At 47.7% G+C, this 57,671-nt stretch carries 48 protein-coding genes; 15 read left to right on the top strand and 33 right to left on the bottom strand.

Annotation, left to right across the window (positions count from 1 at the left end; translation table 11 throughout):
- Positions 1-410: 410 nt before the first annotated feature.
- The gene (locus E3U44_RS15195; protein WP_134358961.1) at positions 411-722 is read left to right on the top strand and encodes a BON domain-containing protein; all 312 of its coding nucleotides are present in this window, start codon (positions 411-413) and stop codon (positions 720-722) included.
- A gap of 184 nt (positions 723-906) precedes the next feature.
- On the opposite strand, the gene mdoH is transcribed toward E3U44_RS15195, so the two are convergent.
- From mdoH to E3U44_RS15135, 11 genes are all read right to left on the bottom strand, one after another.
- The gene (gene mdoH / locus E3U44_RS15190) at positions 907-2,931 is read right to left on the bottom strand and encodes a glucans biosynthesis glucosyltransferase MdoH (RefSeq protein ID WP_134358960.1); all 2,025 of its coding nucleotides are present in this window, start codon (positions 2,929-2,931) and stop codon (positions 907-909) included.
- Positions 2,928-4,433 (bottom strand): OpgD/OpgG family glucan biosynthesis protein, encoded by a 1,506-nt coding sequence (locus E3U44_RS15185; RefSeq protein ID WP_240761551.1) that lies wholly within the window; start codon positions 4,431-4,433, stop codon positions 2,928-2,930. Before E3U44_RS15185 ends, mdoH begins: the two co-directional genes overlap by 4 nt.
- 646 nt (positions 4,434-5,079) lie before the next feature.
- Complete coding sequence (locus E3U44_RS15180; protein WP_134358958.1) at positions 5,080-5,511, bottom strand: SPW repeat protein; 432 nt, start codon at positions 5,509-5,511, stop codon at positions 5,080-5,082.
- Positions 5,512-5,594: 83 nt separating this feature from the next.
- The gene (locus tag E3U44_RS15175; protein ID WP_134358957.1) at positions 5,595-6,824 is read right to left on the bottom strand and encodes a 2,3-bisphosphoglycerate-independent phosphoglycerate mutase; all 1,230 of its coding nucleotides are present in this window, start codon (positions 6,822-6,824) and stop codon (positions 5,595-5,597) included.
- 51 nt (positions 6,825-6,875) lie between these two features.
- Positions 6,876-7,814, bottom strand: coding sequence for a 1-phosphofructokinase family hexose kinase (locus E3U44_RS15170; protein WP_134358956.1), 939 nt, complete (start codon positions 7,812-7,814; stop codon positions 6,876-6,878).
- Positions 7,814-8,401, bottom strand: a complete 588-nt coding sequence (locus E3U44_RS15165; protein WP_134358955.1) for a superoxide dismutase — start codon at positions 8,399-8,401, stop codon at positions 7,814-7,816. Before E3U44_RS15165 ends, E3U44_RS15170 begins: the two co-directional genes overlap by 1 nt.
- A gap of 242 nt (positions 8,402-8,643) precedes the next feature.
- Positions 8,644-11,319, bottom strand: coding sequence for a bifunctional acetate--CoA ligase family protein/GNAT family N-acetyltransferase (locus tag E3U44_RS15160; protein ID WP_134358954.1), 2,676 nt, complete (start codon positions 11,317-11,319; stop codon positions 8,644-8,646).
- A gap of 58 nt (positions 11,320-11,377) precedes the next feature.
- Positions 11,378-11,818 (bottom strand): hypothetical protein, encoded by a 441-nt coding sequence (locus tag E3U44_RS15155; protein ID WP_134358953.1) that lies wholly within the window; start codon positions 11,816-11,818, stop codon positions 11,378-11,380.
- A gap of 277 nt (positions 11,819-12,095) precedes the next feature.
- Positions 12,096-13,424: an EF-hand domain-containing protein gene (locus E3U44_RS19385; RefSeq protein ID WP_166805093.1), complete on the bottom strand. Its 1,329-nt coding sequence runs from the start codon at positions 13,422-13,424 to the stop codon at positions 12,096-12,098.
- Between the two features lie 135 nt (positions 13,425-13,559).
- The gene (locus E3U44_RS15140; protein ID WP_134358952.1) at positions 13,560-16,505 is read right to left on the bottom strand and encodes a transketolase; all 2,946 of its coding nucleotides are present in this window, start codon (positions 16,503-16,505) and stop codon (positions 13,560-13,562) included.
- The gene (locus E3U44_RS15135; protein WP_134358951.1) at positions 16,502-17,203 is read right to left on the bottom strand and encodes a phosphatase PAP2 family protein; all 702 of its coding nucleotides are present in this window, start codon (positions 17,201-17,203) and stop codon (positions 16,502-16,504) included. Before E3U44_RS15135 ends, E3U44_RS15140 begins: the two co-directional genes overlap by 4 nt.
- A gap of 188 nt (positions 17,204-17,391) precedes the next feature.
- On the opposite strand from E3U44_RS15135, the gene E3U44_RS15130 reads away from it, so the two are divergent.
- Positions 17,392-18,051, top strand: coding sequence for a nicotinamidase (locus E3U44_RS15130; RefSeq protein ID WP_134359869.1), 660 nt, complete (start codon positions 17,392-17,394; stop codon positions 18,049-18,051).
- Between the two features lie 47 nt (positions 18,052-18,098).
- Here the strand turns inward: E3U44_RS15130 and E3U44_RS15125 are convergent, their stop codons facing one another.
- A complete protein-coding gene (locus E3U44_RS15125; protein WP_134358950.1) occupies positions 18,099-19,196 on the bottom strand; it encodes a S1C family serine protease in 1,098 nt (365 codons plus the stop codon).
- A gap of 423 nt (positions 19,197-19,619) precedes the next feature.
- Here E3U44_RS15125 and ftsH point away from each other — a divergent pair, with 423 nt between their 5' ends.
- Positions 19,620-21,545, top strand: a complete 1,926-nt coding sequence (ftsH, locus tag E3U44_RS15120) for an ATP-dependent zinc metalloprotease FtsH (RefSeq protein ID WP_134358949.1) — start codon at positions 19,620-19,622, stop codon at positions 21,543-21,545.
- Positions 21,546-21,604: 59 nt separating this feature from the next.
- On the opposite strand, the gene E3U44_RS15115 is transcribed toward ftsH, so the two are convergent.
- Positions 21,605-22,594 carry a sigma-54 interaction domain-containing protein gene (locus E3U44_RS15115; protein WP_134358948.1) on the bottom strand — a complete coding sequence of 330 codons (990 nt, stop codon included), beginning with the start codon at positions 22,592-22,594 and terminating at the stop codon, positions 21,605-21,607.
- A 587-nt stretch (positions 22,595-23,181) separates the two neighbouring features.
- Positions 23,182-23,325, bottom strand: a complete 144-nt coding sequence (locus E3U44_RS15110; RefSeq protein ID WP_134358947.1) for a DUF3309 family protein — start codon at positions 23,323-23,325, stop codon at positions 23,182-23,184.
- 131 nt (positions 23,326-23,456) lie between these two features.
- On the opposite strand from E3U44_RS15110, the gene E3U44_RS15105 reads away from it, so the two are divergent.
- Entirely contained in the window at positions 23,457-23,660 is a 204-nt protein-coding gene (locus tag E3U44_RS15105) for a CsbD family protein (RefSeq protein WP_134358946.1), read from the top strand.
- Positions 23,661-23,791: 131 nt separating this feature from the next.
- Here the strand turns inward: E3U44_RS15105 and E3U44_RS15100 are convergent, their stop codons facing one another.
- Together E3U44_RS15100 and E3U44_RS15095 are read right to left on the bottom strand one after the other, a co-directional pair.
- A complete protein-coding gene (locus E3U44_RS15100) occupies positions 23,792-24,190 on the bottom strand; it encodes an EF-hand domain-containing protein (protein ID WP_134358945.1) in 399 nt (132 codons plus the stop codon).
- Positions 24,191-24,255: 65 nt separating this feature from the next.
- Complete coding sequence (locus tag E3U44_RS15095) at positions 24,256-24,774, bottom strand: PRC-barrel domain-containing protein (RefSeq protein WP_134358944.1); 519 nt, start codon at positions 24,772-24,774, stop codon at positions 24,256-24,258.
- 409 nt (positions 24,775-25,183) lie between these two features.
- Here E3U44_RS15095 and E3U44_RS15090 point away from each other — a divergent pair, with 409 nt between their 5' ends.
- The 3 genes from E3U44_RS15090 (at position 25,184) to E3U44_RS20420 (ending at position 27,909) form a co-directional block, all read left to right on the top strand.
- Complete coding sequence (locus E3U44_RS15090) at positions 25,184-26,095, top strand: diacylglycerol/lipid kinase family protein (RefSeq protein ID WP_134358943.1); 912 nt, start codon at positions 25,184-25,186, stop codon at positions 26,093-26,095.
- Positions 26,096-26,296: 201 nt separating this feature from the next.
- Complete coding sequence (locus E3U44_RS15085) at positions 26,297-26,764, top strand: DUF2383 domain-containing protein (protein WP_240761548.1); 468 nt, start codon at positions 26,297-26,299, stop codon at positions 26,762-26,764.
- Between the two features lie 452 nt (positions 26,765-27,216).
- Positions 27,217-27,909: a response regulator transcription factor gene (locus tag E3U44_RS20420; protein ID WP_134358942.1), complete on the top strand. Its 693-nt coding sequence runs from the start codon at positions 27,217-27,219 to the stop codon at positions 27,907-27,909.
- A gap of 153 nt (positions 27,910-28,062) precedes the next feature.
- Here E3U44_RS20420 and E3U44_RS15075 read toward each other — a convergent pair whose 3' ends face one another.
- On the bottom strand, positions 28,063-28,233 hold the full coding sequence (locus E3U44_RS15075; RefSeq protein ID WP_134358941.1) for a DUF1328 domain-containing protein: 171 nt from the start codon (positions 28,231-28,233) through the stop codon (positions 28,063-28,065).
- 654 nt (positions 28,234-28,887) lie between these two features.
- Between E3U44_RS15075 and E3U44_RS15070 the strand changes: the two genes are divergently transcribed.
- Both E3U44_RS15070 and E3U44_RS15065 read left to right on the top strand, forming a co-directional pair.
- Positions 28,888-29,406: a retropepsin-like aspartic protease gene (locus tag E3U44_RS15070; protein WP_134358940.1), complete on the top strand. Its 519-nt coding sequence runs from the start codon at positions 28,888-28,890 to the stop codon at positions 29,404-29,406.
- 419 nt (positions 29,407-29,825) lie between these two features.
- Complete coding sequence (locus E3U44_RS15065; protein WP_134358939.1) at positions 29,826-30,137, top strand: BON domain-containing protein; 312 nt, start codon at positions 29,826-29,828, stop codon at positions 30,135-30,137.
- Between the two features lie 30 nt (positions 30,138-30,167).
- On the opposite strand, the gene E3U44_RS15060 is transcribed toward E3U44_RS15065, so the two are convergent.
- The 9 genes from E3U44_RS15060 to E3U44_RS15020 form a co-directional block, all read right to left on the bottom strand.
- Entirely contained in the window at positions 30,168-31,328 is a 1,161-nt protein-coding gene (locus E3U44_RS15060; RefSeq protein WP_134358938.1) for an ABC transporter ATP-binding protein, read from the bottom strand.
- Positions 31,329-31,367: 39 nt separating this feature from the next.
- A complete protein-coding gene (locus tag E3U44_RS15055) occupies positions 31,368-32,213 on the bottom strand; it encodes a carbohydrate ABC transporter permease (protein ID WP_134358937.1) in 846 nt (281 codons plus the stop codon).
- Positions 32,213-33,091 (bottom strand): carbohydrate ABC transporter permease, encoded by an 879-nt coding sequence (locus E3U44_RS15050; protein WP_134358936.1) that lies wholly within the window; start codon positions 33,089-33,091, stop codon positions 32,213-32,215. Before E3U44_RS15050 ends, E3U44_RS15055 begins: the two co-directional genes overlap by 1 nt.
- A complete protein-coding gene (locus E3U44_RS15045; protein WP_240761547.1) occupies positions 33,088-34,365 on the bottom strand; it encodes an ABC transporter substrate-binding protein in 1,278 nt (425 codons plus the stop codon). The genes E3U44_RS15050 and E3U44_RS15045 overlap by 4 nt, the downstream gene beginning before the upstream one ends.
- Entirely contained in the window at positions 34,313-37,702 is a 3,390-nt protein-coding gene (locus E3U44_RS15040) for an LAGLIDADG family homing endonuclease (protein ID WP_134358935.1), read from the bottom strand. Before E3U44_RS15040 ends, E3U44_RS15045 begins: the two co-directional genes overlap by 53 nt.
- A gap of 233 nt (positions 37,703-37,935) precedes the next feature.
- The gene (locus E3U44_RS15035) at positions 37,936-38,211 is read right to left on the bottom strand and encodes a hypothetical protein (protein ID WP_240761542.1); all 276 of its coding nucleotides are present in this window, start codon (positions 38,209-38,211) and stop codon (positions 37,936-37,938) included.
- A gap of 9 nt (positions 38,212-38,220) precedes the next feature.
- On the bottom strand, positions 38,221-39,210 hold the full coding sequence (locus tag E3U44_RS15030; RefSeq protein ID WP_240761835.1) for an IS4 family transposase: 990 nt from the start codon (positions 39,208-39,210) through the stop codon (positions 38,221-38,223).
- A 143-nt stretch (positions 39,211-39,353) separates the two neighbouring features.
- A complete protein-coding gene (locus E3U44_RS15025) occupies positions 39,354-40,064 on the bottom strand; it encodes a diiron oxygenase (protein WP_240761541.1) in 711 nt (236 codons plus the stop codon).
- Between the two features lie 429 nt (positions 40,065-40,493).
- Complete coding sequence (locus E3U44_RS15020) at positions 40,494-41,408, bottom strand: formate dehydrogenase subunit gamma (RefSeq protein WP_240761539.1); 915 nt, start codon at positions 41,406-41,408, stop codon at positions 40,494-40,496.
- A gap of 354 nt (positions 41,409-41,762) precedes the next feature.
- Between E3U44_RS15020 and E3U44_RS15015 the strand changes: the two genes are divergently transcribed.
- Positions 41,763-42,647: an IS982 family transposase gene (locus E3U44_RS15015; RefSeq protein ID WP_134359866.1), complete on the top strand. Its 885-nt coding sequence runs from the start codon at positions 41,763-41,765 to the stop codon at positions 42,645-42,647.
- A 110-nt stretch (positions 42,648-42,757) separates the two neighbouring features.
- On the opposite strand, the gene E3U44_RS15010 is transcribed toward E3U44_RS15015, so the two are convergent.
- From E3U44_RS15010 to E3U44_RS14995, 4 genes are all read right to left on the bottom strand, one after another.
- Positions 42,758-43,087 (bottom strand): hypothetical protein, encoded by a 330-nt coding sequence (locus tag E3U44_RS15010; protein ID WP_134358932.1) that lies wholly within the window; start codon positions 43,085-43,087, stop codon positions 42,758-42,760.
- A gap of 265 nt (positions 43,088-43,352) precedes the next feature.
- Positions 43,353-44,180 carry a mechanosensitive ion channel family protein gene (locus E3U44_RS15005; protein WP_134358931.1) on the bottom strand — a complete coding sequence of 276 codons (828 nt, stop codon included), beginning with the start codon at positions 44,178-44,180 and terminating at the stop codon, positions 43,353-43,355.
- A gap of 9 nt (positions 44,181-44,189) precedes the next feature.
- Positions 44,190-45,458, bottom strand: coding sequence for a hypothetical protein (locus E3U44_RS15000; protein WP_134358930.1), 1,269 nt, complete (start codon positions 45,456-45,458; stop codon positions 44,190-44,192).
- 44 nt (positions 45,459-45,502) lie between these two features.
- On the bottom strand, positions 45,503-47,656 hold the full coding sequence (locus E3U44_RS14995) for a VTT domain-containing protein (RefSeq protein WP_240761534.1): 2,154 nt from the start codon (positions 47,654-47,656) through the stop codon (positions 45,503-45,505).
- Positions 47,657-47,995: 339 nt separating this feature from the next.
- Between E3U44_RS14995 and E3U44_RS20125 the strand changes: the two genes are divergently transcribed.
- Positions 47,996-49,345, top strand: coding sequence for a hypothetical protein (locus E3U44_RS20125; protein WP_166805091.1), 1,350 nt, complete (start codon positions 47,996-47,998; stop codon positions 49,343-49,345).
- Between the two features lie 139 nt (positions 49,346-49,484).
- Here E3U44_RS20125 and E3U44_RS14985 read toward each other — a convergent pair whose 3' ends face one another.
- Positions 49,485-50,825, bottom strand: coding sequence for a sigma-54 dependent transcriptional regulator (locus E3U44_RS14985; RefSeq protein WP_134358928.1), 1,341 nt, complete (start codon positions 50,823-50,825; stop codon positions 49,485-49,487).
- 501 nt (positions 50,826-51,326) lie between these two features.
- Here E3U44_RS14985 and E3U44_RS14980 point away from each other — a divergent pair.
- Together E3U44_RS14980 and E3U44_RS14975 are read left to right on the top strand one after the other, a co-directional pair.
- Positions 51,327-53,759 (top strand): Lon protease family protein, encoded by a 2,433-nt coding sequence (locus E3U44_RS14980; RefSeq protein WP_134358927.1) that lies wholly within the window; start codon positions 51,327-51,329, stop codon positions 53,757-53,759.
- The gene (locus E3U44_RS14975; protein ID WP_134358926.1) at positions 53,749-54,525 is read left to right on the top strand and encodes a hypothetical protein; all 777 of its coding nucleotides are present in this window, start codon (positions 53,749-53,751) and stop codon (positions 54,523-54,525) included. Before E3U44_RS14980 ends, E3U44_RS14975 begins: the two co-directional genes overlap by 11 nt.
- Here E3U44_RS14975 and E3U44_RS14970 read toward each other — a convergent pair.
- Positions 54,522-55,184, bottom strand: a complete 663-nt coding sequence (locus tag E3U44_RS14970; protein WP_134358925.1) for a DUF2959 domain-containing protein — start codon at positions 55,182-55,184, stop codon at positions 54,522-54,524. The genes E3U44_RS14975 and E3U44_RS14970 overlap by 4 nt on opposite strands.
- Before the next feature lie 112 nt (positions 55,185-55,296).
- Here E3U44_RS14970 and E3U44_RS14965 point away from each other — a divergent pair, with 112 nt between their 5' ends.
- On the top strand, positions 55,297-56,412 hold the full coding sequence (locus E3U44_RS14965; protein ID WP_134358924.1) for an RNA ligase: 1,116 nt from the start codon (positions 55,297-55,299) through the stop codon (positions 56,410-56,412).
- 21 nt (positions 56,413-56,433) lie between these two features.
- Here E3U44_RS14965 and E3U44_RS14960 read toward each other — a convergent pair whose 3' ends face one another.
- On the bottom strand, positions 56,434-57,030 hold the full coding sequence (locus E3U44_RS14960) for an RNA ligase partner protein (RefSeq protein WP_134358923.1): 597 nt from the start codon (positions 57,028-57,030) through the stop codon (positions 56,434-56,436).
- Between the two features lie 95 nt (positions 57,031-57,125).
- On the opposite strand from E3U44_RS14960, the gene E3U44_RS14955 reads away from it, so the two are divergent.
- Positions 57,126-57,635, top strand: a complete 510-nt coding sequence (locus E3U44_RS14955) for an NUDIX domain-containing protein (protein WP_134358922.1) — start codon at positions 57,126-57,128, stop codon at positions 57,633-57,635.
- Positions 57,636-57,671: the final 36 nt, after the last annotated feature.

Below are 57,671 nucleotides of genomic sequence, written 5' to 3'. Positions count from 1 at the left end.
ACGCTGTCAATTCCTTCCTGGAAGCTCGACGTCGGCTTGCCACGCCAGGCTTTCCTGTGCCTAGAGGGCAAGTCCAGCCTGTCCATTCCTGAGACGGGCGTTCACCCGTCTGCGAGGCTCCATGGCCCCACGCTCTCGGCTCACCCCTGCCGCCGGCGGTTTAGTCACGCTGACCCCCCGTCCATCTAAATGGAAACCGCTATACTTTAAAGTAGTTATTATTTTAGTATATATAAAATTACTTAAGTGGATATTTATTAAAATCTTGCCTATTTGCTCTACTTTGAATAGCTTTGGTAAGAGCACTTATAACTGAGAGGTGGAGACCCTTTGTATAACCATCTATTATTATTATAGTGAGCAAGATTAAAGCTTGAACACTGAATTGTTTTGATATTAAGGAGAGTAAAATGGAAAACTCAATGAGATATAAGGGGTTCTTATTATGTGTTTTCTTAACTGTAGGGATGCTAGGGTGCGCGCCTAGTCCTGAAAAAAGCGCGGGTACTCATGTGGATGATGCATGGATTACTACGAAAGTGAAAAGTAAGTTGCTGGCTGACCCTGAAGTCAGCGGGCTAGATATTGAAGTAGAAACTCATGAAGGAGTAGTGCAGCTTAGCGGGTTTGTGGATACGTGGGAGCAAGCCCGTGAGGCGGAAGATCTTGCACAAAGCGTTAAGGGAGTGAGGGAGGTTAATAATAAGCTGTCTGTAAGATAGGACAAAAGAAAAAAAGAGAATTCCTTTAACGAAGCTTAAGTTCAACCCGTAAAATTTCTTCAGCTTCAGATGTAGAATAGATGCAGCTTGTGGATATCAAGCTGCATCTTCGATTGGTCGTCTCCAGCAATCTGAGCTGCTGCATCTAAGAGGACGTTAATTGGGTAATCTTAGTTGAGGCCTCTTAAGATTGGGTGGGTAGGCGATGCAGGGTTGCTGGGTCGGAGAGTAGGTAGCGTTTTTCGGTTGTTGATAGGCTATCAAATCCTTGCTCAAGCAGTTTGCAGCTTAATGACTTGAGATAATAGCGATCCCCCTTACTCAGGGGACGTTGAGGTAATAAGGCCAGATGGAGAGCACAAACACCCGGATCGACTAGGACCCGCTTCGCTCCTTGGTCACTAGCGCTAGATTGTAGAGATAGAGGTGCAAGGTTTTCGCGCAGCAATGTAAGCACCTGGGGGGGCTGGGTTTCTTCAGGAATCAGGAACAATCCTTTCTCTCGGGCGCGCTGCCCAAGGTAAGTGCTACTTGAATACATGGAAAGAGGGATTGATAACACTAGCCCTACTAGTACAGGCGTGAGCCACCAGAAAAAAGTAGGAAGATAAAAGTAGCTTACTAGACCTGCCGTAAGGCCAATCAAGGTATGCCCCCGGTGGGCAACAAAGGTTTCTTTTAGACTCAATCTATGATCATTTCGCCGTTGCACGGGCCAACCAATGTGCTGACGTAACAAAATTGCAGTGACGAACTTACTCTGGTAGAGCATTAGCACTGGAGCAATGAGCATTGAGAATAAAGTTTCAAGTACTACGCTAATGCTGACCCTCCATATCCCCCCGTAGCGTGCTAATTCTTGGTTCTTCAGGAGCAAGAGGACAAGTCCCAGAAGCTTGGGCAGGAAAAGCATGGAAAGGGTGACTATCAGCACCGTCGTCATCTCAAAAGTGTAAGATTCTGGCCAGACAGGAAACAACTGGTTACCAAAAAAGTAAACGGTTTCCGTGTGGCTTTGGACATAGGCTTCGGTACCAGTAATGACGAGGAATAGAAGCCAGAGAGGCGATGCTAGGTAAGACATGATTCCCATCGTCAGGTGGAGGCGACTCATAAAGTAGAAGCCTCGAGAAAATAGGAAGCGAAGATGTTGTAGATTGCCCTGGCACCAGCGTCGGTCTCGCTTGGCGTAGTCAATTAGGGTCGAGGGTAGTTCCTCATAGCTTTCTCCAAGATCGGGCGCTAGCCAGACTTCCCAACCTGCTTTGTGGAGTAGAGCCGCTTCGACAAAGTCATGACTTAATATTTCGCCACCAAAAGGTTCGCGGCCAGGAAGCTTAGGTAGGCCGCAATGCTGCACAAACGGCTGGATGCGGATAATGGCGTTGTGTCCCCAATAATTGCTATGGCCTAATTGCCAGAAAGCAATTCCTGCATTAAATAAGGGACCATAGAGGTTAGCTCCAAATTGTAGGATACGGGCAAATAGAGACTCCCGATTAATGGGACGCGGAGGTACCTGAATTAAGGCTACTTGGGGATTGGCCTCCATCAATTTAACCATCTGCACCAGTGTGTGGCCGCCCATAAGACTGTCTGCGTCGAGTACAATCATATAACGGTAGCGTTCTCCCCAACGCTTGCAGAAGTCCGCAACATTACCACTCTTGCGACCGCTATTTTTTTCCCTATTCCGGTAAAAGATGCGCCCATGGGCATTTAGATCCTGGCACATCCGATACCAATGTAACTCCTCTTCAACCCAGATGTCGGGATCCTGGGTATCGCTAAGGATGAAGATTTCAAACGCCTCGGCTTGGCCTGTTTTGAGTAAAGACTGATAGATTGCCCGCAGCCCGGCAAATACCCTCTCCGGTTCTTCGTTATAAACCGGCATAATCAGCGCTGTCTTACCTAGAGGGGCCTTATTACTGTACTTTTTTCTTGATGCTTGGGTAGAAATGGATGGGTGATCGCGTTTACCGAGCAAATTCCAAAATCCTAGGATTGCAGTCCAGAAAGAGGCGCTGATCCATAGGATCAAAAGCATATATAATAAAAGAAGTAAACTTTCCAAGGGCGTAATGCCGTTTTTCTGGAAAACCCCTGTGAGCAGGAAGAGGGCGCTAAAGGTAGTGAGAAGGACTAGGGTATAGTATCCTTGTTGTCTAAGAATGCGTTTATACTTAGGAATGGCCTGTAAATTCATGGTTTACCCCACTGATAAATCCAGGTTTCACTCAGGGTTTCTGTCCCGGTTTTAAGATAGGCTCGCAAGTTCACTGGTTCTTCCTCCGCCTCAGGTTCTAGCTCGAAACTCAAACGCCAGCTATGGGTAAATGGGTTCTTGTGTACCACAGGATTGATAATACGGCCGCGCGAGGCGCTAATCTCAGCTTCTACAGGGGCGTGCTTGCTAAGAAAATGGAGAGTCTCACTGGCAAAATCCACCACGAATTTACGCCGCTTACCATCCAATACATCTGTTCCGCCACCGCCAATCCGGGAAGCCAGAACCTTACCTCCGCTAGGTTCAGGCGAGTTGTTTAGCAGAAAATGCAGGCGGTATTTAAACACCCAGTCTTGATCTTTGCCGAGCTGGTGTTTGGGAACCCAAAAAGCAATGATGTTATCATATTTTTCTGCATCACTTGGGATTTCGATAAGATAAATAGCGCCTGCTCCCCACTTCCCGAGTCTTTCCACCCAGGCACTTGGCCGTAAATGATACTTAGATTCCAGATCTTGATAGTGCTCAAAGTGGCGATCACGCTGCATTAGGCCAAAGCCTATGGGGTTAGTATCTTCAAAAACATTGATCTGTAACTGGCGTGGGTTACTCAGTGGCCGCCATACCCATTCTCCGTTGCCTCTGCCAATGAGCAAGCCATCAGAGTCATGGACTTCAGGGCGAAAATCGTCAATAAAATAGTCGGTGTTTTCTCCATGGAAAAACATGCTTGTAAGGGGGGCCATTCCCAGACGCTCAACTCCATGGCGGAAAAACAAATGGGCGGTAACTTCTAGCATTGTTTTCACGCCTGGTTGAATAATAAAATGATAAGCACCTGTCATGGCTGGACTATCAAGGAGAGCATATACAGCAAGTTTGGTATTTTCCTTGCTAGGCTTTTCAATCCAAAATTCTTTAAATAGCGGAAATTCTTCCGCTCTCGTTAAGCCAGTATCTACGGCTAATCCCCGGGCAGAGAGACCATAGACCTGTCCTAAGCCAATGGCGCGAAAGTAACTAGCGCCTAAAAAAGCAGCGATTTCGTCTAATTCCTTCCCTTTGCGAAGGGGGTAAAATATCCGGAAGCCGGCAAACCCAAGATCGCTGGGTAGTGTCTCAGAGAATTGATTTTTTCCAAAATCAAATAAGTTATTTGCGTAAGCCACTGTATAGGAAAGGCCTTTATCAATAATGTGGATCTTAACGGGATCCTTGAACATGAATCCACGATGAAAAAACTGCAATTGAAACGGCAGTTCTTCCTCCTGCCAGAGAGTGTGTTTCGGCTTATAGCGAATGTCACGGTATTGGTCATAATCGAGATTAATTAGAGACTCTGGTAACATTTCGGTATTTTTGACATAGGGTTGTGCTGCCAGTTGGCGAGCTATTTTCTCCACTACTGAAAAGTCAAAGGGTGGAGAGGATGATATCTCCGCATTTTGAGGGGGTATGAGCTTAGGTTCTGCTAGTGCCATTCCTGCTGTTAGGAGAAAAAATATTATTAATAAGGAGTTTATTTTTTGCCGCATAACTGAGTAAGTACCTATGAATAAAATATGAGGTGTTTTAGGAGCGAGCCGGAGGTGTTCCACAAACCCGTTTTTCCTCCCTGAAAAAAGGGTTTGTGGGGACTTCCCTGTCCCCTGGGGCTCCACGCCACCGGCTCGCTCCAGGAATACTGCAAAACTTTTACTGAGATACTTATTTATCCTTTAAGATAAAGTCATTATTTAGAGTAATGACAGAATAGGCAAAGCGAGCCGAATTTGCCATCTAATCAGTGTCTCATGGCATCTTAGGAGGGCGACAGGAATGAAATAGTTTGAAAACTGCCTGAGCCAATAATCCCAGGCACGTTTAAATCAGGAAATAAACTGTTCGCGAGTTTTCTGAAGCTCGACCCGTCTTTAAGGTGGCCCTTCCTAATTCAAAAACACGATCTTTTTAATCAGCAATAGCGGATCGACGGGGAGAGGCGGCTTATAGCCATGAGCGGTAGTGTTCTAAGCAGGAAGAACGTTAGTTGATGGGGAAGGGGCTGGATAAAAATGGTCCCCGGTAGAACTGAAAACTCAAACGTATAAATGAGCAAGAATTTCAGCCAAACCGGGGACTTAACATTTACCGTGTTCGGCGTAACTCCTCTGCAGTTCTTGTGCCAGTCATAGCCCTACGTGCCCTGTGAGTGGCGTAGACACTTATCGCAGCTAAGATGGCAATGATGCTGCCGAGAAAGATATCGTTCCACATGGCTGCTGTCGCATTGATTCCGGTGTAGTCCAACACGAACGGCGCGATGATCAGCCATAATCCGAGGACGATATTTGTCCATCCTACCGGTTCATACTGTAAGGGGGCATTTGTTCGGACGATGGCCAGAATAAACACGGCGATGCCCAGGATAATGTCGTTCCACAAAGCGTTTGCCATATCAGTGTAGCCTAGAGCAAACGGCGCAATGATAAGCCAAACGCCGGCAATAATATTGATGCCACTGGACCAGTGGACCTCCTCTCGGGCTTCCTCATAATTTGCGTAGGTTGTTTTAGCCATTGCCTTACCTCCACTTTAAGACTCTTTGAATTAAAGTCTAGATCTTCCGATCGAGACTTTCAAAGACATTCGTTCGGCATCAGCTAAGCACCAAATTTTTTAAGGCGCCCCGCGTGGGCTAGTGCTAATCCTAGCAAATGGATACCAGGCCGTAACCCTAGGGAACCCCGTAGACAGTGGTATTCATCAAATTGGGGCAATTTGTCACTGCGTGCGTACTGGGAGTGGATCAGTACCGGTACCGGATGCCAGCTATGCTGTGCCATCACAGCAGGGGTCGAGTGGTCTGAAGTGACCACGAATACTTCCGGATCAAGTGCTAAGATTTTTTGGAGTAAGCGATCCACTGCTTCCATGACCGCCACTTTGCCTTGAAAATCACCATCTTCTCCGCGGCTATCTGTGCCTTTAACGTGCAGGAAGTAGAAGTTGTGTTCATCTCCATAATGTTCTCCTAATGCTTCAAAAGCAGCCTCCATACTGGTGGGAGGAGCGATTAAATCCATTCCAAGCAAACGGCTGACACCACGGTACATGGGATAGCTTGCCAGGCAGAGTCCTTGCAACTGGAAACGTTCCTGGAGCGAGGGCAGGGGTTCATAACGCTCAAAGCCCCGTAGCAAAATAGCATTAGCAGGTTTTTCGTTATTTAATACTTCTTTAACTTGTTCAACAAAGGTGTTGACCAGGGTTGCGGTTTGTTGAGAATCTGCTGTTTCTGCTTCGGCTGGATGAGGGAAGACCCCTGTACGCTGGGGATCGGTATCCTGCACCTTTGCGTTTAACCCTGGACCCCGTAGAACAAATACCGCCCGGTGTTCACTAACGGTTTCAAAAAAATATTCACCCTCAAAATCTAGTCGAACTGTTTGTCGGATTGTTTCGCACAAACGTTGATTGGTTTCTGTGGCAATCCGGCCAGCGCGTCGGTCAGTGATCCGGCCTTCAGTGTCAACGGTTGCAAAATTTACCCGGGCAGCCACATCCCCTTCCTGTAAGGGGAAATCTATCCCGAGCGCAGAGAGCACGCCGCGACCGAGAGTATAGCGTAGGGGGTGATAGCCAAAAAGGGCAAGATGGCCTGGTCCACTGCCGGGGGTAATGCCTGGCCCGACAAGTTCTAAGAGGCCGCAGCTTGAGGATTGAGCTAGCTGATCTAGATTTGGTGTGTGGGCCTCTTGGTAGGCGGTTTTCCCTGTCTCAGGGTGGGGTAATCCACCTCCGCCATCGAGGATGAGGTAAACGATCCGCCCGCCGGATTGGACGAGCTTCTCCCAAACTAGAGAAATGTCCGTAGGGATTTCCGATTCCATGCCATGACCTTGAGTAGGAATTAAAAATTCTCAGAAAAAAGTTTTCTAACTTCAGTTTTTCTCGCGACACATTTGCTGATAGAGGCGTTCGATATCCTCAGTGCGGTAGAGTTCGGTGCCAGGAGTCAAAAGCGCTGCCGCTGCGGCGGCAACGCCATAGTACAAAGTATCTTTGAGGGATCGACCGCGGGCCAAATTGAAGGTAATCACAGCGACAAAGCTATCTCCTGCGCCGACTGGGCTGATGCCCTTAACTTCTGGAGGCTGAGCGCGCTGCTGTTCTTCCCGAGTGGTCAGCAAAGCCCCTTTTTCGCCTAGAGTTAAAATAACCACCTCGGCCTTCCCTTGCTCAACAAACTCTCGGGTCAGTGCGGCTTGTTCTTCCGGAGTGTCTACGGAATATCCAGTTAAGTTTTGAAACTCATGTTGATTAGGTTTGACCAGATAAACGCCTTCCTCTAGTGCAGCCTGTAAGGGGGCTCCTGAGGTATCCAGGATCAGGCGCATCTCTTGCTTTTTGGCAATTCGTGCTAGCCGAGCATACCAATTATCTGGAACTCCTGGCGGCAGGCTGCCACTGGCAACCAGGTAGGTTGGTGGGGGTTTCCATTGCTTGATTTTATCTAAACATTGCTGCCACTCTTGCTGGCTAAGTTCAGGGCCGGGTGAGACAAGGTGAAAAAGATGACCACTTGATTTTTCTAGGACAGAAAAATTCTCCCGAGTAGGGCGTTCAATAGGAATAGGATGATGTTTAATACCCGCTTGTTCGATCAGTTTCTTTAGCGTTTGCCCGGTTGGGCCACCGAGGGTATAAAGCGCAGAGACCTGGCCACCGAGTGCATGAATCCCACGGGCCACGTTAATGCCACCTCCACCAGGCTCTCGGCAAAGCGCCGTTGTCCGCAATTTACGCCCAGGGATCATTTCTTCAACCTCGGTTGAAAGATCGAGGGAGGGATTCATGGTGATGGTGATGACGGTTTCCATTACTCGCCTTGAAAGTTTTTGGCGATAAAATCCCAATTCACCCGATTCCAGAAAGCATTCAAGTACTTGGCTTTTTCATTCCGATAATCAATATAATAGGCATGCTCCCACATGTCACAAGTCATCAACACAATGCGGCCATATTGAAGTGGGTTACCGGCGTTACTCGATTGTTCCATGGAGATCACACCCTCCGTATCCTTTACCAGCCAAGTCCAGCCAGAGCCAAACAGTTGAGTAGCCTCTGCTGTAAACTTTTCTTTGAAGTTATCAAAAGAACCAAAAGTTTTATTGATGGCATCGGCGAGGGGGCCGGTGGGAGTACCACCTCCGGTGGGACTTAAACAATGCCAATAAAAAGTGTGGTTCCAGACTTGAGCAGCATTGTTAAAAATGGGGCCCGTACTAGCGGTTGCAATGATCTGCTCCAGGGTTTGATCTTCGAACTGTGTCCCTGGTATTAAACTATTTAAAGTATCCACATATTTTTTGTGGTGCTTGCCATAATGATATTCCAAAGTTTCAGCGGAAATATCCGGTTCAAGAGCATTCATCTCATAGGGAAGCGGGGGTAATTCATGTTTCATGGGGAATTTCTCCATTAAAAGGCATGTGGTTTTTACCTATAGTAAATTAATCTAGCCTATTACAAAACGGTTGCTTAACTAACTTTCTAGTATAGACAGAACGCTTTCGCTAGTCTGGATTTCTCATATACAAAATTTTATCCTGGAAGCTATCTTCTTTTATGTTTTTGCTTCAGGGGCTGAAACTTGTTAATTAAAGTTGTCCAGAAAGTACTCGCGTGGTAAGGAAAAAGCCTTCATTGCTATGATTGTAAATTTAGCCGCACTTGGACGATCTCCTCTTCGATGGGCTGGATTTCAAAACCTAGGTCTTTTGCTAGGGCCAACATCCGCTGATTGGTGCGGCGTGCATTGCCGATCAGCTCCTTAGTACCACAGGATTGGTAGTACTGGATCATCTTATCTAGCAAAAGATGGCCTAGCCCTTTGCCTTTAAGTGCCGAGTGCACAATGATTGCAAATTCTGCTTGGATGTTAAGGGGATCGGTGATTGCTCGGGCGACCCCTAGAATTTTTGGCCAATCATCTACATTTTTGGGGATAGCTAGAAAAGCCATTTCTCGGTCATAGTCGATCTGGGTATAGCGGGCCAGTTCAGAATGGGGCCATTCTTTGATCATGTCAAAAAAACGAAAGCGGATGTCTTGGGGGTCCAGCTGCTGGAGAAATTCCCGGTACTGGGGTTCATCTTCAGGGCGAATGGGACGTAGTAGTACCTTTTCTCTTTGAAAATCGCTCCATTCTTCAAGCTCTCTAGGATAAGGACGAATAGCAAGCCGTTCGGGTCCCGAGCTCTTAGCGGGTGCTATTCCCATACGCGCATCCAAGGCCAAGACTCCCTTATCATCAGCGAGGAGCGGATTGATATCGAGTTCAGTGATTTCTGGAATATCAGCTATTAGCTCTGCGATCTGGATGAGAACCCGTGCAATGGCCTCCTGATCGACAGCGGGGCGATCTCGATAACCTGCAAGTAGTTTGGCAACGCGGGTCCGGGAGATCAGTTCTTGTGCCAGGTGCATATTGAGGGGAGGCAATGCGACAGCTCGGTCTTGAATGATCTCAACGGCAGTGCCTCCTTGGCCAAATAAAATAATTGGACCAAAAATGGGGTCTGTGGTCGCACCAATCAAAAGTTCATGGGCGCCAGGACGGTGGGCCATTTCTTGTACTGTGAAACCCTCCAACTGGGCCTCAGGGCGCAATTCTTGAAGGCGGCGAAGTATCCTTTCAGCTTCCGCCTGGACAGCTTCAGGAGTTTCTAAATCTAAGACAACGCCTCCGACGTCTGATTTATGGGAAATATCTGGCGAGAGAATTTTTAGCGCTACTGGAAAACCCAGTTCTTGGGCCATCCGTTGAGCTTCTTCAGGGGTTTTTGCCACTCGGGTGGCGACGACTGGAATGCCGTAGGTCGCCAAAATCTCTTTAGCCTGGGGTTCGCTTAATAGACGGTGAGAGGAAGCGAGGACCTTTTTTATAACCTGCTGTGCTGCCTTCCGGTCGGGAGTGAATTCCTGAGAGATTGAAGGGGGCGTTTCCATTAATTGCACTTGATTGCGATGGTATTCCACCATATTCAGAAAAGCATGAACTGCTTCTTCAGGCGTTCCATAAGTAGGAATATTTGCCCTCGCAAAAATATCCCGGGCTTTTTCAACCGCCTCGCCACCTAGCCAGCAGGTGAGTACATTGCGCTTAGCTTCTTTCACGACAGTCACGATGGCTTCTGCAATATGGTCACTGGGGACGATAGCGGTAGGGGCATGAATAAGCAAAAGCGCATCAGATTGGGGATCGTTGAGCAAAATCTTTAAGGCCTTCACATAGCGTTCGGCTGGGGCATCCCCGATAATATCAACCGGGTTGCCATGGGACCAGGTGGGAGGGAGCACCTGGTCCAATTGCTGGATGGTTTTCTTGGAGAGGGTGGCGAGTTGGCCATCAGCCAAAATTACCGCATCGGTAGCCATGACGCCGGGACCGCCCCCATTGGTCAGGATGGTTAGCCGATTGCCTTGCATGGGTAAGGCCCGGGCTAAGGTTTCTACCGCACCAAACAGATTTTCAATGGTGACGACACGCAGCATGCCTGCGCGACGAATGGCAGCACTATAGACATCATCGGAACCGGCCAGGGCACCGGTATGGGAAGCTGCGGCCTGGGCCCCCTCTGGAGCGCGGCCAGATTTGACCACCAGTACCGGTTTGTTGCGTGCCGCTGCCCGGGCCGCAGACATAAATTTTCGGGCCTCTTTAATGGATTCGATATAGAGGAGAATCGCGCGCGTATTGGGCTCACCTCCCAGGTAGTCCAGTACATCCCCGAAATCAATATCCGCACTATCTCCCATGGAAATAAAATAGGAAAAGCCAATATCTTTCGATTTGGCCCAATCAAGGACCACTGTGGTGAGGGCCCCTGATTGGGAAACAAAGGCGATTTCGCCTTTCCTAGCCTGAGTATGGGCAAAACTGCCATTGAACCCCAGTAAAGGAATCATGAGACCTACGCAGTTAGGGCCTAGAATACGCAAAAGGTGAGGCCGGGCAGCTTCCAACATTTTTTGCTGGAGGTTTTGTCCCTGCTTATCTTTGGTCTGGGGCAGACCCGCAGTAAGTACAATGGCCGCCTTAGTTCCACGCTCGCCCAATTCGGTGATGAGACCTGGTACGGTGGTAGGTGGGGTACCGATGATAGCTAGATCTGGGGTCTCTGGTAAACTGGCGATATTCGGGTAGGCCAAGACTCCAGCCACGGCTCTGTATTTGGGATTGACAGGCATAATCGGGCCACCAAACCCCCCTTCTAAGAGATTGCGCATCACGGTACCGCCCACACTATGGGGTTTAGTGGATGCACCAATTACCGCTACTGACTGGGGTTGAAACAAGTGCTCAAGATTGCGAATACTCATGGCTTTTAGTAAGTCAGCAAATGCCAAAAAATAAGGAAATAAGGATTGATCCGCGGGCTCAAGGTGATATTTTCGTGAGTTTTAAAAAAGTGCCGAGTGCGATGAGCAGGGTGCTGGCACCGATAAGGATTCCGACGGGGTAATACAGATTTCCTGCAAGTTCAAGCTGGCTGTATTTGATGACCAAAATAAGTGCTTCTAGGACCAGGGCAATGCAAACTAGACCTACGAAGCGAGTAATGGTGCGTCTCAATACTGTAAATATGTTGGCTTGTTGGTTAGATACCGCGTATTCTTCACTAACCCCTACACCTAATTCAAACATTGCTAAAGAAATCACAGTCGTGTTAATAGATTGAAGGATGATTTTGATTAGTTCTTCCCCGACGAGTACTCCTTGAATGAACTGATATACAGCAAGTCCGATCAACCCCACAGAAAGACCAATAAAAATAAAGGAGAAGGTTCTACCCAGGATTAACCTATATATTCTTTCCATGGTGGTGTGCCTAAAGATCAACTAAAAATTAGCCCATTTGGTTTTAGAGCGATGCATTATTTATTTTTAAAAAATTATCCAGAGAGCTATCCTCTGATAAATTGAGAATAATCGCTAAAAAAGGGGTGAGTTGTGGGGAGCATATGGGAAAGGCCAAAATTAAAGTAATGTAGTTAATAAAATGGCGGTAATATAAGGGGGCTACCTAAGTTACTTATTTGCCATAGGTGTAGCACCTTACTGAGTGACTACTTTAGATAGCCCCCTTAAAGTAAAATTACTGTTGTTTTTCCATTCTCTCACTCTCGCTTTCAGAGGGTTGCTCTATTGTGCTCTCTTCTTGTTTGCCTGATAGAGCACCCTTTTCTCCATATTCCACGGTGCTGTCGCCGCCATGATCAAATCCCCGCATTTGCAGGGCCTTAAAGCCGCGGAATTCCTCGGAGTCAATTTTGTCGTCCTGGTTTCGGTCAAACTCTCTAAAGTATAAGGCCAGGGGATCAAAGGCTTGAGCTTCCTCTTGGCTGATGGCGTCATTGCCATCGGTATCAAGTTGAGAGAAAGAGGGTTGTTCCTTTTCCATTCTCTCCTTTTCGGTCATTGTTTTATCGGCCTCCCGTTCGGAGGGCTGCGTTTCTTGTCCTGCTGTGCTCTCCTCTGGTTCGGTCATTGTTTGGTCGGTCTGGCGTTCGGAGGGCTGTGTTTCCTGCCCTGCTGTGCTCTTCTCTTGTTTGGCTGATAGGGCGCCATGCTCTCCGTACTCCCCGGTGCTGTCGCCGCCATGATCAAATCCCCGCATTTGCAGGGCCTTAAAGCCGCGGAATTCCTCGGAGTCAATTTTGTCGTCCTGGTTTCGGTCAAACTCTCTAAAGTATAAGGCCAGGGGATCAAAGGCTTGAGCTTCCTCTTGGCTGATGGCGTCATTGCCATCGGTATCAAGTTGAGAGAAAGAGGGTTGTTCCTTTTCCATTCTCTCCTTTTCGGTCATTGTTTTATCGGCCTCCCGTTCGGAGGGCTGCGTTTCTTGTCCTGCTGTGCTCTCCTCTGGTTCGGTCATTGTTTGGTCGGTCTGGCGTTCGGAGGGCTGTGTTTCTTGCCCTGCTGTGCTCTTCTCTTGTTTGGCTGATAGGGCGCCATGCTCTCCGTACTCCCCGGTGCTGTCGCCGCCATGATCAAATCCCCGCATTTGCAGGGCCTTAAAGCCGCGGAATTCCTCGGAGTCAATTTTGTCGTCCTGGTTTCGGTCAAACTCTCTAAAGTATAAGGCCAGGGGATCAAAGGCTTGAGCTTCCTCTTGGCTGATGGCGTCATTGCCATCGGTATCAAGTTGAGAGAAAGAGGGTTGTTCCTTTTCCATTCTCTCCTTTTCGGTCATTGTTTTATCGGCCTCCCGTTCGGAGGGCTGCGTTTCTTGTCCTGCTGTGCTCTCCTCTGGTTCGGTCATTGTTTGGTCGGTCTGGCGTTCGGAGGGCTGTGTTTCCTGCCCTGCTGCGCTGCTCTCCCTGGGCGGCTGCATTGATTGCTCCGATTGGTCCTGGCAGCCAGATATTAGCAACCCTAAGAGACCTGCCAGGATAGTAATGTCTAACCTTTTAATGAGGTTCATCGCTATTTTCCTCCTTTGTTACCCGGTTATGTGTAAATATGGGTAAATAAATGGGCGAAATGTGAGGATTAGCGGCTTTAGATTGTAATTTTTGCACTCACATTTAACAGATGATGTTGTTAAGATATAGAAGATTTAACCCATAAATTCCAGGATTTTCTGGGTGATAGCTTTTTGAGAAATCCCATATCGTTCTAATAGTTCTTCTGATTTTCCAGAACGGGGTTCTTCTGTAATTGCGAGACGGTATACTGGCGTTGGGGAATTGACGGCGGCTGCCACGGCATCGCCGAGGCCTCCCTCGATCCAATGATCTTCGATGACAAATAGTGCTTGGGTCTCATGAGCCGCTTTGGACAGCGTTTCTACATCGAGTGGTTTTACCGAATAGCTGTCAATGATTCGAGTAGAGATCCCCTTTTGTTTAAGCCTATCGTAAGCGGCAAGTGCTTCATGTACGGTAATACCTGCTGTTACAAGGGTAAACTTGTCCTCTTTTGAAGTACGTAAGATTTTGCTTCCTCCGATGGGAAATTTTTCATCAGTGGTATAGATTACAGGGGTTTTGGGACGGGTTGTGCGAATGTAAACAATTCCTTGGGTTTGTGTTGCCTGTGCGGTCAAACGCTCAGCGCTGACACCATCACAGGGGTACAGAACCGTGCTGCCAGAGACAGCTCGAAACATGGCTAGATCTTCCAATCCCATCTGGGAGGGACCGTCCTCGCCAATGGAAACGCCGGCATGGCTGCCACAAAAAATGAGATGTGGCGGTCGGCTATGACCAGCCATCCGGATAAAATCGTAGGCCCGGGTCAGAAAACAAGCGAAGCTGGCGGCGCAGGAGATTTTGCCACAAACTGCTAGCCCGAGGGCGGTGCCTACCATATTCTGTTCGGCAATATAGCTTTCGAAAAATCGATTGGGATATTCTTCGGAAAAATATTCGGTTCGGGTAGAATTTTTGACATCGCCATCTAAGACCACAAGCTCGGGAAGAAAGTCTCCTAGTTTTTTCAGCGCCTTGCCAAAGGCATCCCTTGTGGCGATTTCATCTCCTATAGAATAGCCAATGGAGAGCGCAGGTGCTGGTTTTCTTTGAGGGGGGATGTAGGTTCCTATACGTCGAGGTTCCACTATCACGTTAGCTTGATTTTCTCCTAGTTCTGCCAGGGCCTTTTCCATGCTTGCTGGGTCCAAGGCTTTGCCATGCCAACCATCTTTACCTTCCAGGAAAGAAACGCCTTTGCCTTTCTCAGTCTTTGCAATAATGGCAGTTGGCCCTGTTTTTTTAGCTTGCTCAAAGGCGTTGAGGATGGCCGCTAGATCATGACCATCAATTTCTATGGTTTCCCAGCCAAAGGATTGAAAACGATGGGCAAACACAGGGGTATCGTGCTGGTAGGGCGCAGGACCGCTTTGAGCTAGGGCGTTGACATCCACAATAGCCACCAAATCAGAGAGCTTGTTCAAGGAAGCAAATTGGGCAGCTTCCCAAACGGATCCTTCTGAGCATTCTCCATCCCCAAGCAGGCAATAGACCCGGGCATGGATGTTATCTAAACGGTTGGCTAAGGCGATTCCGTTTGCCGCAGCTAGACCCTGACCTAGGGATCCGGTGGCTACCTTAATCCAGGGGTTATTCGGGGTAGGGTGGCCTTCCAGAGTACTATCCAGCTTACGAAGAGAGAGGGGATCTTCGTCAATGGCTTTGGCTTCCCATAGGGCCGCCCAAAGAATCGGTGCGGCATGGCCTTTAGAAAGGATAAAGGTATCCACATTACGAGCTTTGGGGGCCCTGGGATCCCAGTGCATTTCATGGAAAAACAAGGCAGCGACAATCTCTGCACAGGAGAGGCAAGAGGTAGGATGGCCTGATCCGGCATCGGTAGTCATCTGGATAACGAGGCGGCGGAGTTGTTGAGCTACTTCTTGTAGGGGTTTCACCTGTTGGCGGTTTCTGCGTTGTTGGCACTTGGTACCCAATGCTTCTAAGAGCGCATCGTAGGGTTCGATAAATTTTTGGATGCCTTCATTTTCTAGTTGTGACGCGACGAAGTGAAAATCAATCCCTATTTTCTCCAGCTCAGTAATGATTTTTTGAGCTTCTTCTATATTTTCCTCGACTGTTTCTTTAACCCTACCATGGTCGGCAAAGGCCTCAATGGTGTCTTCCGGCATGGTATTAATGGTGTGGGGGCCAATCAAAGGCTCAATATACATAACGTCCCGGTAGGCGGGATTTTTGGTGTTGGTACTGGCCCAGAGCATTCGCTGCATTTGGGCTCCCTTAGCCTCCAAGGCTTGCCAGCAATCACTTTGGAGAATTTGCTTAAAATGCTGGTAGGCCAGCTTGGCATTGGCAATGGCCACCTTACCTTGCAAGTCCTCCGGATGGGGCTCTAAATGAGATCGTCCTGGTAGAGGAATGCGATGGCTTAGGAGTTGGTCTACTAACACATCAATCCGGCTCAGGAAGAAGCTAGCCACAGAGGCAATATGAGCCACTGGCTTTCCTGCTTCCAGGCGTCGCTCCAGTGCTTTGAGATAGGCCTGGGCCACGGCTTGGTAGCGTTCGATGGAAAACAGGAGGGTGATATTGATATTGATCCCTTCGAATAACAATTCTTCAATCGCCGGAATACCAGCGGTGGTAGCGGGAATTTTGATGAGCAAATTAGGCCGATCCACAATTTGCCATAACCGTCGCGCTTCCTGGAGGGACCCTTGAGTGTCATGGGCGAGATGGGGAGAGACTTCAAGGCTGACGAATCCGTCTTGGCCTTTTAGTTCGTCGTAAAGCGGGCGAAGAATATCGCAGGCATCTCGAATATCGGTGGTAACAAGCGCTTCATAAATCTCGATATTGGAGCGATCTTCTGCGATCAGGGTTTCAATTTGGGCATCGTAATCATCACTTTTAGCAATGGCTTCATGGAAAATCTTAGGGTTGGAAGTGACGCCACGTAAACCTTGTTTATCAACACGGCGCTTTAAATTTCCACTTATTATCATATGCCGGGTGAGATTATCAATCCAGTAACCTTGTCCAAATTTGAGCAACCTTAAAAGTGGATTCATGTGTTATTCCCCTCTTTTTCTGTAGGATAATGTTCCGATTGGTTGATTATGTGGATGAGCGCATCAATACTGAAAATCCATACTAAGGCGACTAAGAACCCTCCCAGGATATCGGAAGGATAATGGACTTGTAGGTAGAGCCTTGAAGTGGATACACATAGGACAAGTATGATTAAGAGTATAGCTGTTGGCCATTGCCAGCGAGGATGAAGTCGGTGAATGATAAGGAAGGCGGAAAGGGCAAAGGCGGTAATCTGGGCGGTATGCCCACTAGGAAAGGCGAATCCACCGTACTCTTCTAGAGGCAGAAATAAGAGCGGTCGCTCCCGGACTATTAAGACTTTTAGGGCCAGGTTTATAAGGCTGGCCCCGCCAAAACCAATGCCCATAAGGATGGCTTCCGGATAATGGCGGCGGTAAATCAGAATACCAATAATGGCCATGCTAAGGGGTAGAAGAAAAAATTTTGAGCCCGCCCAAGTTATCCAGAGAAAAAATTCATCTAGTACCAGTGTGCGGTGTTCAGAAAGTAAAGTGAGGATCGCTGTATCAAACCAGAGCTCTCCATGCTGATGGACTTGTTGTGCAAGGGCGATAAAAAGCCCTATGCCCCCTATAATCACTACGCTGTAACCTAGCATAGTTGCTGAGAAATAGCATTGAATTGATGTATTAAGGATTTGGATTGATTTTTTCATGGGAATCTCACTGTCATCATTGAGGTATTTCTACCTATTTTTTGAAGTGTTTTTAGCCCACTTTCATAGTTATTACCGGTAATAAAAAATAGCTTCCTGTGGGCTCTAGTAAACTCTCTTCCTGTTGGCTTTACTTAAAGAAACGCTGGCGTAGAAATGATGTTTTCCAAGTTCTAAGGAGTTTAATGATGGAAAGACCCTCTATTACGTTTAATAGATCTAGTGCAGTATTATTATTGGTGGATATCCAACCAGATTTCCTACCCGGAGGAGCATTGCCTGTAGCAGAAGGTGACCAGATTATCGAGCCGGTGAGCATGCTGATGGAAGCAAATAAATTCTGCCATTATGTGGCAACTCAAGATTGGCATCCATCCGGTCATATCTCTTTTGCCAGCAGTCATCCAGGGCGTAAACTTATGGAGACTATTGAGATCGATAATCATCCCCAGACCCTGTGGCCGGATCATTGCATTCAGGGAACGCCAGGGGCTGAACTCCATGGAGGCCTACCCTGGGAAAAGGTGGCGGCTATCATACGCAAGGGGATAGATCCAGAAAGTGATTCTTACAGCGGATTTCGTAATAACTGGAACCCCGCGGGTGAACGCCCTCACACCGGATTAGCCGGTTATTTGAGAGAACGGGGCATGGAAGAAATATTTATCTGCGGTCTTGCCCGCGACATTTGTGTCAAATGGACCGCGGAAGATGGTGCCGCGGCCGGTTTTAATGTTTACGTGCTTTGGGATCTTACCCGTGCCGTAGAGCCTTCCTCCGATGACCAGGTACGCCAGGACCTGATAGCCAGCGATGTTAAGATTATTGATTCGGCTCAGCTGAGTTAAGTCCCCAATTAGAGGAAGCTGTTTTGCGGGTTTTTCCGGCAAGGGGTTTATTCAGAAATATCCACTATGGTCACCTTAGCCGTACGGGTTTTTCCCTCCCGTAGTAGCGTCAATTGCGCTTTTTTGCCAATGCCTATTTCTGCCAATGCCGCAGCCAGTTCCGGTACCGATCTTATTCTCCGATTATTAACGTGGGTAATAATATCTCCCAGTTCACCGGTGGATAAATTCATTCCTTTTAGTCCAGCTTTATCTGCCGGTGAGCCAGGTATTACTTCGGCGACAATGACTCCTTGAATCTCGAGACGGGCGGCAGTCTCCTCTGGTAAGGCAGCGATACCGATGCCAGGGCGTGGGACTCTACCTTCTTTAATCAGTTGTGGCACTACCCGATTAACAATATCAATCGGAACAGCAAAGCCAACACCCGCAAAAGAGCCGGTCCCAGAGATAATGGCAGTAGTGACCCCAATCAGACGGCCTGCCGAATCCAGTAGTGGGCCTCCTGAATTTCCTGGGTTGATAGCCGCATCGGTTTGAATAACTCCTTGGATCTCTCGACCTGAGGCGGTTGGTAAGCGCCGATCGAGGGCACTAATAATTCCTTTGGTAAGAGTCCGGCTCAGACCGAAGGGGTTACCGATGGCATAGGCGAATTGGCCAACCTGCAAGTTTTCAGAATTCCCAATAGGAATAGGTGAGAAGGTGCGTTGGGGGCGTAAAATATGGAGCACTGCCAAATCATAGTCTGGTGCTGAACCCAGAATCCTTGCTTCTAATAATTCTTCAGAACCAAAACGAACCCCCATCCTTTGGGCGCCTTTGACAACATGGTGATTGGTAACAATATGCCCTGCTTTATCCCAGACAAAACCTGAACCGGTCCCGACTTGGGTTGGGCCAGGAGCAAAGGGAAAGAAACCACCCTCTCGCCTTTCCGTCATAATAAAAGCGACCGAAGGAGAAGTGCGCTTAAAAATTTCGGTGGTAGTTTGTTCAGTTTCGGTCAGGGGGGCCCGCGGGGCTACTGGATGAGGTTCGGCAGTGTATCTAGAAAGAGTTAGGTAAACATAGTCATATCCGATCCATAAGGTTAGTAATATCAAGCACCAAAGGATAATTATTCGGGTAAAACGTTTGTTCATGTGGCCATTCTTTTTAGTTGGCTCTGCCCCGACGGCATTGCTAAGAGCTTGTTGGAGAATTCCCTATTATGGGTAGGATGGGTTGAGTGCAACGAAACCTACCGCCGTTTGCTGTTCCATTTTGATAATGCGCATCACCGTACTCTGCACACCCTATAACATTTTCCCAATCGTTTTTAAGAAAGCTTATAAGTAATTAAAAATAAAAAGCTATTAAAGAATAGGTTTAGCATTTCTGAGGCTATCTTTCAAATTCAGCGTTGAAGCAGTGTAGTTCCTAAGTTCAATGAATTCATCGATCCTGGTGGTTACAATATGCTAAGTTTATAATGAATGGAGCTAAAAAATTGTTTGTAACAAAATTTTGGCCAGCGTGGAGTGGCAGTGATTTTCTTATTTCTGAATTTCTGATAGGAGTTGCTTATGAGTAATGGAAAGCAATCCTACCCACCTCAAGCAGAGCCATCCCTGAACTGGCGTTATCTGCTTTGGATGATTTTGGTGATAATTTTTCTCATGTACTGGTTGGGTAGTGCTAATCGCCAAGCCGCAGCTGAGATCACCTACACAGAGTTCAAGCAGGTATTACGCCAAGGACAGATCGCAGAAGTTACCCTTGAGGGACAACAGATTTCGGGAGCCTATACCGAAGCCTATAAGAATGCCCAGGAAGAAGGTGAGGGAAAGGGAGTGAAGAAATTTTCCACGACGAGGCCACCCTTTGAGGACCCAGAATTGATGGATTTGCTGGAACAACAAGGGGTTACAGTGCGCGCGGAGAGCCAAAAAACTTCCTTGTGGGCACAGGCCATAATTGGAATGTTGCCCTGGCTCTTAATCTTGGGGCTGATTTTCTATGCTTCCTATAGGATGCAGCAACGGATGATGGGAGGAGGGGGGCGAGGCGGTCCCTTTGGTTTTGGCAAGGCTCCAGTCAAACGTTTTCGTGAGGGGAGTACAGGCATCACCTTTGAGGATGTGGCTGGGGTGGAAAATGCTAAGCGCGATCTTCACGAAATTGTCGATTACCTGAAAGATCCGCGGCGATTCGAAGAAGTAGGCGCCAAAATCCCTAAAGGTATTCTTCTCATGGGCCCCCCAGGAACGGGAAAAACTCTCTTGGCCAAGGCAGTCGCCGGTGAAGCGGGAGTGCCCTTTTACAGCATCAGCGGCTCAGACTTTATAGAGATGTTTGTGGGGGTAGGGGCTGCCCGAGTGCGCGACATGTTTAAAGCTGCCAAAGAAGAGGCCCCCTCCATTTTATTTATTGATGAAATTGACTCTGTGGGGCGAGCACGGGGAACAGGATTAGGGGGTGGCCATGATGAACGGGAGCAGACCTTAAATCAAATATTAGGTGAGATGGATGGTTTTGCAGCCCAGGAGAATGTGGTGGTCTTAGCCGCTACTAACCGTCCTGACGTCCTGGATCCAGCCTTGCTTAGACCAGGACGGTTTGACCGTAAAGTCATTCTTGAACTTCCCGATAAAAAAGCCCGCCAAAAAGTTCTGGAAGTCCATGCCAAGGAGGTGCCTCTAGCTGAAGATGTGGATTTGGAAGTTATCGCTAAGCGCACGGTAGGCTTTTCTGGCGCCGATCTTGCCAACCTAGTGAATGAGGCTGCTTTGCTGACTGCGCGGGAGCGGAAGAGAAAAGTAGATATGGACATGCTGAATCTTGCTAGGGATAAAATTGTATTAGGTGCCGAACGAGAGACAATATTGAGCGAGGAGGAGAAAAAACTCGTTGCTTATCATGAATCAGGTCATGCACTGATGGCCTGGTTATTGCCAGAGGCCGATCCCCTGGATAAGGTAACGATTATCCCCCATGGTATGGCCTTAGGAGCCACGGAACAGGTTCCGGAAGAAGAACGTCACAACCTGAAACGCAGCTATTTGCTTGACCGTCTTGGAGTGATGTTGGGGGGACGGGTAGCGGAGAAAACTATTTTTGGTGATGTAACATCAGGCGCTGAATCTGATCTTAAACAAGCCACTCAGCTAGCACGCCGCATGGTTTGTCAATGGGGAATGAGCGACAAACTGGGAGCAGCGGCTTTTCGTCGTGGCGAGGAGCATGTTTTTCTTGGCCGGGAACTGGCCCAGCAACGGGATTTTAGTGAGCAGACAGCGCAACTCATTGATGATGAAATTCGGCACATCCTAGATGAAGTAGAAAAAAAGACCGACAATTTGATGCAAAAACACCGTGATAAGTTAGAGGCACTAGCTAAGGCACTTATCGAAACGGAGACTCTTGAGGCCAATAAAATAGAAAAAATTCTTAAGGAAGTTGATACACGAGGGCAGAGCCGAGGTGAGGCTTTTGCGACTAGTACAGGATGAATTGACTTGTAAAACTCTAGACTTAATTCTGGTATAAGGGAGGTGTTTTCCCTCCCTTTTTAATTAAAAAAATTGACTACTTTATTTTGGTCTTCCTCTCTGCCTGTATCCCTAATAAGATTAAGGCGATTATAAAGTGTTTTTAAACTAATACCCAGGCATTGTGCTGTTTTCTTCTTATCGCCTTTAAAGTGCTCTAGGGTAGCGAGTATGAGGTTCTTTTCTACTTCTTCGATAGGTAAGCCTACTAGGGAGTGGACAAAATTTTCCTGGTAGCTGTTATTATCCTGTAATGGTCTCTTGTAAAAATCCTTATCACTTATCTCATCATCTGCCAAAATAAAAGCATGGTGAATAGCATGCCGTAATTCTCGTATGTTCCCAGGCCAGCTGTTTCTAGAAATGTATTGTAAGGCATCATTTGTGAATCGCTTTTTCTCTTTATAAGATTCATTAAAATGATCAAGAAAATATTGTGCGAGTAATATAATGTCTTCATCTCGCTCACGTAACGGAGGAAGATGGATTGGGAATTCTGTTAATCGGAAGAATAGATCGTGACGCAATTTACCTGCTTCGACCGCTTGCCATGGATCAATATTCGTGGCGGCAATAAATCGTATATCTGTTTTAACTTCCTGATAGCCTCCCACCCGTATGAACGTGGCTGTTTCCAAAGTACGTAACAGGTAAACTTGAAAGTTAGCTGGCATTTCTGTAATTTCATCGAGGAAAAGAGTCCCGCCGTTAGCACGCTCAAGGTATCCGTGATGCTGGCGGACAGCTCCTGTGAAGCTGCCTCTTTCATGGCCAAATAACTCGGTGTTCAATAAGTCGCCGGATAAGGCACCACAATTCACTGGAAGAAAGGGGCCTTTATGCCGATTGCTGAGACTATGTATCGCCCGTGCAACTAGCTCTTTTCCTGTACCACTCTCACCATATAGCAATACTGTTGCATCCAAAGGTGCGACCTTCTTTATAGCTTTGCATAAACTGCGCACCCCTTTTGATGTTCCTACTATGTGTTTGATTCCACTATGTTTCATTGTAAACCAGGTGTCTGTAGATGGATATTTTGGGAGTAAATGGGATTGATCCCCACAGTTCGTCTATAATAAATAGGCTTACCGGATCAGAAATAAATGTAGGCTGTATGATTAAAATATTAGGGAGTGCGGTCCAGAAGTAAATAAGGGTTTCCCCCAAGTATGGGGTAGAAGAGGTTCTCTTCGATATCTACTTTTGAAGTAGAGAGGGGTTATTCTACTGTCTCCTCTGGGCTTCAATTCCATTAATATAGAGAAAAAGCATGTGGAGACAATAACTCTGCTTTATTAGATAATAGGCTTGGGGGTGGGCGAAATTGAACTAATGACTTAGTCCTTATTTTCTCTTTAGAGGTAAGAGTTGTTGAAGAGGTAAGAGCTGTTGAAAAGGTTTGATATTGGCGCAGGGCATGCAGAGCGTAGCAATGCATGGCAAAAAAACAAAGGGATCCATAGAAAAAAATGATGTATTCCCTCCCTACTGGCGCCCCGTGGGTTCCTCTGTACTCAACCCATCCTAGTCGCAAAGGGATTCTCCCACATCCTTGTGGAGATAGAGAGACTGCGGGTGGAATAATAACAGCTCACTATAATAATAATAAAACAAGCAATATAATAAAAATAAGCGTTAATATTCCACTCGGATAATAGCCCCAACCTCTACTATAAGGCCAGCTAGGGAGAGTGCCTACAATCAATAGTATAACCAATATTAATAATAAAGTTTCCATTTAAATAGCCTTTTCCTCTAAAAAATAATCATTTGAAAATATAGTATAGATAGTCTATAAAGAAAGTAAAATAGGAAGTTGCAAAGTAATTTATATCATTCGTTAAGAGAGTTTACAAAGGAGACAAAATTATGCCTGTTAACTGGGATCAGATTGAGGGGAACTGGAAACAATTCAGAGGAAAGATTAGGCAGAAGTGGGGTCAATTAACCGATGATGAGATTGATGAAATTGAAGGTAATCGAGAGCGTCTTATAGGTAAGCTACAAGAGCGTTATGGAATTGAAAGGGAAGAAGCAGAACAACAATTAAAAGATTTTGAGAGCCGGATGTAGACTGTAATAGAAGGCGATGCTTAGCTATTAAAGCTAATTTTTATGGCGGCGTAATGCCGCCTTTTTTGTTGAAGTGGGTTTTGTGCGACTTCCTTGTCACACAATTAATCTTTAAAAATAAAGAAATTTAGTTAATCAGGATAGTTTCCTCTTTCACGCGCCGTGTCTTTCTCCTGCTGACGCATAGATTCTCCTCCCATGCCTCCTTCCTGAGGATGCATAGATTTTTCTCCTTCCATCCTTTCAAAGGCACTAAATTCAGATCTGTCAATCGTCTGATCGCTATTCCTATCAGCCTCGTCGAATTTAGAGCCTAATGTGTGCCAATTTTCGGCTTCCTCTTCACTAATAGAACCATCTTGGTTTTGGTCTAGTTCTGAGAATGATTTTGATTGCTGTGTAGACCCCTGGCCTTCTTCCATGCCCCGTTGCTGGGTTTGCTGACCAGCCGAGAATGCTGTGTTTGCTAGCATAAGGGATAGAGCAGCGGCAGAAATGGAAATAAGATTAAGTAAATTTTTCCTATTCATGGTTTTACTCCTCTTTAGAGATAGAGATTACGTTATGCAACCATAATTTTTAGGTTACATTTACCTTACTGAGCTTCAGGTTTTTCGATTTTTTTGCTCTCGAAAGCACTGAACTCAGTCACTTGCGCTTCTGTGGGCCAGTTATCTTCGTTAAAAGTAGGTGCATCAGACAACTGCTCTTTAGTTATATCCATGTTCAGGATATAATGATCTTCTTCGGGAGATGGCTGCAGTACTTTCCAGGAAACAGCAGTCATTTTTGTTCCTAGATTGAGTAATCCTCCCCCATGGGATAAGACTGCATACTTTATCTGGCCCGATTCATCAATAACTAATTCTTTTATTTCTCCTACGTTTTCGTCCTTCCGGTTTTTTACTGATTTTCCAAGCAATTGATCTGCCTTATAGGCATTTTTCGGTAACGGTTTTTCAGGAGCTTGCTCCTGTGTATTGGTTTCCTGTTGTTCCTGCAAATCCTGATTTGCGGATAGAACTTTTCCTGACAAGGTTATGGATAAGGCAATGCCAGATACAAAAATGATGGCTTTGCCCGGTGGTTTGATATTTAAAATTGACTTATTCATAAATTATTTCTCTTAACTTGATTGCTATTCAAAGTTTGTTTTACTTGAATAATTAGCAAAAACGGTGCCATTTCCAGGAAAGGCTAATTGCGCCTTATTGGAAGTTTATAAGGGCTTGATGTTTTTGGCTTTGCGGAATTATGGGTAGGCTAAACTTACAATATTCTTATTCCGTTGTATTGTAACTGGGTATATAACTTAGCAATTTTTACAAATCTAAGCCCATGAGAATTTAAGGGTTTAAAAATTATGGCTATTTATTGAAGTATCTTTGGGAAACTGTGTTTCTGCTATAAATTGATAAGCTCTTCTGTGAGTGGAGGCTGAAAAGCACTACATTTAAAGCTATTTATTGTATGGTCCCTATAAAGTGATAAATTAATTATGTACGAAGGAAGGTTATATTTCTATGCACTCGCGGCTAGCAGTAGTCGTTAATATGTCCTCTGGACAGGGGTTATCTTTATCTTCCCCTTCTTCCCAAGCGAGTTTGCAGAAGCTGTTTGCTATACACCACTTAGAAGCTGAGTTTTATTGGGTGGATCTTGAGCAGTTGACAGAGGTGTTGAATGAGGTTTGTCGTCGGAAATTTACGACCGTCGTTGTTGGGGGTGGTGATGGAACGCTTAGAACAGCAGCGAGTGTTCTTTCCCAGACTTCTATAACCCTTGGAATACTACCATTAGGGACGTTTAATAATTTTGCCCGTACTTTAGGAATTCCTCTCATATTAGACGAGGCGGTTAAGGTCATTGCAAAAGACGCTCGGACACTCGTTGATGTGGCTGAAGTCAATGGATATACTTTTATCAATAATGCCTCAGTGGGAATCTACGTCCGTGCAGTGCGCTTGCGTGAGATGCTAAGGCGCCGATTGGGATTATCCAAGATGCCGGCAATGGTTTATGCTATTTTGGCCGTACTGTGGCGTTTTCCTCGCCTCGATCTACAATTGGCCTCTCTGCCAACAGGGTTCCAATCGGTTCGGGTGCCCTTTGTGTTTGTTGGTAATAATCCTTATACCTCTAAACCCTTGCCTTTGGTCCGGGAGAATGGTTTATCGCAGGGTTGCCTCAGCGTCTTATTTACCCCTGGAGTGGGTCGGAAAAGCCTTATCATGATGGTGACAAAGGCGTTGCTTCGTCCCATTCAGCAAGATCCGGCTTTTGAAGAGCGCTATGTACAAGAACTTATCATTAGAAGAGCTAAACGACGATTATATGTAGCCCTGGATGGAGAGGTTGTTGCTTTACGTTCCCCACTCGTTTTTCGTACACGGCCGCAAGCACTCCAGGTCATTGGAGCAGAATTCCATTCCTAACCAATTGAATCCGTTCTTCAATAGCCTCATCGGTCTTTTCCGCCGTATCCCTTACAACTAATCCTTGCATTGATAGGGGTGCTTGATTATATAACTAGATCAGCAAATCACTTATTAGTGAGCGCTGATGGAGGATTTAAAGCCCCTATACCAGTACGCCATTTATAGTATCTGGGGTTTTACAGGTGTATATTCCAAGAAATGAAAGCTATTATTGAGGAACTAGTGATGTGGTTAGATGATAGAGAGGTTGCGCTTGATGAAGTTATCCTTAAATGCAAGGATATTGAGCGTGATTACAAAAAAGTGTCGAGTCTTACTGATGATCTTCTTTTGCTCCATCTTTTTGAGGAGTTGGCTGAACAACGGAAAAATTGGGTAGCACGCTTGGAGTCGCATATACGTAAGCTGGGGGGGTTGCCGAGCGACATAGATCCGGAGAAGCAAGTATTAGAAGAAATTATTACACATACAAAAGTAGCTTTATCTGATGATGAACATAATATTTTATTAGATGAGCGGCAAAAGGAGGAAGAAGAATTAAAGAAACTTGTGAAACTAGCATTGAAGCAGAAGATCCCAGATAAGACAAGGTCTTTATTACGGCATATTGAAGAAGAGATAGAAATAACACAAAAACGTTTGCTTGAAATTCGTTCAAGAAGCTAAGAAGCTGCTGGAAAACCCCTTGGCTATAAGCGCTATATCTCCTAATGCTAGAGAGTGGTTAGAACAACCTCTTTAAAACTAATAAGATATTAAATCCTTAAAGCGCAGGGACTTCCCTAAATAAGTTGTTGAAAAAGTTTCCCAACAGCTTCTAAGTATAGCCCATTTACCTGATGATATTTTCTTACTTAATGAGAAGACCCTGAATCTAAGGGGTTAAAGTCTGCCCAGTTCTTTTGAAACCTACTTCCTATTTTATTGAATTTAGTTTTTATCTAAAGATGTCGTTTCATAGCGACATAATTGGTGATTTTTTTTTATTGCCTTATTTGTAATTTATTGATTTTAATAAGAATGAATGCGGCATCTCTTTTGCATTGAAATCATTAACGAGGCATTGTTGGTGAATGCATTTATTAAAGAATTAGTCCCAATTAGGTAGGAGGTTTTGCATGGGTATGAAGGATCAATGCTTAGGGAGTGCTATCAAAGGCCCTGGCAAGCCACTGCTAGAGCTTCATGATGTTATTCAAAAGGCGAGCGTCTTTATTGTCCATCATGATGAAAAAGAGAGCTATGCACTGCGTCGGATGATCGCCTCGACAGAATGGGAGATTGAAACCTATTTTTCGGCTGAATCCTTTTTGGATGAATTTGATCCTGCGCGTCCAGGGTGCCTGCTACTTGATGTCCACGTACCTAAAATGGGTGGCTTATTACTTCAGAAACAATTGCGAGAAATGAACAGCTTTTTGCCTATTATCTTTATTTCCTCCCATGGAACAGTCCCAGAGGCGGTAGAAGCTATCCATGGAGGAGCTGCCGATTTTCTTACAAAACCTTGGCAAGAATCAGTACTACTGAAGCGCCTCTGGACATGCCTGGAAAGAGACCAGCATGTTCGAGAGCACCAAAGAAGGCAGGAAGAAGTTATTGCACGGATGGCCCGATTAACTCCACGTGAAAGGGAGATCATGGAGTTGGTGGTGAAGGGACGAATGAATAAGGTGATTGCTTTCGAACTAGGGATTAGCCTTAAAACAGTTGAAAATCACCGGTCGCAAGTAATGAAAAAACTTCAAGCCAAAACTCAGGCCGATCTGATTCGCTTGGCTTTATTATGTTCAAATGTAGTGGAACATTGAATTAAAATATTTGAGCCAAGCTAATAGGAGAGTACTAAAACAAAGTAGTATGGAAGTGATTCACCAGGGCAAATTTCGGTTGAACCGAAATTTGCCCTGGTGAATGGAATATTTGCTATTCAGACATATCCATATAAGTAATCTTCAATTTCCCTATAGTGGCGGAGAGCGCCGCCGTCCTAGAAGCAAAAATACTACAAACAAAATAATTCCTACAATAAATAAGATCCAAGCAATTTCTACGGCAATTCCAGCTATTCCTGTGAATCCTAGAAGCGCTGCTACGATTGCTACGACTAAAAAAGTTATTGCCCAACCAAGCATTTTATTCCTCCTATTACGGATTATTGTTTAAATTTAAGTATAGAAGGAAAAAAATATTTTTTTTAAATTTTTGATTAAATATCTCAGTAAAAGTTTTGAAGTATTCCTGGAGCGAGCCGGTGGCGTGGAGCCAGGGGACAGGGAAGTCCCCCCACCGATTCGCCGGGAGCGAATCGGGACATCCGCAGGAGGCCCCTCAGGGGGCGCGCCAGGGAGGGCGCGCATTAAACCCTTTTTCCAGGGAGGAAAAACGGGTTTGCGGAACACCACCAGCTTGCTCCTAAAACACCTCATTCATAGGTACTTAAAAAATATTTTTTCTTGGAGTTAAGACTCGGAACGACGATTAGAAGCCTGCCAATCCAATTTATCTTTCAGCCCCGTAAATATTCACTTGCTTGTGCCGCTATCCATTAGCAGGAGTTGGAGTAATTAATACCTCCGTAGTATACTGGTTAGAAAAAATCAAGAAATAAAACGTAATTCTTTGATAAATTTATATAAACCAAACAATTATATTTAATCTTTAGAGAGTTGTTAATAAAATGTGGGTTGGGCTGACTTTTAAGGTGTTTTTGTTATATAAGTTATTGATTATTTATTCATAATAATGCTGAAATCTGTCCCAACCAGAATTGTGAGGAGAAAATTAATATGAAGCGCTTTTTTATCGGGCTTGCTGTGATTTTATGGTTGGGTGTCCCGGTTCATCATATAGCAGCTAATGAATTTGATACCATAGTCTCCATGCAAGGAAAAGATTCTGCTACCTATTATATTCAAGGAAATATTAATGGTTATGGATCAGTGGAGTTTATGGTGGATACTGGTTCAGGTTATCTCACAATTAATGAAGACACGCTTGCCGTGCTTAAGCAGGAGAAACGCATCCGTTACGTGAAAGATCTAAGGGGTATTTTAGCAGATGGTAGAGAAATGATAGTGCCGGTGTATTCGGTCAGTGCTATCCGTCTGGGGGAAAATTGCTGGCTTCGAGATATTGAAGCTGCGGTATTCCCAGGAAGAACACGCCATATTTTAGGATTAAGCGCCCTTCAACGGGCAGCTCCTTTCATTTTTTCGGTTGATCCACCTCAATTAGTGCTAAGCCACTGTGATAGTGCACCTGATAATATCTTATCTAAAACAAGTGATTTTTCTACGGCAAAATAAAATATAAAAGATATAATTGCTTGAATTTCAAGGTTGTCAATCTTCTCCTGCCGAGCGGTTTAAAGAGATCGCTCGGCTAACATGTTATTAATTCGTAATTAAATACACTGGAGCTACGCAGCTTACTCTGCCCGTGTAGATGGGAATCTAATCACTGCTCTTCACTCTAGGCTGTTTTTCTTTTTCCTTCCCCCGTTCTTGCTATTTCTATAGTCTCGAAAGCGTTGAATTCGGAGCGCTTCATCTTTTCATTTATGTTTTTTTCACTTGATTAACTTTTGGGCAAGGAGTTTAGGTTGATAAAAATTTTAATGTTAGTGGTATTCCTAATTCTTTGTTCTAAAATTCTAGGAAAAAGAAAACTGGATAGTGTTGATTAGTCATTTCTAAATGGTGCATGCCCTGATAAGGAGAAAAACATGAAAAAACCAGATAAATACAAGATTTTTATATTAATTATCTTGATGACTATTTTAATGTTAGGTTGTGCGAGTAGCCCTGAAAAAGGGAGAGGAGAATATGTTAGTGATGCATGGATTACCTCAAAGGTTAAAAGTGCCTTAATAGCGGATCCACAGGTGAGTGGGTTTGATATTCAGGTAGAAACTTATCGAGGTATAGTGCAGCTCAGCGGATTTGTTGATACTAGAGAACAATCCCGGGAAGCGGAAGATGTTGCCCGTAGTATTGAAGGCGTGAGGGACGTTGAGAATAGAATTACCGTGAAATAGGGACATTAAATATCCTTGAAGGGAAGGATGTTAGCCAGTGAGATTTTCGCCACTTTGGCTATCGAATAGATGCAGTTTGTGGATATCAAGCTGTATCTCCAGTTCATCTCCTTCCGTGGCTTGGCTTGCTGCGCCTAGCCGAGCAATTAGCCGGATAGTGCTGTCTTGGAGGGGCTGAACTTCTAAGTCTTTAGTCAAGTTTTGTAGCTGTTCATTGATTTCCCCTTGAATTGCAAAGTGCGCATAGACGTCAGCCCCCATCCATTCAATAACGTCAACAGTAGCCTTGAAAGTAGGGAGGATCTCTTTATCCTCTCCTACGAGAGCAACATCTTGAAAATGTTCAGGGCGAATACCGGCAATGACAGGACCCTGGAAATTGGGAAGTCGGTCCCGTAATTTAGCAGGAAGCTTGAATTTAGCCATAGGCAGAATAAGGTGTTCGCTTTCTAGTTGAGCAGGGAGAAAATTCATTGCGGGAGAGCCAATAAAGCCAGCCACAAATAGGTTACGGGGAGCAGTATAAAGATCCCGGGGTGTTCCCACCTGTTGTACCACACCTTGGTGGAATATGGCGACTCGGTCGCCCAGGGTCATAGCTTCACTTTGGTCATGAGTGACGTAAATGGTGGTCGTCCTTAGGCGCTTTTGTAAGCGTGACAGTTCGGTACGCATCTGGACCCGGAGTTTGGCATCAAGGTTAGATAAGGGCTCATCTAGCAAGAATGCTTGAGGTTGGCGTACAATGGCCCGTCCCATGGCGACCCGTTGTCGTTGCCCCCCCGATAAGCTAGCGGGTTTGCGGTCCAGAAATTCAGTAAGTTCCAGTATCGTGGCTGCTTGGTTTACTTTTTGGGCAATTTCTTCCTGGGGTCTTTTGGCTAATTTCAGAGGGAACGCCATATTTTCCCGCACCGTCATATGAGGGTAAATGGCATAGCTTTGGAAAACCATGGCCATGTTCCGATCCTTGGGATCCAGGGTATTAATTACTTGGCCATCTACCCGAAGCTCCCCTTGTGTGATCTCTTCAAGTCCCACAATCATATTGAGCAAAGTAGATTTTCCACAACCTGAAGGGCCCACCAGAATAAAGAACTGGCCGTCTTGGATGGTTAAACTAACATTTCTTACCGCTTCAGTACCATCAGAAAAGCGCTTAGTGACGTTGTCAATAATGAGCTCTGCCATAATAAATATTTTCCAGTGGACTTAATAGTTCTTTGCAAACTAGCCCTTAACTGCACCAGAAGTAAGGCCAGCAACAATGCGGCGCTGAAAAATTAAAACGATGGCCACAATAGGAAGAGTAACTACCACGGAGGCCGCTGCAATGGAGCCGGTGGGCAGTTCAAATCGAGAAGTGCCGGTAAAAAAAGCGATAGCTGCAGGTACGGTTCGGGCTTGGTTAGTGGAAGTTAGGGAAATGGCAAATAAAAAGTCATTCCAAGCGAAAATGAAGACTAAAATAGCTGCCGTGAAGACTCCGGGTGCAGCCAGTGGCACAATCACTTTGCGGAAGGCTTGAAATGGCGTGGCGCCGTCGACGCGGGCGGCTTTGTCCAGATCCCAGGGAATCTCCCTAAAAAAGGCCGATAAAGTCCAGATAGCTAAAGGCAGGGTAAAGGTCATATAGGGCAGGATCAGCCCCAGCCAAGTATCAAAGAGCCCGATTTGCCGCCATAAATTGAAGAGGGGACCAATGATGGCAATTGCTGGAAACATGGCAATCGCCAGGGCTCCCGAGAGAATGACTTGCTTGCCGGGGAACTCCAACCGCACAATGGCATAGGCGGCAAACATGGCCAAGATAACGGCAAAGAGGGTAGAAATAGCCCCAATGCCCACCGAATTCCACAGGGCGGCTGGAAACTGGGGATCTTGGAAAATAGCCTGGTAGTGTTCAAAACTGAGGGTGCGTGGGAAGAAGCGGTTGTCGTTGAGATCAGCGCCTCTTTTAAGGGAGAGGGAGATAATCCAGGCTACGGGAACGAGGGCATAGACGATGACCATCACATTGCCGCTCCCCCAGAAAAGCCGTTCTGCCAGATTTTGGTTAAATTTCCCACGAGCCATCACCGTTCACCTCGTTGTTGAGCCACAGACGTTCCAAAACCTTTAATAAACAGCACGGCAATGAGTATCACGCAAATAAAGATCAGCACTGAGACTGCCGAGCCAAGGCCCAAATTAAGCCTGACGATAAGGGCATTGTAACCGGTAATGGAGACGGTTTCTGTCCCCTGAGCGCCTCGGGTCTGCACAAATACCGTATCAAAAATCCGAAAGGCATCTAGAGTACGGAACAGCAAGGCCACAAGCACCGTTGGTTTCATGAGGGGCAGGGTGATCCTGAAAAAACGCTGTATTGCGGAGGCTCCGTCTACCCGGGCGGCTTTAAGCAGATCTTCTGGAATCAGGGTCAACCCCGCCAGGAGGAGTAAGGCCATAAAGGGGGTAGTCTTCCAAATTTCGGTCAAAATAATAACGAAAAACGCCGTCCAACGTTCCGTGAGCCAGGCGCCTTCCAAATTAAGCAGGGCATTGACAAACCCGGTAGTCGGATCAAAAGCGAATTTCCAAGCTAGAGCAGCCACTACCGTGATAATTCCATAAGGGATAAGAATGGCTGCTCGTACCATCGCGCGGGCAAAAATTGCCCGGTGCATCACTAAAGCTAAGCAAAAGCCAAGCACCAGCTCCACTGATACCGAACCGAGGGTAATGGTTAAGGTATTACCCAATGTTTGCCACCACAGCTCAGAGTTCAGTACACTCCAGTAGTTGCTCAAGCCCACGAATGAGCGGTCATGGGGGAAACGCAAATCATAGCGGTGCAGGGACAGCCATATGGCATAGAGAATAGGATAGGCGGTGACTGTTCCCATGGTGATTACTGCCGGTGCGCAGAGCAGCCATCCCAAACGGCGTTCCGCTTTGTTTCGAGCGTTCATAGCAGTCCTTCGGAGCGGAGTGCCCGGTCAATAATCTTCCGCAGCTTGGAAATATCTTCCTGGGGATCGATGGCTTTCATGGGGTGCAAGGTCCGGCTGATGGCCAAGGAAATATCATTATAGAGAGGACTGGAAGGACGCTGGGCCGCATCTTTTAGGGTGGCTTGGAGGACATTAGCGAAGGGGAAAGCCGTTTCAATTTGGGGATCTTCATACAAGTTTTCGAGTGTAGGCAATAAGCCGCCCTTGGTCGCTGCAAGTCGTTGATGTTCCCTGGAGGCAATGCAGGCAGCCGCTTGAAAGGCCAAATCGGGATATTGAGAATAGGCGCCAACACCTAAGTTAATGCCCCCCAGGGTCACCCGGCTAGGTTTACCTTCGATGGCTGCCGGCCAGCGGGCCCATCCCAGGTGGGCAGCGATGCGGGGGGCGTTCTGATGGGCGCTTGGCCAAACATAAGTATAATTAATCATAAAAGCGCTTCCCGCTTCAAAGGCGAGTCGGGATTCATCCTCGCGGGCAGTAGCGAGTGAAGGGTCGGAGGCCGGGGAAGTCCCGATGCGTTTCATAATGCTTAGGGCTTTTTCAGTGGGTTCTTGTTCCAGGGAGACGGCCTCACCGGTTTCGTCTAGCACGGAGCCGCCTGCGGAAGCCAGCAAGGAATTGAACAAAACGGTCAAGCCTTCATAGCGTGCCCCTTGCACTTGAAGGGTGCCGGTTCCCAGGGCTTCGGCCATTTCAATCAATTCATTCCAAGTCTGGGGCGGCCTTTCCACCTGATCGGTACGGTACCAAAGCAGTTGAATATTGCTGGTAAAGGGAATGGCCCAGAGCTGATTTTTATAAGTGGCGCTTTCAACACTGGATTTTAGGCGTCCTTGCCTAACTTGGGAAGCTGCCTTACCATTCCACGGCAAAATCCAACCTGCCTCAGCAAACTCAGCGGTCCAGATGATGTCCATGCCAATTATGTCAATGTCTGTATCTTTTGCCGCTAGCCGCCGCACCAGTTGCACCCGTTGTTGGCTGGCATCAGCGGGCAGAGTAACTATTTTTATTTGATAGGCACCCTGAGCTGCCTTTGAACATTGTCTTGCCGCCTCGTCAAAGGCGCCGGAGATTTCATTGACCACATACCATTTTAAGGTAGGGATGGCCGTGTTATTGGTATCTAAGCAGGAAGCGACAAGCAATGAAAGGAGTAGCGCTACTCCTACCTTGCTAGGGATAGCGATGGGGAGCGCCACCGATAAGTGAGCCTTCTTCCGGATCAATCTCGCACCCACTGCCACTGCAAGCCAGTTCTTTAGCCCCTCGGGTAGTATCTTCTTTTTCATAAATCACAATGTGGGAAAAGTCCGTCTTAGGGAGTTCAGCAACGCGCCTTTGATATTCTTCCGCAGTAATTTCCTCGAAAGGGGCAAGTTGGTAGACTGCCTCAGTTCGCGGCAGAAAAGACAAACCACCCAGTATATCCCAATAGTTGTAGAGCCAATTGGCTACCGCGATCCATTCTTCTTCAACGACAGAAATGGTCACCGAAGGATTGTGTTCGGTGTAATTTTCTTTAACCATCTTCCAATATTCGAGCTGCTCAATTCCATTGAGATCGGCGCGGGTAATACTGCCTTCCGGCGCGCAGACCGGAAACTCCAACACGAAAGTAGAAGCGGTGGTCTCATCTTGTCCCACTTCCGGGTGGTAAGGGAATTTTTGCTCTTTTAACATAATAAATAAGGGGTCTTGAGCGGAAATGCGCACCCGCCGCAGGTAATAAGGGGCATAGCGCGGATGCATCCCGGAGGCGGCATCAACTAACTGGGAAACGGTACCGGAAGGTTTGACACAGGTCACCGCTGTGGACTCATTAATCCCTAAGCGTTTGGCGTAGATACGGTTGGTAGCAATGGCCTGATGCCGTAGTTTGTTTAAAATCTGGGAATCTCGTACCACTGGATTATCCCACTGGCCGGTAATAGAAACACCAAGCAGGTGCTCTTCTTCACAATTCTTGTTCCATTCTGGCGAGAGGTAGGGGAAATCAGTCAGCGTGGATTGGTAAGTCCCTAAAATCGAAGCAATCCGGATTTTATCGAGAAGCGCTTCCTCCGTATCTTCTGGGCGGGCGACCACTTCGGATAAATTACAAAATTGCTTATTGCGCAGGATGATTTCACCGCAGTTATGCAGCATGATTCCATTTCCATCAAATGCATTCACTCCCGGCACCTGGCAGTCGTATACGTCTTCATGGCCTACTTGTCTAATGCTGACAATTTCATCACTGAACCTTTCTCTGTTCAAATCTCTGTTATAGTCGGCAAGTTTTTGGTTTAACTTGCTTTGTTTTTCTGGATCACTGAATCCGATTCTAAAATTAAAGCGGGTAATGTTGGCTCCGGAAATTATTAATTCGTTATCCGGATTACATTCGTACTCGCTGAATCCTCCCTTTCCGTTTGGCAGCATTCGTTTCCCGGCGGATCTTCTGTTTTTATAGATCGTAGAAATAATACCTAGTCTTGCCAGCATTCTTTGCGCTGCTTGCAAATTTTGATAAATGCTGGATGCCAATCTTATACTCACACCTTTATTCTGCGTTCCCTGGACAGAGCCATCGGCGTCAAACCATCCTTGGAGAAAACCTATATGAAAATCGGATGAGGTTTCTTCTATTTTCTCCGAAATTAACTTTTGTCGGTTAACTAATCCCAATTCCTGAGCCCTTTTGCCCAGATTAACAGATTGGACTCTGATTACGCCTGTTTCCATTGTATGTCCCGCTAAATCCGCTCGCGCTCCAACTGTTTCATGGACAAGATTCAACGCCTGATTGGCCATTGCTTCTTTGGTGTTTCCCCAATAATCCAAGTTTGCCTTTCCTGTTTTTTCAATATTCCCATCCCCCAGCAAATTTCCAACCAGCCATCCTTCGCGGAAATCACCGGCTCCTTCCCATTCATAATCGCTATGATTGTGTAAAACTATCCTATCGCCCTTACTGAGCTTACACAGTTCTTTCCAGCTCGTTTTTTGAATTTTTCTGGATTCATAATCTACTGTGCGTACCTGATGATTTTTCGTCGCCTTAAGCTTATATCCCTTTTTAGTCTCTACCTCAAAAATTTTTTTGTTTCCAGTTTTGAAAAAGCCTTCTGAGCTGTAAGCCTTTCCATTAACAGCCGGGTTAAATGATTGGTTAATAAGTTTCTTAACTTGAGCTGGGCCTTGATCGGTTAAAACCCAGGTATCCCCTGTTACGCAGGGATTAGTCCCACTGGTGGACCAATAGGGTTCAAAACCCGGCCACCGCCGCTCTGGAAGCTGGGTTTTTAGGCCACCCCGATTGAACAGTCCGCGCTCACCGGTTCCTCCTTGAGCCAGGGCCAGCCACTCTCTGAGAAAATCAGTGGCTTTAGGTTTGGTTTCATACACGGCTGAGTTATTGGCCATGGCTCGTTGGGGGTGATTAATATAAAAATGGCCGCTTTTCGCTTGACGCATCTCTTCGTCGTCGGCATCGGAAAGGGAGATCAGGGCGGCTCGGCGCACCCCCCCCATCTCCACGACTGCGCCAATCTTACAAATGAGGTCATGGACATCAATGTTACGCAGCCGTTTGCCTTGGGCGCTGAGAATTTTTGCACGTCCATAATCTAGCAGGGCCTGTAAGGGTTCAGGACCAGCGCTACGTCCCCCCATGGTGTGAAGCCGTGAGCCGGCGGGTCTGACTTCAGAGTAATCGAAGCGGATATCCTTGCCATCATACCAGGCTTGTAATCCGGCTTTTAGCGCATCCCCCCAATCCTCTTTGCTGTCCCCAACCTTGTAGGTGGGCAGTATTTCTCCCGTTTGCCGCTGAATAATCGGCAGTTGTTGCACATTTTGGCTTTCTACTGAAAAGCCTACTCCCACTCCAGACATCAGTAAATAAAGGATTTCGCCCAGATCCTGGAGCTGGGTAGGGGCGATAAATGAGCAATTATAGGCGGTAATGTTGTTGACCCGGGCGGCTTTACCGGCAGACCACAGCAGGCGCATGGAAGGCATGATCTGCTGTTGCAGAATGGCCTGATGGATTTCCTGATACTCTGCCGAACTGAGACGCTCGCCAAGTTTTTCTTTCATGAAAGCCATGTAACGCTCTACCGTTTCTAGCCACGTTTCGCGTCGGTTTTCTTCTTCTAGCCAGCGAGAATAGGTGCGATAGTAGATAAACTCGGCTAATGCATTGGAAAAAAAGGACTTGCTTTCAGTGGCAAGCTGTTTGACTTTTTCCGGGACCGCTTTGGCTTTTTCTCGGATTTGAGCCCGTTTATGCCGGTAGAGGATATAGGCCTTAGCGGTTTTGGCAAACTCCATCAGGATCAATGTCTCCTCAACCAGATCCTGGATTTCTTCTACTTGGGGGATGTGGGTAGCAGGGTATTGCTGGTTCAACTCTGCCACCACTTTATCAGAGACCCGGGAAGGGTCATGGGCAAGATCCCCTTCTTGGCTGGCCTGCATGGCGCGCAATATTGCATGGGTAATACGGTTCTGATCAAAAGGCAATAAGCGCCCGTCGCGCTTTCTGACTAGGGAGAATTTGTTCTCCACTGAGTGGGACATGATGATCTCCCTTAATCTTGCCTGAAATCGCTCATCTTTATGAAGAATAGGTACCCTAGCGAAAGTTAGAGGTTGATTTTCCTAGCCTCTAACTATGCTTGAAATAAAAAGAGGGTTATACTTCGAGAACACGAACAACGTATTATAATCTGGAAAAGTTTTTCGATAAGGAATAGCCACCGCCGTATTCTCTAGATAACCTGCGGCGGTGGCAAGCAACTTCTATTTTCCACTCAAGTTTGGCAGTAACTCGGCACCCAACTGCGAGTCAACAGTTGGGGGGATACAGAATTATAGTCAAACGTTAGTCCCTCTTGAATCATTTGCTCAATATTAAATAAATATTTGGCTTCTGGAATATCTCGAAAAAACCCACGATACAAAGGCGCAACCATAAGCTGGGCGGCTTTGATCCCTATCGGACCAATGAAATTTCTGCGTTGCCCCACATGGGCCATTTCATCCACCATGATTTCATGGAGAATTTCCTCAGTACGGTACAAAAACAAAGAGTTTTCCTAAGTGTTTGCTATGATGACCTTTTTATCGAAAAGGAAGTGAATCCAGTCGCGTATCTGTGGTGTTTGTGAAGCGCCATTGAGCAAAACCCGGCGCAACGTATCCAACCCTAAACGGATCACACTACAGGCACGGCGCTGATGTTTTTTGATCACAATGGGTTGTTGCTGATTTAACCAGAGCCCTACCTTATAGCACCAGCACAGGGCCAAGGTCATGACGGCGATCAATCGAGCGACCCGGTCTGGGTCGGTGATATGCGTGTCTTCGAGGTTGAAGCCCCGGCGCTTCATCGCCGCAAACAGACACTCCGTTTGCCAGCGTTGGCGATAGTCCTCGAGCGCCTGCTCTGGGGCGTGGGTGGTGATGATGATAACGTATTCCCCACTGGGTGCGCGCGTACCGACGAGGTACAAGGTATGACCCCACAGGCGCCGTGGCCGGTTGAGTATCATCGTCTCGCCGCTCTGAATGCTGAACAGCCGGGTGACGGGCAAACGAGCATTACGCTGACGATTGTGGGTTTTCGTGTTGTTGGGGATCCGTAAGCGAAACGCAATACCACGCCTGATGAGATACGATAACCACTGATGACCACGAAACTCACGATCAGCCATCAGACATTCAATGCGCTCCGGCGGGAAGCGGCGTAGAAACCGTTCTATCAGGGCGATACGCTCCTCGGTGGAGGAGTTGCCTTTTTTCCCCAATACCGTCCACATTAGCGGCACGGACACCCCAGCATAAGCCACTGACAGGACCAACCCGTTGATCGGCGTGCGCCCCAACTGCCAGGTGGTCCGATCCAAGCACAGCACCCACCGCTTGCCCAAATCTAGCCAACTCGTCACCAGCACCGCCACCAGGTCGGTTTCAAATTGATGGTGACGAAAAAAACGCTTCACACGTTGATAAACCGACTCCCGCTGCACCAGCGCATCAAAAGCTAATGCCAGTTGCGTTAAATTCACCGTCCGCACTTGAACCATCGCCACGATCAATTGCGCTAAACAGTCGATGCGGGCTTGATGCCAGGGCAGAAAACGCTTAAGTTCACATTTCAGTAAGTGAGCAGCCATCATGGGGAATGAACCTTTACTTGGCGGTAAACCGTTCATCATAACCCCATTGCTCACTTACTGTATAACCCCTTGACAATGTTAACTATATGCCGGTTTTGTACCGTACCGAGGAGAATTTCCCTGAGCCGTTGCCGGGCTTCAGGTTCATCAGCCAATACTTCCTCAAAGAGCGTATCCAAATGCTGGTAAAACGTCATTCCCATGAGTTCTGTAACGAAGGCCGGGGTATCCATTAAGAAACCAGGCAGACGAGGAAATATTTTATAAATTTTCTGCTTTACCGGTCCTAAAGGGACCCACTCGACTTTATCTAGATGGAAGGTTTTTAGCATTTCATGGAAGAAGCGCACGTGACAAAACTCTTCGGCTAAGTGGACCCGGCTGATTTTATCGGTCAAAGTTTTTGCTTCCGCCATTGTAGGTATTATCTCCCAAGCTCCTGAAATACCAACCCATTCGTGACGGGCAAATTTGTAAATAGTGGTTAAAAGCAGCGTCTTGCGATCGACGGATTGGGGATCATCTTTAAATTTCACGTAATTGCGGTAAAACAGTTCGGGATTAGGAAGGGGGTTTCGGGAACGGACGGGGTGGTCTTGGAAGTATTTTAGTTTTTCCCGCTTATTAACGAGATCTTTATCTTCTTCTAAAAGTTCGCCGGCATGTTGTTGAGTAAAGCGCCAGTAGCTGTCAAAATTCTCTTTTCGTTCTTGGACTGAGCAAGGGGAGAAGATAGAACGATATGCTTTGTTTTCGATCATTTTAGTTTATTATCTCCTTTTTTAATGAGCTTCGCCTGCAACCTTTTAGATTATTTGCCGATTTTTAGTAGGGGGATTGGCGAGGTGCTAATCTTAGAGCATTGCATCAGGAGGCTATAGGGGATTCGAGATTGGAGTTCGTGCTCGAATAAAGAGAAGTACTACCGGTAAAGGAATGTAGTTCAAGGTTGGCTGCCAGGGTAATAGAGAATCAGGGCAGAGTTGAATTGAAACATTTGGTTATTTCCCCCTATACCTGATAGAAACATGGCGCTTTCGCTCCCAACCCCTGAGCGAGGATCCCACTGGTCCGCTACTAATATATCGTATCCTAGCCTGGTGCGCCAAAACTATTCAAAGTCCTTGAACGTAACTACAAGAGGGTGATAAGGACGGGGTTCTGGGGTGCAGGAGTTTAGGCCGGTTAACTTAAATTGATGTTTGTTGAGGTGTATCAGGTATGGGTTTTTCTTGTTCTTTCTCCTGTTGCCCTTTAACTTCTTCATACCAAAGATCATGGTGTTGTTTGGCCCATTCAGCGCTGACTTGGCCCTTGACCATTCCTTCCAATGCGCCTTCGGTCCCTAGCGATCCCATATAAATATGTCCCAGGGCGGCAGATAGCCAGATGACAGCACCAATTACATGAGTCACATGGGCATTCTGCATGGTTGATCGGGTCTGGCCGAAGTTGGGAAAATCTAAGATGAATCCAGCCACGATGACCGCCACCCCCACCGTGGCGATAAACCAGAACCAAACCTTTTCGCCCCCGTTCATCCGTCCAGCAGAGGGATGTTCATCTCCCACCAGGCCGCCCATCTTTTTAAACCATTCCCAGTCTACTCGGTTGGGGAGGTTGTATTTCATCCAGATCATAATCTCCAGAAAGATTCCCACTGCAAAGAGAGGTCCCAGGTAATTGTGAACGACCATGGCAAAACCGGCGTAGGTTGAAAATCCCTCAAGACCCAGCAAGGGAATCAGCGCCGCCCGACCAAACAATAGACTCAATCCTGTCATGGCCAGCAGGATAAACAGAGTCGCCGTATACCAGTGAAGTGTGCGTTCCAATAGAGACCAGCGCTTGACAGTAATTCCGGAGGGGCTTTCTTTTAATCTGACGGGCCCCCGGTAGAGATAGAAGGCCGTGATCGCGAATAGCATCAAACCGAGTATCCAAGGAGTAAGACCCGCGATAGGGCCATTGCGAATCTGGCGCCAATTCTGTCCCCCGTTATCGATCAGAACGCCACGTTCTTGCCCCTTGACAGCGGAATAACCAGGGACACCTTCGCGTACTGCGCGCCAGTAATTGGCTCGGGGGTTGGTTTTGTTGTCCAATTCAGTTTGGGCTGAAGTAACTTCAACGTAGACATAGCCTGTCAGGGGCAGCGTCAGGGCACCGGCAATGACGATGATAAGGCTCCAGAGACGTCAGTTCGACATAAGCGGGGTGCTGTTTTCATAGTTCTGGGTAGGAGATAGGATGTGCCTGTTCAGAGGGTTATTCAGAGAAGCAGGTGAGGGTCATGATAGATTTAGAGCGGGTTTTTTGTGAGGTCGATGATTTCTGCCAAGCGTTTGAACCCCAGTGACGTCAGTTCGACATAAGCGGGGGGCTGTTTTCATAGTCCTGGGTAGGAGATAGGATGTGCCTGTTCAGAGGGTTATTCAAAGAAGCAGGTGAGGGCCATGATAGATTTAGAGCGGGTTTTTTGTGAGGTCGATGATTTCTGCCAAGCGTTTGAACCCCAGTGGAATCAGCAGCTTCTACACTCAGACGAGAGAAAGCGGCGAAAAACCTCAAACCTGTCACTGAGTGAGGTGATGACGATTATCATTGCTTTCCATCGCTCGAACTATCGCACCTTTAAGCCCTATTACACCGGCTATGTGGCGAAATACTGGCGGGGAGCCTTTCCTATGCGGGTCGGTTATCCCCGCTTTGTGGAACTCATGGGCGCGGCATTGATTCCGTTGTGCAGTGATCTGCACACCCGTAAAGGGCAGGTCAGCGGTATTGGTTTTATTGATTCTACGCCCATTATCGTCTGCCATCGCCAACGGGCCCCTACCCATCAACGCTTTAAAAAAAAGGCCCACTGGGGCAAGCATTCCATGGGAGGGTGTTATGGATTTAAGCTGCATTTGATCATCAATGATGAAGGGGAACTGCTCGCTTTCCACGTGACCCCCGGCAACATCGATGACCGCCACCCCGTGCCCCATCTCACCGAGGGCCTCTCAGGAAAACTCTTTGGCGATAAAGGCTACATTTCAACACACTTATTCCAAGTTCTCTTTGAGAAGGGCCTCCAGCTGATAACTCCCATTCGCAAAAATATGCATAACCGCCTCTTGCCTCTGTTTGATAAACTTTTGCTGCGCAGGCGCTCGCTTATCGAAACCATCAACGACCCGCTTAAAAATATCTCTCAAATTGAGCACAGCCGCCATCGCAGCATCGCTCATTTCATGGCCAATTTAGTCGCTGGGCTTATCGCCTACACCCATCAGCCGCTCAAGCCTTCACTTAACCTGACTAACCAGCAACTTATTCTCTTGGATAAACCCATGTAGTTATCCAGAACTGACGTTAAATTAGGATCGAACGGTTGTAGGGTAGGTAAAAAAAACCCGCTGCAATAGCGGGTTATCCAAGGATTTGATTATCGTATGATTTAAACTTTTTACTTGAAACCACCCCGGTTGCCCGGATTACCAGGTCCCTGATCCCCTAATGTCCGTACGTTGTCTTCATCGTTATCAAATACGAACCTCCTACTTTCAGGTACGTGATTGAAGCCAGAAGGGGGATTATCCGGCCCATTTCCCACTCCATTATTTGATTTACTGATGGCATGCACACTAGGATGCATTAACAACGTTAACGTAGGCGGGGTATAAAGTGCGAATTTGCCCGCTGTTTTTAAGAATTTCCGCCGAGCTTCTACCCGGCTTTCCTCAGAAGGTACTTGGGTTTTGTCTTCTGAACATGATGGGTTTTGACGTTTATTCATGAAAGTCTCCTTAGGGATTCCCTACATTGTATGTTGATTAATTTTGATGGGGCCAATTCTATTTCAATATATTACATACCCTGATATTAGTATATCGGACAAAAGAACAGGGCAATAGCTGATAGCTCTCCACAAAATAATAATAGTATAAAAATATAATAGTGAAGGGATTTTTCATCGCTAGGCGAATCTTTTCCTGTTACTCCAATAGCAACCATGACATCACATTCATTTAAAGCTTGTCTTCAAAGCAGTATAGTTTTATTCAAAGTTTTGTGTCGCCATCGCTGAAGCTTTGAGCGCCAAGCCACCCCTGGACTGGTTGCACTCCTAGGGTTGCCAGTACTGCTTTACCTCGTACGGTTAAATCGCTAGTAAAAAGAAATTGGTCCCGTCCATCCATGGGATAGGCTTTAAGGCGATAATGAGTCCCCCAGGGTTTTTCGGCCACGATAACCACAATAGAATGATCCAGTTCAATAAAGGCGCTTGTTAAAGCGACATCATAAAGTGCCTCCCGTACCAAATGGGCATCGTGGCGGGGGTCTAGATAAAAGTCCGCTACACAGAGCAGTTCCCGAGAACCATTATTGTCGTTATAAATATTGGTATCCCATAATTTGGCATGGGGAATGGTCACAATGGTATCCTCCGGGGTAAGGATTTTTAGCGCCCGTAGGTTTACCGATCGCACCTCGCCATAAGCTTCATTAATTTTGACCCAATCGCCAGGACGGTAGGTGCGCTCATAAATAGCCACAATACCCGCCATAATACTGCTGACATAATCCTTGAGAGCGAATCCCAGTGCCAGCCCGACTGCCCCTAGAAGGGTGATCATGTTCTGTAAAGTGGGTTCGATAATCAGGGGTATGAGGAGCGCAATGGCTGTAATCAGGATGAGGAGTTTTAACACCGGCATCAAAGGCAAGAGGTACCAGCGAGCACGTCCTGGCAGCCGTTCGGCGAGCCAAGGGATAAGCCAGTTAATCAGACGGTGTAGTAACCAGGCAAGGGCGATAATAAGAAAAATTTGTAGTATTCGGATTTGATCGGGATCTTGAAAAAGCTGAGTGATATCTTCTTGGCTCATAAGGGTTTCCTATAGCGAGTCCACCAGATACCCTTCAGCCTGCAGGGCTTGCCGCACCGTGGGGTAACCGAGTGGCGTGAGTTGCCATTCATCCTGTGCTGATATCACCAAACCGCAACGCTCGAGTTGGATCAGTATTTGCCTGGCCTCAAAAAAAGAAAAGGGCAGCAGCTCTATGAATAGGGAGGTCGGCAGGCGCTCATGGAGCAGTAGAGTGTGCAAAATCTGGAGCGTGTTTCGATCTGCTGCTTCTGGCAGGTTTGGTAGTGGGAGTTGGGACCAGGGTTTGACCCAGATAGTATGGCCATACGTCGATTCATCCCCATTAGGCGTCTGGTCTTGAGTATCCGTACCGTTTTCTTTTTCCGGGGCCATCTGCAAACTTTGCCGCCAGAGTGTCCAGGCAATCCCAGGATTACCACGGCTATAGGCTGCCAAGTCGGTCAGGAAGGCTGACACTTCAGGGTGTGGGGTGGCTTTAGCAGCTCTTTTTCTCATCGTTTTTTCTGCAAAGGGCATGTCATCTAGAGGGGGGATAACGAAGGCTCCATTATCCAGTTGGCGAAAAAGAAAGATCTCCTTCCCTTGGCGTGTACTCAGATGAGCGAACCACTGCTGAAGGCGTTCTTGGTTAAGTGCTTCTAGAGTCCAAGGGGCGGGAAAAAGCTTGTCTACTTGCAGAGCCTTACTCAAATAAGCCCAAGCCCAACTGGAACAGCAAAGAACGCAGTAACCCGGCCGATTTAGAAGCCATGGCAGTAACTGGCGAATTAACTTCAGGCCGTGATGGTGGCGTAGATAGTAGCGTTCCAGATGGGGAATGGCTAAGGATCGGGTGCTACCTTCATTCCTAAGACATTGTAGCCATTCCTGGTGTTGATTCAGGATTACCCCGGGCTCAGGGGGCTGAATAACTTTTATTCCCCTGCGTTCAGCCCAGTTTACCAGGACTTCAGCAATACCGCTGAAGGGGGCGCCCACCAGGATGTGGACTCGCGAAATTCTTGTGGCTAGTCCTTCTTCTAAAGCCTCGTTGAGAGCAGCTACCGGTTTTGTCCAATCAGGTTCAGGTGCAGTTTGTGCATAGAGTTTATCGGATAGCCGCTTTAATTCATCTTGGGTAATAATAGGTTCTTCTGGTTCAGTCCTTCGCCTAAATTTATCCCAGAAACCCGACACTCCCTTGCGCATTGTTTCCTTAGCCGAGGGGCTAGGGCAGGTGAATTCGTCTAGGCGAATATAACGCCAGATCGGTGTTGCTTCTGGGGGGGGGGACACAATAGCTCAGTGCATGGAATACGGTCCGTTCTGGACGTTTAGTCTCAATTTTTCACCACATCAGTTTCATCGTGTTTACGCAGCCACCAGCGGATTCCCAGCATTCCTAGGGCAATGATTCCCAGTACTGCTGTTAAAATGCCAAAGGTAAGCGGCGTTGGATTGCGTATTGCTGCTATCACCTGATGGATAAAAAGGGCTATCCCCAGCGTTCCCGGTATTATGCCCAGTAAGGTGCCTATAGTAAAATCGCGAAAACGAATATGAGAAGCCCCCGCTACCATATTAACCACCGTAAAAGGGGCCACTGGGATGAGACGCACAGCAAGTACGGTGAGGATGCCTTGCTGGGCTAGGCGGCGGCTGAGCTGGTTAAGGCGCTTGCCTGCAAGCCGCCTTATCGTCCGGCGTCCAAGTAGGCGGCCTAAGCTGTAGGTCAGTATGGCACTCAGCATCGTGCCTGTCAGGGCGTAGGCAAAACCGGTTACAGAGCCAAATACCAGTACTGTGACTATTATGAGCAGCGTAATGGGTATTGCGAGTAGGCCAGCTAGCAGATAAATTCCGATCGCAAAAAATGGGGCCCCTGCCGATCCTTTGAACTTTCCAGCGGCATTGACTAGCGTTTGTAAGTCGAGCCACTCACCTAAGGGTGTCCAACGCCAGGCGGCAGCAAGCGCGAAGGGGATAATAAATATAAAGATTCTTAAAAGTAGTTGGCGGCTGGCGGACTGGCGCTGTTCAGGAGGAATGAATCCATCGGCTAATCGGTCTGGATCAATAGCGTACTCCGGATCAATTATCTTTGCCCTAGTTCCTGATACCCATTTGTCCATTTTTGGGGAAATGTGTGCTTCAAGTTTTTTTAGGGTCCGGCCGGGACCGCGCAATCCTTCAATAGTTGCAATTAAAGAGCCCTTCTGGATTACGGCTTGTGCTACCTCTTGTGGTTTTACACCTAGGTGTTCGCCCAGGAGGCGATTCCGGAATTGAGCGATGGCCGCGGCGACAGAGCTATTGCCGTTAGCCTCCACGGCCAGATCACATTCTGTGTCTAACCCCATAGAGCGATTGCTGAGGTTAGAAGAGCCGATACGGACCAGTTTCTCATCTACGACCAACACCTTGGAATGTACCATAATGCATTGGCTGCTGGGCCCTGAAGTAACGGGATAATAAACGCGTAAGCGGTCGTGCTGATCGGCCTCATATAAGCCATTGAGGACCCGCCACCGCAGGATGTCCATGGTATTTTGCTCTAACCAGCCGTTGGTCTCCAGGGGAAGTATCAAAACCACTTCAGGGCCTTGGGGTTCCTGGAGCCGTGCTGCCAGTGCTTCCTTAATCTGGTAGGCTGTGAGGTATTGATTCTCAATATAAATAAAGCGCTGAGCCGCAGCAATAGTATCTAAATAGAGGCGCTCCACTTCCCGTATCTCAGGATAGCTTTTGAATTGCGGCTCGGTACGGGCAATCGCAATAAAGACATTCTCTAAATCAGGCGCTACTCTCTTTGGCCAGGGAATGCCATAGTTGGAGGTCTCTGAGGGTGGGAGACGACGGCCAGTGACTCGGTACCAGCGCTCACGGGCTAAATCTCCAAGTGCTGCGGCTGCGGGGCCTTCGGCAACCATCTGTATATCATGAAAGGGGGGATAAGGAGTACCGTCCGGATCGATGCGTCGCTCGTCATTCGGTCGATGTTCCGGCGTATCCCAGCGTTGCTTACTGAGATCGAAGCCGCCGGCAAAGGCCACGGCATTATCGATTACTACTACCTTTTGGTGATGGGAAGCGCCAGCAGGATGCTGATCGTCCATCTCAAAGTGCAGTCGGCGATGGGTTCGCCAGCTCAATCGATAAATGGGCAGCCATTCCCGCTCTAGGGCATAAATCATGGCGAAGTCCCAGCAGAGTATGTAAACTTGCAGTCCCCGTTGGCGAGAGACGACATTATTAAGAAAATCAGCCAGTGTTTCAGGCAGTGAGTCTGAGGATTCGTCCCGTAGCAGTCTAAGCTGGCTGTTGATATCCCAGCCTAGGATCAGGATCGAGTGTTGGGCTTGTTCGACAGCGCTGTGAAAGGCTTTGAAATAGGCTTCCCCATCCACTAGAAAGGCAGCCCGATTGGCTCGTTCAAGGCGCCAGCAATTGTTGCCCGGCTTAAGGATTTGAGAAGAGGTATTGTCATCGTTCAAGAATAGACCTCCAATCATATTTTTGAGGAATGAGGAGTATAGTATGGGGATTAGTGCTTGAGCTTGCCAGTTGCCTTTTGGGGTCCTGGAGCCGCAAAGCTAGTTTAAAAGCGCCTTGAGTTAAGATTAGCCGGTGGGATCCCCCGCGCCACAGTGGATCTGGACTTACGCAGTTTGCCATTCCTACGTAGGTGGGAAGCTAATTACTACCTGAAAAGGCTGGATACCCGCCTTCGGGGATATGACAACTCCGGGTCTTTGGGTAAATTACACGACTTGGAAAGTTAACTGCTTAAGAGGGATGATAGGGGGAAGAACAACTGAAGAAAATGCATAGAGATGTGGCTACCGTTAGTCGGTGTTCCCAGCCTAATAAAGGAGGGTCTTGAGCCTTACCGAGAGTTCTTTTGTCGGGACGCCGGGTTTGAGCATGTGAGTCGCTATATCACGGGATTGTTGCTCAGTCCCAATAAGACGCTGCAAGGGATTGACGCCCAGCAGGTTTGGGCGAAGGCTGGAGGGGTGAGCCGACGAGCGATGCATGCGGCGGTGTTTGAAGCCGGCGGGGATAGTGAGGGGTTGCTGGCGCGCCATCGAGCGGTGGTCGCAGGCGAGCATCGAGGACGGGGCTTGGAAGTCATGGTTCTGGATTGGACCTACGTGCATCATGACCGGGGACCTGAGATTTACGCCACCAAGCGGGCTTATGACCCCGTCGAAGGTCGGATGAGTACCTACCCGACGCTGGTCACGGCGGTAGTGGCCCATGCCGATAGGGTCGATGGTTTAGCGCTAGAGGTTCAGTTTCCCAACTCTCAAGCCGAAGAGTTAGGCTATTTGAACATGACGGCCCAAGAGGACTACACCGCTCTGGAGCAGGCGCGAGAGCGATTTATCGACTTGCTGCATTATCAGAAGAACCGTCTGTCGTATCGCAAACGCACCGAAATCGCTGTGGAGATGGTGCGCCAACTCGAAGCCGAGGGCCATTTTCCGCAGGCACCTTATGCCTTTGATAATGGGGTGCTCTCGTTACCGTTAATCCCGCTGATTGAACAGCAGGGGAAGCATTGGGTTTCGGAGCTGGAAAGCTCTCGGCTCATTCAATGGCAGGGGCAATGGCGGCGGGTCGATGAGATCGCCGCCGAGTTGCGTCAGCAGCATCCCGAGAGCTTTCGTCGCGTCAACGTGAAGCGGCGTAGCGGTGAGGAAAAAGCGTTCTGGGCCTTTACCAAGACGGTGCGGTTGAAGCGCTATGGGCGCAAACGCCTGGTCATTGTTCATGAGCAAGCCGATCTCAGTGATACTCCTCGGTTTCTACTCACCGATGCCCTGCACTGGGAAGCAGGCCGGGTGATTCGGGTCTGGAGCGATCGCTGGCCGGTGGAGATCTTTCATGAGTTCTGCAAACAAGCCGTGGGCCTGGAAGCGTCTCAGGTACGTAAGGAGGAAGCGCTCAAACGCCACTTCCGCTTGAGTGGCGTAGCGCAGTCGTTGCTTCAGCGGACCCCGGCGGGTGGCAGAAAATCAGAACGATTTGCCTTTGCTGAAGATAATCAGCAAACCGTCGCTCAGAAGCTCTATACCCTCACCCGTGATGCCTTGAGTCAGTGGGTGCAGTTGGCACAGGGCCTCTTCGCTCAGGGGCAATCTTATCAACAGGTTTTGGAGCGACTCATGTCCGTCTAAATCAAGCCTGCTCTCAGCATGGGGAAGGTAACGTTCCAAGTCGTGTAAATTATGGGGGTGTCTTGGGAATTCAGATTTTTCTCTAGATCAGTGGCATGACGGGGAAGAATGTTTGGTTAGCGAAGAGTAAAAAATTCAATTAAATTGAAATCTTATATTTTTCCATTAAACGATACAGCGTGGGACGAGAAATCCCCAATTGTATGGCTGTCTGGGAAACATTGCCTTTAGCTTGCCGCAGGGTACGGAGAATAGTTTCTTTTTCTGCGCGAGCACGGGCTTCTGCCAGAGTCATTATCCGGCGGTTGGAGAGACGGCGTTCTAGCCCTAGATCAATGGGGGTGATCAAGCGGCCTTCACACATTACCATGGCACGTCGGATACGATTAATCAGTTCTCGTACATTCCCTGGCCAAGCATGGCGGTGTAGCCTCCGCAAAGCCTCTTGGCTAAATCCTTTGATGCGCATTGTTGTTTGATCGGAAAATTTTTCAAAGAAATATTTAGCCAAGATTTCAATATCGTTTTCCCGTTCGGCTAGGGATGGCATGCGTAGATTCAAGACATTTAGCCGATAATAAAGATCTTCCCGGAAGTGGCCTTCACTCACCGCCTTTTCTAGATCCACATGAGTCGCTGCCATAACGCGCGCATCGATGGTCATCTCTTGAGTCCCTCCGACCCGCTTAAAGGTGCCTTCTTGTAGAAATCTGAGTAAGTTGACCTGAAGATTAAGGGGTAAATCACCTATCTCATCCAAAAAAACCGTACCGCCAGCCGCTAATTCGATTTGTCCAAATTTTTGCTTGATAGCACCAGTGAAGGCTCCCTTTTCATGTCCGAATAGTTCGGACTGGATGAGTTCTGGCGGTAATGCTCCACAGTTGACGGCCATAAAGGGGCCGTTAACGCGCATTGAGCGCTCATGGATGGCGAGTGCCGCTAGTTCCTTGCCTGTGCCACTTTCCCCCGTGATCAAGATGGGCATATCCACACTGGCAATTTTCCGAATGCTGCGGTAGACCTGTTGCATGGCAGGACTTACTCCAACCATTTGGTTGGGTCCCAGCTCTTCAATGCTTTGGCTAATTTGCTGACACGCCATACTTACCATGCCGTAAGCATGGCCCATGGTGGTTAACAGGCGGGGATAGTCTATTGGAAGAGTATGGTAATCATAGCAATAAGAAGTGATTAAGTGGCGGATTGTCTCATTTCGTATCTGCTGCGTTGAGAGCAAAGCCACCCACTCGGTGTGGAGGGCCGAGGAAATCAATTTATCGATATTCTGTGGTAAGTTATTTTCCACTCCGGGTGCTAAACCCATTAATCCTACTCGGAACCCATGTTTCTCGCATAATTGCTGAGCATGAGCAATTTCTGTGGCAACATGAATTTCCCACCCAGCCGCCTTAAAGGCATCTTGTTGAATTTGTGAGGGGCCTCTCGGTTGAAGATAGAGAAGTTTTCTCAAGTCCATGATTGTTATTATTTACCCTATACCCTTGTTCTAGCGACTTTTTTTTGATTTTTTGCTCTAAACCCTGGAATTCCTCATACTAAGGCCTCATTAATATTATTGGTAGCATTCTTAATTTCTTGAGAGTGCATGTGTAGATAGGTACCGAGCCAGATATTTGTTAAAAGCAAGATTGCCGCTTTATTTGCTGACTGGCCGTTTTTATTCTATATTTTATCTTACTTATTTACACAGGTATTAGGGTGGGCTTCCTGATTTCCTAGCGCTATTTGAAACTAACTAATTATAGACGGGCCCAGAACTTTCTGGGACACTTTTGCTGGATTTTAAAATAATACTTTCGATAGCTTATCTTCGGGGTGATAATCCCTTTATTCTTCTTTTCTTCCTGGTAGATTAAAGAGGACCCTCCCGGGAGGGCATCTATCCTCTTACTCTGGTGTGACAAAAGAGCAAGAAAGTAGCATTGAAGCGATTCTGGCTAAAGCACCAAAGAATAACATGAAATATCAACCACTTGCGACAGGTCAGCTTTATCATGCCTGTGATGAGAGCCAGTTTACCTTTACCTCTACCGAGGAATTGGAAGATGGGGCTGAAATTGTGGGCCAGAGCCGCGCTCTTGAAGCCATTGACTTCGGCGTTGGAATTCAACACAAAGGGTATAATCTCTATTTAGCTGGCTCCCATGGGCTGGGGAAATACACTGCGGTGCGACAAGTGCTGGATAAGCGGGCGGCAGCTGAACCTGTACCCTCTGATTGGTGCTACGTCAACAATTTCGAACACCCCTACCGCCCCCAGGTCCTACAATTGCCTCCTGGTCGGGGGCAACATCTGCAGCAGGATATGGCGCAGTTGGTGGAAGACTTAGTCAGTGCTCTCCGGGCCGCCTTCCAGAGTGAGGAATATCGAGCTCGGACCCAAGAAATTAGTGACCAGTTCGAAGCCCAGGGAGAGGAAGCCCTAGCTGAACTTGCTGAGCAAGCCCAGAAAGAAGGCATTCTTTTGCTGCGTACGCCTGCCGGTTATACCTTGGCCCCGGCAAAAGATAGTCAACCCATGGGGCCAGAAGACTTTGAGGGACTCTCTGAGGAGGAAAAGAAGCGAATCCAGGGGCTAGTGGAAAAATTCAGCGAAAAGCTGAAAAAAGCTATCCGAAAGATCCCCACCTGGAGGAGAGAAAGCCGGGCTCGTTTTAAAGCCCTGGAGGAGGAAGTCACGCAAGCGACGGTTGAACAACCTTTTGAAGAGCTCCAGCAGAGATACAGCGATCTGCCCCAGGTCATGGATTATCTACAGGCAGTTAAGCAGGATATGGTGGAAAATGTGAATGATTTTATTTCCACAGAACAAAGCGAAGATCCCTTTGCTGAAGCTTACCAGGAAAACCGGTCAGGAAAGTTTCGCCGTTATCGGGTCAATGTTCTGGTGGACAACAGTGATTGTCGGGGTGCTCCTGTTATTTACGAAGATAATCCTACCTATCAGAACCTGGTGGGCCGGGTAGAGCACATTGCCCGTTTAGGCACTCTCCAAACCGATTTTACCCTAATTAAGTCAGGGGCCCTCCATCGCGCCAATGGGGGTTACCTAATTTTGGATGCACGCAAGGTATTGACTCGGCCCTTTGCTTGGGAGGGGCTCAAGCGGGTTTTACAGTCCCAGGAAATCAGGCTGGAGTCCCTGGAGCAGATGCTGAGCCTGGTGAGTACCATTTCCCTAGAACCGGCATCCATTCCCTTGGATATTAAAGTCGTCCTGACGGGGGAGCGGATATTATATTATTTATTGAAAGAATACGATCCCGAATTTAACTTGCTGTTTAAGGTGACTGCTGATTTTTCTGAAGATTTTGATCGGAGCCCGGAGGGTACCCAGCGCTATGCCCGTTTTATTGGGAGTATGGCTCGTCAGGGAAAGCTCCGCCCCTTGGATCGGCAAGGCGTGGCTCGGGTAATCGAGCATAGCGCCCGGATGGTGGGAGATGGAGAAAAGCTTTCTCTCCACAAGGAAGGGCTCAAAAATCTGCTGCAGGAAGCAGATTATTTTGCTGGAAAGGCCGCCAGTAATACCATCGGCATTGACCATGTACAGCAGGCCATTGATGCCAAAATACGACGGTCTGATCAATTACGGGAGCGAGTATATCAGGAAATCTTGCGTGAAACCTTGCTTATTGATACCGCAGGAATAGAGATTGCCCAGATCAATGGGCTTTCAGTATTACAACTCGGGGATTTCGCCTTTGGAAGGCCCTCGCGGATTACGGCCACCGCGTTTTTGGGCGAAGGGGAGGTCATAGATATTGAGCGGGAGACGGAGCTTGGCGGACCCATCCATTCTAAAGGAGTCTTGATCCTCTCCTCCTATTTGGCCCATCGGTATGCCCAAGAGTGTCCATTGTCTCTGTCAGCCAGCCTCGTTTTTGAACAATCCTATGGGATGGTGGAGGGGGATAGCGCTTCGATAGCAGAACTTTGTGCCCTGCTCTCAGCGCTGGCAAAGGTCCCTATTCGCCAGTCATTGGCGGTAACCGGTTCTGTAAATCAACGGGGAGTTGTCCAGGCGATCGGTGGTGTGAATGAAAAAATCGAGGGTTTCTTTGACGTCTGTCGGGCACGGGGGCTAAATGGGGAACAAGGAGTCCTTATTCCACGGGCTAATGTCAAACATTTGATGTTACGGCATGATATCTTAGCGGCGGCAGAAAAGGGCCAGTTTCGCGTTTATCCTGTTGACACCGTGGATGAGGTCTTAGAGTTACTCACGGGTAGGGAAGCGGGTATCCCGGATAGTCAAGGCCGCTATCCGGAAGATACGGTGAATGGGCGGGTGCAAGCACGGCTGAGAGAGTTCAGCCACTTGCGCCAGCGGTTCGGGAAACCCCTTTCTCGAAATGAAGGCGATGGTGGAACCACACGTGAACAATAAGCACAGGCGTCGGGTCTTACTGGCGCTTGATGCCGCCAATTCTACCTTGGAGGCGCTAGAGTTTGCCGCCTTTCTGGCCACGGAATTGGAGGCCAAGTTACAGGGTTTGTTCGTTGAGGATGCGGATTTACTCCAGGTTGCTGAGCTTCCCTTTACTCGCGAAGTCGTGCTTTTTTCAGCTCAGGAACGGCGTTTTGAGGGGGGCGCTTTGGATCGCTCCTTTAAAATTGTTGCCAAACGGGTGCAAATGGAATTGGCGAGGGTCGCAGAAGGGGCCCGCTTATCCTGGTCATTTGAGACCATTCGTGGCCGCCGGATCCCCTTGCTCTTAGAAGTCGGAGCCTCCTCTGATGTGCTCATTGTTGCCCGGCCCCGCCAAAAGAGATGGCGCCCTGAGAGCGGAGCTCAACTCTCGGCTTCCAGGGGAGTTATTTATCTTGTTTACACCGATACCCCCTCGGCTGAGCATGCTTTGATTACCGCCCTAGTCCTCGCGCGCCAGAAGGGCAGGCAGTTAGTGGTGCTTGTTCCTCAAAAGAGCAAGGGCCAAACTTCATTAGCGGCGCGGGTGGCTGGAAGACTCACAGAGCTTCAGCCGCAAGCCTCGGTGCGGGAGATGGCCTCCCCTACGGGAGTGGAAAATCTTTGCAAACACACTGGGGGAGAAGCCATTATTCTTCCTGCCGATATGGCTGAAGTGCAAGAGCCGGCTTGGTTTCAAAGCTTGCTAGATAAAGTGCGCTGTCCTTTGGTATTAGTGCGTTAGCTTTCTAGGGTTTTAATGAAGGCGTTGGCTTCATTGATGGCGGCTTCCATTTCTTGGATGAGCTGATTCACATCGGTCTCTATGGTGTTAAGCTCGCCTTGCAATGCGGCAATGGCGCGGGCATTTAGATTATGCTTCAAGTACAAGACTTGATCCCGAAAGGTGGCTAGCACGGGTTCGATTTTTGCTTCAGCGCGCTTCATGGCGCGGATCAGCTTGTCATAATGTGACCGGGTCTGGGTGAGTTTCTGTTCGCTGCTGCGCCGCAAGGAGGGGTTATTATATTGACCGAGTTCTTCTTCCCACTCCTCAAATAAGGCTTCGGCCACATTTTCAACGGAGGCGATGTGGTTACGAACCGCTTCCGCTTTTTCTTCACTCTCCTGGAACTCGTCATTGAGTTGATTATAAACGGCTTCTAAATCACCACCTTCGAAGTTCACTACCGAAGAAAACTGCTCCAACGCTGATTGAAATTGTTCCTTGGCTTCCACTTGAGCGTCTCGTACCCCCTCGACCCTATCTACCAAGATATCCCGTTTGTGGTAGCCAAACTGTTCCATGGTTTTGTAATAGGTGGTTTGGCAACTGGCAAGCAATAGGAGAGAGAGGCTGGTCAAAAAAGTCCGGAGAGTGAAACCAGGGGATATATTCAGCATGCAGATGGCTTCCATTTTTAGGCTAAGATTGAAAATAGTAACAGAATCTAGGTAGAGAATGGGACTCTAGCTGGGTCTATCAGTCGTCGTGGTTGGAGTGGAACATTTGACTATGCAAAAACTCGATCGAACCCTAAAAAATTCCCTTCACCAGGTACAAGCCAAGGGCCGGTTACGCCGTGAACGCTTTGGCGATCTGGTTTATCATCGACTCGCTGACGATAGCCGCCCCCTGACCAGGGGTACGATTATCTTCGAAGATGGCACGCTTATTCCGGGCTATCCCCAGATCGGTCGAGTGATGCGCCTTGATAAAGGGCTTAAGGAGCAGTTTACGGGCGCCTTCTGGGCGGAAGAGAAGGTGGATGGCTATAACGTCCGTGTCTTCCTGCTAGGAGAGCGTTTGCTGGGGGTAACCCGGGGGGGATTTCTGTGTCCGTTTACGGTAGATCGACTGCCGGATCTGATAGATAGGCGAATATTTTCGGAGCACCCGGAACTCATCCTTTGCGCTGAGATAGCGGGTCCTGAAAATCCTTATCTGGTGGGTTCTCCCCCTTTTATCCACGAGGATATTCAACTTTTTGTCTTTGATGGCCAGCGTAAGGGCGAGCTCGACTATTTATCCCAGGCAGAAAAGCGCCAGCTTATAGAGCACTACCGTCTCCCCTCAGTACAGAACTTTGGCCGCTTTCAAGCTGACGATCTCTCTGCCATTAAGCAGCTGATGATAAAGCTGAATAATGAAGGTCGTGAGGGCTTGGTTTTCAAGGAGGATATTCCGGGGGGCAAGCAGTCGAAATATGTGACCAGCGAAGCCAGTCTGAGCGATATCGAGGCAATGACCCGCTACTTGCAGGATTTGCCGCCTGAATATTTCATAGGCCGCATTCTGCGGTTAGTGATGTTTCTCGATGAAGAGGGAATTGGTCATACCCGTGAGCTTAAAACCCGGTTAGGCGCTGCTTTTGTGGAAGGGGTGTTCAAGGCCATTGAGCAATGCCAGCGTGAGCATCGAGTCTACCACCGTTTTCGTTGCCGCTTGCGGAATCGGGCTAATGGAAAGCAGCTCTTGGCTCATCTGGGGAGAGGAGATGGGCATCTCCAAATCGTCGAGCACCGACTGGAGCAAGAAGGAGAATTTTATGTATTAGAATTTGATAAGGTTTTTCAGCGCACCACGGGGTTGCTAGGGGAACTTCTTTCAGGCGGGGTTGTATATGATTGATCAACCTCTCCTCTAAGCCCTTCATTTTGGAAGGCCGTTGTCCCGAGCCAGGTTTTCTAACACCCGCCGCAGGTGTTGAGGAAGTATAATTTTTACTCCCACTTTGTCGGCCCACTTGCGCAACCCTTCGTCTGCTGATAGCAGTACCCCGTCCAATTCGTAGGCAAGCAGGAGGACGTCGATATCTTCTCTGCTGTCGAGGATGCCTCTGCGCAAAGTTTCTCGATAACGTTCCCGCAGGCGGGTAATCAAGGCTCCCTGATCAGCAACGGTGCCGGGTCTAGCGGCCAGACGGGCGTGTTCTTCAGCGATACGCAGACCCCGATCAATACGATAGCGAACCTCATGGATAAATTCATAGAGAAACTCGCTCGGAATGGTCAGGCTGTATCGTCTCGGAGAGCGAATCCTGATCACGCTTTCAAAATCGCCACCAAGGGAGTCAAGATCCTTCATGAGCCGGAATTCTTCGTATACGGAACCGGGGATAAAGAATTCTGCATCTGTCTGTCTAGCCAGTTGCAGGAATACTCGGGTCGCTTCGACCGCATCTGGGGCAAATTGTTTGAAAGTATCCGGGTTAGTAAATACGCTGGTATCAAGAATAAAGCGTTCCATTATTAATTTATCCAAGGTGTTCGGGGGGAATTAGGGAGATTGGGGAAAGGCATTACTTGTTAGCTTAATTCTCCAAGACCTTCAGGGAAAAAGCAATGAAAATCAAACAGCATTCGGCAGGTGTGGTGGTGATTAGAAAGACCGATGAGGGTTGTCGGTATCTATTGCTGCGTGCCTACCATTACTGGGATTTTCCTAAGGGATTAGTGCGGCCAGGAGAGGAACCTTTGGTGGCCGCCTGCCGTGAAGTGGAAGAGGAGACCGGCCTTACTCAACTTGAGTTTTGGTGGGGCTATGAGCACTATGAAACGGTTCCCTATGGCCGTGGTAAAGTAGCTCGTTATTACCTCGCCTTAGCTCCAAAGGGGAAGGTCTCTCTGCCGGTCAGTCTGGAACTTGGCCGACCTGAACACCATGAGTTTCGTTGGGTGTCTTACCAAGAAGGGTTTCGACTTCTAGGGGAACGGTTACGGCAGGTACTTGCTTGGGCCCGGCAGATCAGTGGCTGTGATGCCGGGGAGGCCAGGGAGACCGCAAGAATTATGAGGATTGCCGTCAGTGAAGAGGAGGACCCCTGTTTTTATGGTGTAGCTGTGCTTAACTAATGCGTAAACCAACCCCTAAATAAATTTAGAGGCTTT

Origin of the sequence: Nitrosococcus wardiae (assembly GCF_004421105.1) — a bacterium.
Lineage (GTDB): Bacteria > Pseudomonadota > Gammaproteobacteria > Nitrosococcales > Nitrosococcaceae > Nitrosococcus > Nitrosococcus wardiae.
This window is presented reverse-complemented; position numbering and strand designations above follow the sequence as displayed.

Coding starts and splice junctions, on each gene's coding strand:
- E3U44_RS15195 (WP_134358961.1), top strand. CDS start 411: ATGGAAAACTCAATGAGATATAAGGGGTTCTTATTATGTGTTTTCTTA.
- E3U44_RS20420 (WP_134358942.1), top strand. CDS start 27,217: ATGGGTATGAAGGATCAATGCTTAGGGAGTGCTATCAAAGGCCCTGGC.
- E3U44_RS15180 (WP_134358958.1), bottom strand. CDS start 5,511: ATGGCTAAAACAACCTACGCAAATTATGAGGAAGCCCGAGAGGAGGTC.
- E3U44_RS15075 (WP_134358941.1), bottom strand. CDS start 28,233: ATGCTTGGTTGGGCAATAACTTTTTTAGTCGTAGCAATCGTAGCAGCG.
- E3U44_RS15095 (WP_134358944.1), bottom strand. CDS start 24,774: ATGAATAAGTCAATTTTAAATATCAAACCACCGGGCAAAGCCATCATT.
- E3U44_RS15185 (WP_240761551.1), bottom strand. CDS start 4,433: ATGGCACTAGCAGAACCTAAGCTCATACCCCCTCAAAATGCGGAGATA.
- E3U44_RS15110 (WP_134358947.1), bottom strand. CDS start 23,325: ATGGAAACTTTATTATTAATATTGGTTATACTATTGATTGTAGGCACT.
- E3U44_RS15070 (WP_134358940.1), top strand. CDS start 28,888: ATGAAGCGCTTTTTTATCGGGCTTGCTGTGATTTTATGGTTGGGTGTC.
- E3U44_RS19385 (WP_166805093.1), bottom strand. CDS start 13,424: ATGAACCTCATTAAAAGGTTAGACATTACTATCCTGGCAGGTCTCTTA.
- E3U44_RS20125 (WP_166805091.1), top strand. CDS start 47,996: ATGTGGCTACCGTTAGTCGGTGTTCCCAGCCTAATAAAGGAGGGTCTT.
- E3U44_RS15155 (WP_134358953.1), bottom strand. CDS start 11,818: ATGGAAAGAATATATAGGTTAATCCTGGGTAGAACCTTCTCCTTTATT.
- E3U44_RS15090 (WP_134358943.1), top strand. CDS start 25,184: ATGCACTCGCGGCTAGCAGTAGTCGTTAATATGTCCTCTGGACAGGGG.
- E3U44_RS15100 (WP_134358945.1), bottom strand. CDS start 24,190: ATGAATAGGAAAAATTTACTTAATCTTATTTCCATTTCTGCCGCTGCT.
- E3U44_RS15040 (WP_134358935.1), bottom strand. CDS start 37,702: ATGTCCCACTCAGTGGAGAACAAATTCTCCCTAGTCAGAAAGCGCGAC.
- E3U44_RS15175 (WP_134358957.1), bottom strand. CDS start 6,824: ATGGAATCGGAAATCCCTACGGACATTTCTCTAGTTTGGGAGAAGCTC.
- E3U44_RS15025 (WP_240761541.1), bottom strand. CDS start 40,064: ATGATCGAAAACAAAGCATATCGTTCTATCTTCTCCCCTTGCTCAGTC.
- E3U44_RS15005 (WP_134358931.1), bottom strand. CDS start 44,180: ATGAGCCAAGAAGATATCACTCAGCTTTTTCAAGATCCCGATCAAATC.
- E3U44_RS15135 (WP_134358951.1), bottom strand. CDS start 17,203: ATGAAAAAATCAATCCAAATCCTTAATACATCAATTCAATGCTATTTC.
- E3U44_RS14960 (WP_134358923.1), bottom strand. CDS start 57,030: ATGGAACGCTTTATTCTTGATACCAGCGTATTTACTAACCCGGATACT.
- E3U44_RS14980 (WP_134358927.1), top strand. CDS start 51,327: ATGAAATATCAACCACTTGCGACAGGTCAGCTTTATCATGCCTGTGAT.
- E3U44_RS15140 (WP_134358952.1), bottom strand. CDS start 16,505: ATGAATCCACTTTTAAGGTTGCTCAAATTTGGACAAGGTTACTGGATT.
- E3U44_RS15125 (WP_134358950.1), bottom strand. CDS start 19,196: ATGAACAAACGTTTTACCCGAATAATTATCCTTTGGTGCTTGATATTA.
- mdoH (WP_134358960.1), bottom strand. CDS start 2,931: ATGAATTTACAGGCCATTCCTAAGTATAAACGCATTCTTAGACAACAA.
- E3U44_RS15105 (WP_134358946.1), top strand. CDS start 23,457: ATGCCTGTTAACTGGGATCAGATTGAGGGGAACTGGAAACAATTCAGA.
- E3U44_RS14965 (WP_134358924.1), top strand. CDS start 55,297: ATGCAAAAACTCGATCGAACCCTAAAAAATTCCCTTCACCAGGTACAA.
- E3U44_RS15160 (WP_134358954.1), bottom strand. CDS start 11,319: ATGAGTATTCGCAATCTTGAGCACTTGTTTCAACCCCAGTCAGTAGCG.
- E3U44_RS15065 (WP_134358939.1), top strand. CDS start 29,826: ATGAAAAAACCAGATAAATACAAGATTTTTATATTAATTATCTTGATG.
- E3U44_RS14970 (WP_134358925.1), bottom strand. CDS start 55,184: ATGCTGAATATATCCCCTGGTTTCACTCTCCGGACTTTTTTGACCAGC.
- E3U44_RS15010 (WP_134358932.1), bottom strand. CDS start 43,087: ATGAATAAACGTCAAAACCCATCATGTTCAGAAGACAAAACCCAAGTA.
- E3U44_RS15130 (WP_134359869.1), top strand. CDS start 17,392: ATGGAAAGACCCTCTATTACGTTTAATAGATCTAGTGCAGTATTATTA.
- E3U44_RS15085 (WP_240761548.1), top strand. CDS start 26,297: ATGAAAGCTATTATTGAGGAACTAGTGATGTGGTTAGATGATAGAGAG.
- E3U44_RS15060 (WP_134358938.1), bottom strand. CDS start 31,328: ATGGCAGAGCTCATTATTGACAACGTCACTAAGCGCTTTTCTGATGGT.
- E3U44_RS15055 (WP_134358937.1), bottom strand. CDS start 32,213: ATGGCTCGTGGGAAATTTAACCAAAATCTGGCAGAACGGCTTTTCTGG.
- E3U44_RS15115 (WP_134358948.1), bottom strand. CDS start 22,594: ATGAAACATAGTGGAATCAAACACATAGTAGGAACATCAAAAGGGGTG.
- E3U44_RS15165 (WP_134358955.1), bottom strand. CDS start 8,401: ATGAAACATGAATTACCCCCGCTTCCCTATGAGATGAATGCTCTTGAA.
- E3U44_RS14955 (WP_134358922.1), top strand. CDS start 57,126: ATGAAAATCAAACAGCATTCGGCAGGTGTGGTGGTGATTAGAAAGACC.
- E3U44_RS14985 (WP_134358928.1), bottom strand. CDS start 50,825: ATGGACTTGAGAAAACTTCTCTATCTTCAACCGAGAGGCCCCTCACAA.
- ftsH (WP_134358949.1), top strand. CDS start 19,620: ATGAGTAATGGAAAGCAATCCTACCCACCTCAAGCAGAGCCATCCCTG.
- E3U44_RS15030 (WP_240761835.1), bottom strand. CDS start 39,210: ATGGTTCAAGTGCGGACGGTGAATTTAACGCAACTGGCATTAGCTTTT.
- E3U44_RS15170 (WP_134358956.1), bottom strand. CDS start 7,814: ATGGAAACCGTCATCACCATCACCATGAATCCCTCCCTCGATCTTTCA.
- E3U44_RS15050 (WP_134358936.1), bottom strand. CDS start 33,091: ATGAACGCTCGAAACAAAGCGGAACGCCGTTTGGGATGGCTGCTCTGC.